The organism is Corynebacterium sp. HMSC27B11 (assembly GCF_001815985.1).
In the GTDB taxonomy this organism is placed as follows: Bacteria; Actinomycetota; Actinomycetes; order Mycobacteriales; family Mycobacteriaceae; genus Corynebacterium.
The window spans coordinates 57,435-112,714 of the sequence record NZ_KV823578.1 but is presented as its reverse complement, the minus strand read 5'-3'; the positions used below and the strand labels follow the sequence as shown (position 1 = coordinate 112,714).

The window sequence follows — 55,280 nt, the reverse complement described above, 5'->3', positions numbered from 1 at the left end:
CCTGAACCCCGCGGAAAATTTTCCGCGGGGTTCTTCGCTACCTTGCCCCTAGCGTCCGCGCGCTGGCGGCGAGTCCGATGCGAGCGCTGGCACGGCGCGTCTAAGGATCCGGTTGCGCGCCTAGCCGACGGTGTGGACGATCATCACGTCGCAGTCGGATTGGCGTGCCACATCGGCCGGCACGGAACCCAGCAGGCGACCAGTCAGGGAGTTAATCCCCCGGTTACCCACCACGAGCAGGTCGGCTTTCTCCTCGGTCACAACGGCCATGAGCGCGTCCACCGGGGCGCCCTCCCGCAGTACAGCGCGCACCTTCTCGGCCCCCTCCTCGCGGGCGACCTCCATCGCGGAGCCCAGCACCTCCTCAGCGTGCCCGTCCCCCACGACCGGCGAAGACTCATCCCGGCGCGAGGCCTGGGCGTCAGCCTCCTTGGCGAAGTACGCCGACGCGAGCACCAGCTCCGAGCTAAAAGCCGCTGCGATTCCCGCCGCACGCCGGACGGCGAGGTGGGAGGATTTGGAGCCATCAGTGCCAACGACGATCTTTGAGAACATGCTCTTCATTCTATAGGCCAGCTTCCTTCATGCCCCGAAGTTCCTTATTCAGGTCCGCAATTTCATCACGCAGCCGGCCGGCCAGCTCGAATTTCAGCTCTCGTGCGGCTTCCTTCATCTGCGCGGTGAGGTCTTCGATGAGCTTTTCCAGCTGTGGGCGGGCCATGTCGCCACGGTCTTCCGCTCTGCCGAAGGTGGCCATGTCCCCTTCCACGCCGGTCGATGTGGACCCAGCGACCTCGCTGCCCGGCTCGCCGTAGCCTTCGGAGAATTCCTCGACCTGGTCCAGGATGTCGGCGATCTTCTTGCGCAGTGGCTGGGGGTCGATGCCGTGTTCCTCGTTATAGGCGATCTGCTTCGCCCGGCGCCGCTCTGTCTCGTCGATCGCGTTGCTCATCGACTCGGTGACGTTATCGGCGTACATGATGACCTCACCAGAGACGTTTCGAGCGGCACGGCCGATCGTCTGGATCAGTGAGCGGGTGGAGCGCAGGAAGCCTTCCTTATCCGCATCCAGGATCGCGACCAGGGAGACCTCCGGCAGGTCGAGGCCCTCGCGCAGCAGGTTGATGCCCACCAGCACGTCGAACTCCCCGAGGCGTAGCTGCCGCAGCAGCTCCACGCGCTTGAGGGTATCGATATCCGAGTGCATGTAGCGCACCCGCACGCCGTGTTCCAGCAGGTAGTCGGTGAGGTCCTCGGCCATGCGCTTGGTGAGGGTGGTGACGAGCACGCGCTCGTCCTTGTCCGTGCGCTTGCGGATCTCCTCGATGAGGTCATCGATCTGCCCCTCTGTGGGGCGCACCTCCACCTTCGGGTCCACCAGGCCGGTTGGGCGAATCACCTGCTCCACGAACTCGCCCTGGGCCGCGGCGATCTCGTAATCCCCCGGGGTGGCGGACATGTACACGCACTGGCCCTTGCGGTCGTCGAATTCTTCCCAGGTCAGCGGCCGGTTGTCCAGCGCGCTGGGCAGGCGGAATCCGTGCTCGACCAGGTTGCGCTTGCGGGACATGTCGCCCTCGAACATGCCGCCGATTTGCGGCACCGTCACGTGGGACTCGTCGATGATCGTGAGGAAGTCCTCCGGGAAGTAGTCGATCAGCGTCGCCGGGGCACTGCCGGCGGGTCGGCCGTCGATGTGCCGGGAGTAGTTCTCGATGCCGCTAGTGAAGCCCACCTGCTGGATCATTTCGAGGTCGTATTCCGTGCGCATCCGCAGCCGCTGCGCCTCCAGCAGCTTGCCGCGGTTCTCCAGGTCCTCCAGGCGCTCCGCCAGCTCCTCCCGGATGGCCTGCATCGCCTTTTCCATCCGCTCCGGCCCAGCGACGTAGTGGGTGGCCGGGAAGATGCGCAGTTCATCCACTTCGCGGATCACGTCGCCGGTCAGCGGGTGGATGTAGTAGAGCGCGTCGACGTCGTCCCCGAAGAACTCGACGCGGACGGCGAGCTCCTCGTAGGCCGGGATGATGTCCACCGTGTCGCCCTTCACGCGGAAGGCACCGCGGGTGAAGGAGACGTCATTGCGGTCGTACTGGATGTCGACGAGCAGGCGGAGGAACTGGTCGCGGTCGACCTCCTCGTCCACCCGCAGGACGACGGAGCGGTCCAGGTAGGACTGCGGGGTGCCCAGGCCGTAGATGCAAGATACGGAGCTGACGACGACCACGTCACGGCGGGACAGCAGCGCGGAGGTCGCGGAGTGGCGCAGGCGCTCGACGTCGTCGTTGATCGAGGAGTCCTTCTCGATATAGGTATCGGTCTGCGCGATATAGGCCTCGGGTTGGTAGTAGTCGTAGTAGGACACGAAGTACTCCACCGCATTATTCGGCAGCAGGGAGCGCAGCTCGTTGGCCAGCTGCGCGGCGAGGGTCTTGTTCGGCGCCATGACCAGGGTGGGGCGCTGCTGTTGCTCGATCAGCCAGGCTGCGGTCGCCGACTTACCCGTACCGGTCGCGCCCATGAGGACGACGTCGCGTTCGCCGCGGTTCAGCCGCTCGTCGAGTTCCGCGATGGCGGCTGGCTGGTCGCCCGCGGGTTCGTACTCGCTGATGACCTCGAATTCGGCATCGCTGCGCTCGACCTCCCCCACGGGGCGGAATTCGGAGTAGGACAGCTCGGGACGCTCTGCTGCAAAAGCCATGTGTCTATCCTAGGCAGCCCGCACGGTGGGCAGCCACCGGGCTGAGGTGTGGCTGGGCGGCCGGCTGGCAGGCACTGCGATGGCTGGGGCAGGGTCGCGGTACGCGCCCGGGGGTTACTGCCGGCCGAGCCGCTGGATTATTTCTCGCCGAGCTGTGGCGCGACGACCTGCTCCCAGAAGGTGTCGACCTGCTGGAGGAGCTGATCCCGGGTGCCGGAGTTATCCACCACGGAGTCCGCCGCAGCGAGGCGCTCCTCGCGGCTGATCTGTGCCGCGATGCGGCGGCGGGCGTCGTCCTCGTCCAGGCCACGGGAGTTGACCAGACGGTCGATGCGGATCTCGTCCGCCGCGTCGACGACGAGCACGTGGTCCATCTTCTTATACTCGCCGTTTTCGATGAGCAGCGGCATGTCGTAGACGAGCACCGGCACGGCCTCAGTGCGGGCCTGGGCGAAGCGCTCGAGGGTGCGTTCCCGGATGCGGGGGTGGGTGATGGAGTTCAGCTTCTCGGTGGCCTCCGGGGTGGCGAAGGCCTGCCGGGCGAGCTCGGCACGGTTGAGGGTGCCGTCCGCGTTGAGTACCCCGTCAAAGGCCTCAGCCAGCTCCGCGAGGGCTGGTTCGCCGGGTTCGACGATCTCGCGGGCGATCTTATCGGCGTCGACAATCCGGGCACCGAGGGTCTTCAGCCGACTGGCGACGGTCGTTTTCCCGGATCCGATGCCACCGGTGAGTCCGATGAGAAACATTGCGTCAATCCTAAGAGCTCAGCAGCAGACGATTAGCCGACTGCAGGCACTGTGCCCACGAGACAGTCACGTTGGTGTAGTCCACGCGCAGCTGATTTGCCGTATAAAAATCACCGTCGGTCACTGCCTGCTGCCACTGGCCAGCAATCTCGTCCGATTGGGCCTTGAGCTTCTTGCAGTTCTTCGGGTTGAGCATCAACGATCCGCCCGAACCCGCAGTGGGGCGTTCGATGTCTGGGAGTGGCTGGGCTTCCTCAGCCTTTGCCGGCGCTGCCCCGCCGCCGACACCTGCCGAGAGAGCGAGAGCTGCGGCCAGCGCAACGGTGGCGCGTTTCCGAAAAAGATTCATGCTCCTAAAGCTACATCACTTGAAGATCCCCGTTGTGATTGAATTAACACCATGACTGTTCTCTCCGGGCATCGCAGCCCTTCCCCTTTCGCCCGCCGTGGGACCAGGGGGATTCCTTCAGCTGTGGCTCCGGCACGGACGGCTGGCATTCAAATGCGATCTTCGAGTCAGACGACCGCGATCCGTCCAACGGCATTCACATCACCCGACCGGCCAACGGGGACCGTTCGGACGAGTTCCTCCCCCGTTCGCTGAAGATCGACGGCGTGGAGGATTTAAGGTCTTCGAGCTGTCGGTGATGTACCACCCGGAACAGGATGCCTGGCTCGCACTCTACGAGGCGCCGCAGGGCGTGGTGATTCGGAAGGCCGCCTCTCCGGAGGGGCCGTGGAGCGCGCCGAGGACGCTGGTCTCTCGCGCTCAGATCGGCGACCTCTACGGCGCGTTCATGTTCCCCCACCCGGTCGATGAGAACCTCTACTGGGTGGCCACGACGTGGAAGGACTACAACCCGGTCGTGTACAAGACCGACCTGGGTCGCGTGTTCCAGTAGAAGCACCTGTTATCGCTCATAGTCTGAGCACGCCAAAGGCGCCCCGCGGGCGAGGAGAACCCTCGCCCCGGGGCGCCTTCTCTTTCGCTATCGGCGCAGCTGGCTTAGCGCTCGACGATGGCGACGATGCCCTGGCCACCTGCTGCACAGATGGAGACCAGTGCGCGGCCGCCGCCGTTTTCCTCGAGCAGCTTCGCGGTGGTGGCGATGATGCGGCCACCGGTTGCGGCGAATGGGTGGCCAGCGGCCAGCGAGGAGCCCTTGACGTTGAGCTTGGAGCGGTCGATCGCACCCAGCGGCTTGTCCAGGCCCAAGCGCTCGCGACAGTACTCCTCGGACTCCCAAGCCTTCAGGGTGGCCAGGGTCTGGGAGGCGAAGGCCTCGTGGATCTCGTAGAAGTCGAAGTCCTGGAGGGTCAGGCCATTACGCTCCAGCATGCGCGGGACGGCGTAGGTCGGGCTCATCAGCAGGCCGTCCGGAGTCTTGCCATCGTGGCCGTGCAGGAAGTCCACGGACGCGACCTCGGAGTCCACCAGGTAGGCGCGGACCGGGAGGTTGCGCTCCTTGGCCCACTCCTCGGAGGAGAGCAGGACGGCGGACGCGCCGTCGGTCAGCGGGGTGGAGTTACCGGCGGTCATGGTGGCGGTGGTGCCGTGCTGTGCCGCGTCGCGCTTGCCGAAGACCGGCTTGAGCTTGGCCAGCTTCTCCGGGGTGGAGTCCGGGCGCAGGTTGGTGTCGCGCTGCACGCCGAGGTACGGGGTGATGAGGTCCTCGAAGAAGCCCTCGTCATAAGCCTTGGCCAGGTTCTGGTGGGAGGTCGCGGCGAACTCGTCCTGCTCCTCGCGGGTGATGTTCATCTCGCGGGCGGTGATCGCAGCGTGGTCACCCATGGACAGGCCGGTGCGCGGCTCGCCGTTGCTCGGCTGATCCGGTGCCAGCTGGGCCGGGCGGATGGAGCCGACCAGCTTCAGGCGCTGCTGGGTGGTCTTGGCCTGGGTCAGCTTGATGAGGGTCTTGCGCAGCTGGTCGCCTACCGCCAGCGGGGCATCGGAGGTGGTGTCCACGCCGGAGCCGATGCCGGACTCGATGCGGCCCGCACGGATGGCGTCGCCGACGGCGACGATGGCGGCCAGGCCGGTTCCACAGGCCATCTGCATGTCCATGGCCGGGGTGCTGTTGGCCAGGGAGGAGCCCAGTACAACCTCGCGAACCATGTTGAAGTCGCGGGAGTGCTTCAGAACCGCACCACCGGTGACCAGGCCGAGCTCTTCGTCCTGGAGGCCGTAGCGGGCGACGAGGCCCTCGATAGCCGCGGTGAGCATGTCCTGGTTAGATGCGTCCGCGTACTCCTTGTTGGAGCGGGCGAAAGGAATGCGGTTGCCGCCGAGGATGGCGACCTTCTTCTGGTTACCGTTCGTCATGATGGTTTTCACTCCGTCTCTAGAATGTGCACCAAAGTTGTGCGTCTCCCAACCGACTATAGAGACGTGCTGGGGCCTGGGTTAGAAAACGAAAATATAAAAATAATTTCACTAGATTTCACCCTCAGTGTGACCCCCGACACCGTAGAGTTGAAGTCACGTTCTTAAAAATCTTCTCCGGTCAGCGCGCTGTGCCCGCTAGCCCGCGCCTCGTCAGAAGGGCGCACCCAGCGCGCAGCAAGTTAACGTGACGTGAAGACCGGAAAGCGACAACCCGAAGGAGAATAAGTGTCTAAGACTTCCTCCCAGCACTCCGACCGTTACGGCGAGTTCATCGAGTCCCCGTTCGGCAACTTCCTGGCTGACAAGGTCGGCCTGCCGAAGCCTGAGAAGCTGCGCCGCTACAAGGCCGGCGAGCCAGCACTGCCGGGCCTCGTGCTCGTCGGCGGCCAGGGCCGCCTGATCGACCCGGTCACCTCCCTGCTGGATGCGGACTACGACCTGACCCGCGACTCCGGTGACAGCAAGTACGCCGCCTTCGTCTTCGACGCGACCGGCATCACCAAGCCAGAGGAGCTCCACCAGCTCTTCGACTTCTTCAACCCGGTGATGCGCAAGCTCGCCCCGAACGGCCGCATCGTCGTGCTCGGCACCACCCCGGAGCTGGCCGAGTCCACCGACGAGGCCATCGCCCAGCGCGGCCTCGAGGGCTTCAGCCGCTCCGTCGCCAAGGAGCTGCGCCGCGGCGCGACCGCCCAGCTGGTCTACGTCAGCCCGAAGCTCTCCGGCGACTTCACCGGCCTGGAGTCCACCCTGCGCTTCCTGCTCTCCGGCAAGTCCGCCTACGTCGACGCCCAGGTCATCCGCGTCGACGACACCGCAGCCACCGCACCGGCTAACTGGGATCAGCCTTCCGAGGGCAAGGTCGCCGTCGTCACCGGTGCTGCCCGCGGCATCGGCGCCACGATCGCCGAGGTCCTGGCCCGCGACGGCGCGAAGGTCATCTGCGTGGACGTCCCGCAGGCCGGCGACGGCCTGGCTGAGACCGCCAACCGCGTCAAGGGCACCTCCCTGCCGCTGGACGTCACCGCCCCGGACGCTGCCGACAAGCTCAAGGAGCACGCCGAGGCTCGCTTCGGCCAGGGCATCGACATCATCGTCCACAACGCCGGTATCACCCGCGACAAGCTGCTCGCCAACATGGACGACGCACGCTGGAACGCCGTCATGGCCGTGAACCTCATCGCCCCGGTCCGCATCACCGAGGGCCTGATCGCCAACGGTGGCCTCAACGACAACGGCCGCGTCATCGGCGTGTCCTCCATCGCGGGCATCGCCGGTAACCGTGGCCAGACCAACTACGGCACCACCAAGGCCTCCGTCATCGGCCTGGTCAACACCTTCAGCGAGAAGCTGGCGGACAAGAACATCACCGTCAACGCCGTGGCACCGGGCTTCATCGAAACCCAGATGACCGCCGCCATCCCGTTCGCGACCCGCGAGGCCGGCCGTCGCATGAACTCCCTCCAGCAGGGCGGCCAGACCATTGACGTTGCAGAGACCATCGCCTACTTCGCGGCACCGGCTTCCAACGCCGTGACCGGCAACGTGGTTCGCGTCTGTGGCCAGTCCCTGCTGGGCGCGTAAAACCCCTGCCCCGCTGACATCTTTTCAACTTCTTAAAGGAGGTTCCTGTGGCTGAGGTTTCCTACAAGGAACTGCCCAAGATTCCGGCTCTCATGGACGAGTACCGGAACGCAGTCAAGGACATTCTGCCGGTCGTCGGGTCCACGCGCTCCGCGAAGGACAACCCGAAGACCGCCTTCGAGGTCCGCGGCGTGAAGATCGACGTTCCGCACCTCGCGGCGTACTGCAGCGCGACGGATCTGCGGCTGACCAACGAGCTGCCGCTGACCTACCCGTACGTGCTCTCCTTCCCCATCGTGATGAAGGTCCTCACGGCTCCGGACTTCCCGTTCGGCGCTGTGGGCGCGGTGCACCTGAATAACGTCATCGAGCAGAAGCGCGCGCTGACGGTCGACGACGTGCTGGACATCAAGGTCCACGCCGAAAACCTGCGCGAGCACAACAAGGGTCTGCTCATCGACCTGGTCACCGAGATCACCTCGGGCGGCGAGATTGTGTGGCGCCAGGTCTCCGGCTTCCTGGCCAAGGGTGCGAAGCTATCGAGCTCCTCCCCGCTGGCAGGTGGCGAGAAGACCGATGGCGTGATCCTGCCGATCACCGAGCTGGCGGATCCGCGCCCGACCGCGAACGTGCGGGTCACCCCGTCCCAGATCAAGGACTACGCGGAGGCTTCGGGAGATAAGAACCCGATCCACGTCTCCGGCGTGGGTGCGAAGGCCTTCGGCTTCCCGGCGGTCATCGCGCACGGCATGTGGTCCGCCGCTCGCCTGCTGGCCACGCTGGAGGGAGAGATCCCGTCCGCGGCGCGCTACACGGTGCAGTTCGCTAAGCCGGTGACCCTGCCGGCCAATGTCGCGGTCTTTACCGAGAAGGCTGCCAACGGCGACTGGGACGTCCAGCTGCGCAAGGCATCCAAGCTGGACACGGTCCACGCAGCGGCGAAGATCGAGCAGCTCTAAGCCACTCGCTGTAACACTCCCCCTTTCGGCCGGTTCGCCTTCTCCGCGGGCCGGCCGAAAACTTTCCTTGGGAACAGCGACAATATGCCTAACCTACGCCGCGGTCGTTCACTAGGTGTGCAAAAACACGGACGGGTCCACGCCCCGCGGTGGGGCGGGGACTAACATGAGCATCATGGAGCAGGTACAGCAGGCCTTCTACGAGCAGATCACGATCGAGCCCGCCCGCATCCCCATCGTCATCCTTGCGGCGCTGGCGATCTATCTCTTCTTCCTGATCCTCGTGCGCCTCTTCGGCGTGCGCATCATGACGAAGATGAATGCCTTCGACGCGGTCGTCCTGGTCATGTTCGGCGCGGTATCGGGCCGTGTGGTCATCGGACACCCACCGACCCTTGCCGCGGGTGCGATCGGGTTGTTCACCCTCATGCTGTTGGAGGCGATCTTCGGTGCGGCGAGGAAGTCCACTGCCGTGAGCCGCGTCTTCGACGAGGATCCCCAGGCCGTCTTCGCGCACGGCCAGTACCTGGATCGGCAGCTGCGCCGCACCCATGTCTCCCGCGACGATCTGCGGATGGTCATGCGCCGCGCCGGAGTGGCAAGTCCGGCCGACGTCCAACTCATCATTCTGGAGCCCACCGGCGAGATGACCGTCTACAAAGCCGGCATCGTGATCGACCCGGAGATGCTGCGCGGGGTCGTGGGGCTCCCCTCAGGGTTTACGCAGCACGATCGCGAAAATCACTAGGACGATACCGGCCAGCTCCGTGAGGCTGATCCACTGCTTCAGCGCCACCGCACCCACCAGGGGCGCCACGGTCAGCAGTACGCGGGAAGAGCCCTGGTGAGAAAGCGATCCGAACATACCGTTGATCCTATCCAACCGCCTTCAAACACGAAGAAGGGCCCGCACCGTATGGTGCGGGCCCTGCTTTCAGCGCTCTAGCGTCGTTGTTTCAACTCCGCCAGAGCTGGTTGGTGCGATTTACTCGCCGCCGGCCAGCTTCTCGCGCAAAGCAGCCAGCTGCTCGTCGGAAGCCAGGGTGCCAGCGTCCTCGGCCGGAGCCTCGGCAGCCTTGGTTTCGGCGCCGGACTCGGAGGAGTAGCCGCCCTCGCCGTTGGCAGCAGCCTCTGCAGCTGCGGCGCGGTGGCGCTCGATCTGAGCTGCGTGCAGACGGTGGCGACGCTCGGACTCAGCGTAGCGAGCCTCCCAAGCCTCACGCTGCTCGTCGAAGCCCTCGAGCCACTCGTTGGTCTCCGGGTCGAAGCCCTCCGGGAAGATGTAGTTGCCCTGCTCGTCGTAGGAGTCGGCCATGCCGTACTTGGACGGGTCGAACTCCTCGGTGAAGTCCTCGTCAGCCTGCTTCAGGGACAGGGAGATACGACGACGCTCGAGGTCGATGTCGATGACCTTGACCATGACCTCTTCGCCAACGTTGACGATCTGGTCCGGGACCTCGACGTGGCGCTCAGCCAGCTCGGAGATGTGAACCAGGCCCTCGATGCCTTCCTCGACGCGGACGAATGCGCCGAACGGAACCAGCTTGGTGACCTTGCCCGGAACGATCTGGCCGATCGCGTGGGTGCGGGCGAAGACGCGCCATGGGTCTTCCTGCGTTGCCTTCAGGGACAGGGAGACGCGCTCGCGGTCCAGGTCGACGTCCAGAACCTCGACGGTGACCTCGTCGCCGACGGTGACGACCTCAGACGGGTGGTCGATGTGCTTCCAGGACAGCTCGGAAACATGGACCAGGCCGTCAACGCCGCCGAGGTCAACGAATGCACCGAAGTTGACGATGGAGGACACGACGCCCTTGCGGACCTGGCCCTTCTGCAGCTGGTGCAGGAACTCGGAGCGGACCGCGGACTGGGTCTCCTCCAGGTATGCACGGCGGGACAGCACGACGTTGTTGCGGTGCTTGTCCAGCTCGATGATCTTGGCCTCGATCTCCTGGCCGATGTACGGCTGCAGGTCGCGGACGCGGCGCATCTCGACGAGGGAAGCCGGCAGGAAGCCACGCAGACCGATGTCCAGGATCAGGCCGCCCTTGACGACCTCGATGACGGTACCGGTGACCGGCTCGTCGTTCTCCTTGAGCTGCTCGATGGCGCCCCAAGCGCGCTCGTACTGGGCACGCTTCTTGGACAGGATCAGGCGCCCCTCCTTGTCCTCCTTGGTGAGGACCAGAGCGTCGATCTCGTCGCCAACCTCGACAACCTCATTCGGGTCGACGTCGTGCTTGATGGACAGCTCACGGGACGGGATTACGCCCTCGGTCTTGTAGCCGATGTCCAGCAGGACCTCGTCGTGATCGACCTTGACGATGGTGCCCTCGACGATATCGCCATCATTGAAGTACTTGATGGTCTCATCGACGGCGGCGAGGAAATCCTCAGCGGAGCCAATGTCGTTGATGGCTACCTGAGGGACGTTGTTGGTTGGCATATGGAAGTGTTCTCCGAAACGGAAATCAAATAGAAATGGACAGGGTCAAACTGCGCCTTTCGACGCGTAACGTACTGAAGGTTACACGAGAGGCTTTAGCTGCACAAACACCTGTTTTGCAAATTCCTCGGTCGTGGCAGGACGACGCGCCCCTTGCGCCTCACTCGCCACAGCAGGCTCATCAGTCACAGGCGTTGCGGTCTCGGGGTCTGCTGCGGCAGCCTCGCGGAGCAGATCAGCAGTCGGTGCCTTGATTACTGCCTCGCGTACCGCGCCTTCCAGAAGCTCCGCAGCTTGCGGATAACCCAAGGAGTCGAGCATCTGCGCGGCGGAGTTCATGATGCCCGCCGGGTTGGCGATGCCCTGCCCCGCGATATCCGGGGCGGAACCGTGCGCCGCCTGTGCCATGACCTGCGACTCGCTGGCGTTGATACTGCCCGCAATCCCCAGCGAACCACCCAGCCCACCGGCCAGGTCGCTCAAGATATCGCCGAACATGTTCTCGGCCACGATCGTTGCATAGCGCTCCGGGCGGGTCACCAGCTCCGCGCACAGGGCGTCGATATGAACGGGCTGAACCTCGACCCCGAACTCTTCCACGCAAGCCTTCGCCTCGGCGACGTAGCGCCCCGAGGTCTCGGTCAGCACGTTGGACTTGTGCGCCACCGTGAGCACCCCGTCGCGGGCGGCGGCGATGGCGGCGGCGCGACGGACGATGCGGCGGATCTTAGTCTGGGTGAAAACGCCGATCGCGAGGGAGACTTCACCGTTGACCGTGACATCGCCGCTGCCCACCAGCATGTTGCGGTCGGCGTACATGCCCTCGGTGTTCTCCCGGACGATCACCACATCCAGATCCGGGTGCACCGCCCCTGGCACGCCACGCACCGGGCGAATATTCGCCCACAGGTCCGCCTGCTTGCGCAGATGAGCAGAAGGATTGAGCTGGCCCGCCACGCTCGGCGGATAAGACACATTGTCATGGGGACCCAAGATCCAGCCGTCCAAGCCAGTGATGGTCTCCCACGTCTCTTCCGGCACGACTCTTCCGGTGGCGTCGATCGCCTCGCGGCCCAGCAGCAGCGGCACGAACTCCGGTACCGCCTCCCCACTGACCTGTAGCGCGAGCTCCACCGCCTGCACCGTAGGTGCAACGATCTCCGGGCCGATGCCCTCGCCCTGCCATACTCCGAGACGACAAGTTTCTGTGTTTGCCATGCCCTCCACCCTAGGGCTCGCAGACCGGCCGAGCACAGGGTGTTCACATTATTTTTGCCTGCTGCCCGAACCTGACGTCCTGAAATAAACCCAGCGTGCCTGGTGTCTTTTGCAAGGATTCGGCCGTAAAGTACCTCGGGTGACTGATTACTCTTCGCACTCCGCAGCATCGGAGCAAGCCCCGGCCGACACGGCCGACAGCTCCAGCGGCGTGAGCTTTGACAAGACCAAACCCTCCGCGCTCACGATCATCCTCAACGCGATTCGCGGCGGCCTGATTGGCCTGGCCGAGCTCGTGCCAGGTGTGTCCGGCGGCACGATCGCGCTGGTGACCGGCGTGTACGAGCGCGTGCTCTATAACGCCAACGTCTTCCTCGACGGGGTCAAGGCCTTGCCGAAGGACCGGGCAAAGGCGGGCCAGCGTTTCCGCGACGTGGACTGGTGGCTGCTGATCCCGATGCTCATCGGCATGGGACTGATCGTGGTCCTCACGGCGGGGCCAATGAAGGACTTCGTCACCAACCAGCCAGTCGCAGCGCGTGCACTGTTCCTCGGCATGGTGATGGTCTCTATCGCCGTGCCACTGCTGATGATCGACTGGAAGAGCTCTTCGGCGAGCTGGGCGAAGGTGCTGCCGATGATGGGCATCTTCGCGGTGCTGACGTTCTGGGCCACCGGGTTCACCAGCAGCACGCAGCGTGAACCACACCTGATCATCGTGTTCCTCGCTGCAGCGGTCGCGATCTGTGCGCTGGTGCTGCCCGGCGTGTCAGGCTCCTTCTTCCTGCTGGCCGTCGGCCTTTACGAGGCCACACTCGGCGCGGTGGACGAGCGTAACTTCACCTACCTGGGTGTGTTCGCCCTCGGCGCGCTGACGGGCATCGTGCTCTTCGTCCGCCTGCTGGAGAAGATGCTCAACGAGCACCGCACCGTCACGCTGGCTGCGATGGCCGGTCTGCTGTTGGGAAGCCTGCGCGCGCTGTGGCCGTGGCAGGACGACGCCGCTGGTCTGCTCGCCCCGGGCGAGAATGTCGGTGGTGCCATTGTTCTGTTCGTGCTGGGGGCAGCGATCGTAGCTGCGATGGTTATCGCGGAACGGCGCTTCGGGGGCGACAAAACCGAAGCCACCGCAACGTCCTAGAAGGCGTCTGTAACAAGGCGAGAAACCCCACGGTGAATGATTGAACTGATCACCGTGGGGTTTCGCATTGCTGTGGGGGTAGCGCCACACGCACGGGGTGGCGCCACACGCACGTCGCGGCGGCGCTGTGGCGGCGATGCTACAACGCTGGGGCGAAGGCTAGTGCCCGGCGAGATCCCAGTTCTCGCCGTGGCCTGCGGAGACATCCAGGGGGACCCGCAGGCTGGCTGCCGAATCCATGTTCTCCTCCAACAGCTGCTGGATCTGCTCGAGCTCACCGGGCGCGATCTCCAGCACGAGCTCATCATGGACCTGCAGCAGCACCCGGGACTTCAGATTCGCATTGCGCAGCGCGCGATCCACCCGCAGCATCGCAAGCTTGATGATGTCCGCAGCCGTACCCTGAATCGGCGCATTGAGGGCGGCACGCTCGGCATTCTCCCGAGCCACCCGGTTCGAGCTGGCCAGCTCAGGCAGGTAGCGGCGGCGACCGTAGAGCGTCTCTGTGTAACCGGTTTCCTTCGCCGCCTCGACGACCTTATCCAGGTAGCGCTTCACGCCACCGAAACGGTCGAAGTAGTTCTCCATGATCCCCTTGGCCTCGCCCGGGCTGATGCCCAGCTGCTGGCTGAGACCGAAGGCGGAGAGGCCGTAAACCAGGCCATAGCTGAGAGCCTTGACGCGACGACGCAGCTCCGGGGTGACCTCGTCCACGGGGACGTCGAAAACTCGGGAACCGACGTAGTTGTGCAGGTCCTCCCCTGCCCGGTAGGCCTCGATCAGGCCTGCGTCCTCGGAAAGGTGCGCCATGACACGCATCTCAATCTGCGAGTAGTCGGCGGTCAGCAGGGTCTCGTAGCCCTCTCCGACGCGGAACGCGGAACGGATCTTGCGGCCCGCTTCCGTGCGCACGGGGATGTTCTGCAGGTTCGGTTCCGAGGACGATAGTCGGCCGGTCGCCGCTCCCTTCTGGTTGAAGGTAGTGCGGATGCGGCCGTCGCCGTCGATGGCGTTGATGAGACCGTCGATGGTGCTCTTCATCTTCTGGTACTCACGGTGCGCCATGAGGTGGTTGAGGAAGGGGTGTTCGGTCTGCTGCTGCAGCTTCTCCAGCTCCGCGGCGGCCGTCGAGTACCCCGTCTTCGTCTTCTTGGTCTTCGGCAGGCCAAAGTCCTCGAAAAGTACCTTCTGCAGCTGCTTGGGGCTGGAGAGGTTGAGCTGATCGTCCTCGGCGAGTTCGCGGGCGGCGCTGACCTCGTCGGCGATCTGGGCTTCGTATTCGGCGGCGAGCTCCTCGAGGGCGGCCTTATCCACCGCGATGCCGTGGGCCTCCATCTCCGCCAGGATGTGGGTCAGGGGCACCTCCATGGAGAAGTAGAGCTCGGCCTGGCCGGCGTCCGTGAGCTCCTGGTTCATGATCCCGACCAGCTCGCGGACGGCCTGGGCACGCTCCAGGCTGCCCGAGTTTTCGGGCAGGTCGCGGCCCGCGTGGCGCTGCAGCACGTCTCCCAGCGACCAGCTGCGCAGGTCCGGGCGGACGAGGTAGGCGGCCACGGAGGTGTCATGTTCCACCCCGTCGAGGGCGAAGCCTTGCTGCCGCAGTGCGTGGAAGCTCTGCTTGGAATCGTGGAACCACTTCGGCGCGCCACGGTCGGCAAGCCAGGTGCGCAGAACCTGCTCGTCCTTCGCATCCAGGGCGGCAAGGTCAAGCTTTAGGCCTTTATTTTCGGCGCTGAGCAGGCCGAGTGTCTCACCGTCAATGTCGACGGCGAGAGCCTCGGCGACCGCGTCACGGCCCTCCTGGTAGGCGGCGTTCTTCTTCAGCCAGTTGGCGAGTTTGCCGGGGGTCAGATCTTCCTCGGTGATGGGGATGCTCGCGGTGTCCTCGAATTCCACCCCGAGGGTGCGGAAAGTGCGGTTGCGCAGCGTGTTGCCGAACTGCAGCTTCTCGAAGATCGCCAGCGCGTCGTTCGGGTCGATCTCCGCCGGCTTCAGCGTGTCCAAGCTGTCCACCATGTCCAGGTCCCGGACCATCTCTGTGATCTTCCGGGCCAGCTGGACGTCGGCGACATAGGCGCGCAGGTTCTCGCCCACCTTGCCGCGTATGTCGTCCATGTTGTCGATGACGCCGTCCAGGGAACCGTACTTCTGGATCCACTTCTGGGCGGTCTTCGGTCCCACACCCGGCACGCCCGGCATGTTGTCCGAGGTATCGCCGCGAAGTGCCGCGAGATCCGGGTACTGCTTCGGGGTCACGCCGTACTTCTCTTCCACGGCCTCCGGGGTGAAGCGGTGGAGCTCGGAGACCCCGCGCAGGGTGTAGAGGACGGTGACGTCGTCCTCGACAAGCTGCAGGGAGTCGCGGTCACCGGTGCAGATGAGGGTGTTCATGCCCGCGTCATGGCCCTGGGTGGCTAGCGAGGCGATGATGTCGTCCGCCTCGTAGCTCTCCTTATCCAGGGTGGTGATGCCGAGCGCCTTCAAGGTCTCGCGGATCAGCTCGATCTGGCCCTTGAACTCCGGCGGTGTGGACGGGCGCTGCGCCTTGTACTCGGGGAACTCCGCCTCCCGGAAGGTCGGGCCCGAAAGGTCAAAGGCGGCGGCGATGTGGGTGGGCTTTTCCTGTTCCACCAGCCCCAGGAACATCCCCAGGAATCCGTAGACGGCGTTGGTGTGCTGCCCGCCGGTCGTCGAGAAGTTCGCCGCCGGGAGGGCGTAGAACGCCCGGAAGGCAAGCGAATGCCCGTCGAGGAGGAGCAGGGTTTCTTCAGATTTACCACCGGTTGTCATGCCCGCCATCCTACTGAACCGCACCCCGCCCGCTGTTTTGTGCCCACCTGGGCGCTGCCGTATGCTTTGACCTATTGCGCCCCCGTAGCCCAATTGGCAGAGGCAACGGATTCAAAACCCGTCCAGTGTGAGTTCGAGTCTCACCGGGGGCACGTTTTAACCCCGCTGCGACCAGCATGAGCGCCAGGTCACAGCGGGGTTCTTCTTTTTCCGCCACTTCCGCCGGGCAAGGCCAGGGTGGTTAGCGGAGCATCTTCAGAATCAAATATCCGACACCTGCACTCACCCCGATGCAGCCGCCAACCGAAAGATCCGCCCAGACCCCAACCCCGAGGCCGACGAGCCCCATCGCAACCCCAACCAGTGGCGCGGCGATGAGGAGGGTTCGAGTATTGGAGCACACTCCCACCAAGCCGGCGGCGGGCGCCACGAGCAGAGCGATCGAAAGGATCGTCCCGACGGCAGGAATGAGCGCCACCAGGGTGGCCACGATAAGCGCACTGATGATCCCTTGCGCAGCCCTTCGATTGTGGGACACCCCGAATGCTTCAGGGTCGAAGGCGAAGAACACCAGCTTCCGCCAGCCACCCCACAGGATGAGCAGAGTGACTGCGAGCAGCCCGAGGGAAATTCCGATGTCCACCCAATCAACGTTGAGTACGCTACCAACCAGGAAGCTCTCGACCTTGACGGGCAGTGGTGCGAAAAACTTGTTGAGGAAATACCCCAGCGCGAATCCGGACGTCAGCACGATGCCGGCAGCGGCAGAGGGTGTTCCAAATTTCGAGAGTCCGAACAGGGCTCCGATGGGGATGCACATGAGTAATGCGCCGAGGAAAAGCAACGCCGAGATCCCCGCGAAGTTCAGACCGAGGGCAGCAGCCACGACCACTCCGAGGACTGCCCCGGGGAAGGTGGCGTGGGTGATGGCTTCGGCGAAGAAGACCTGCCTATTGAGCACAGCGAACACACCCACCAGCCCGGCGAGCATTCCGACGGCGATGACCTCGATGATGGGGAGCAGAAGAATATCAAGCATCGCGGCTCACCCCAGCCTTCAGCCACCGCACCCCAAGGGCCAAGAAGTAGAAGCCGACGGCGGTGAGCGCGACCACTGCCTGCGGGGACACCGGCCCCAGCGGGACGAGAGCGAGGCCGACGACCCCACTCATGCACCCGATGGCCACCGAGATCGGAACCATCGTGCGCACCCTCGTGGCCACTAACCGGGCTGCCGCACCGGGCACGATGAGATAGCCAACCACCAGGAGTACTCCGACCGCACTGGCTGAAGACACGACGATGGCTGCAACGGCGACGTTGATCGCGATGTCAATGACCCACAAGTTGATTCCGCTGGCGGCCGCCGCGACGCGGTCGAAGGCAACAAAGACTTGCCGCCGCCACGTCACCGCGATCACCACGAGCGCTACAGCGCACACCAGCAGCGCGCTGTTGAGTCGGGAATCCGTGACCTCGAGGAGCCGGCCGAACATCAGCGCCTCCAATTGCCCCGATTGGTCACCCTTCTTCAGGGAAAGCACCACCCCTAGGGAGAAGAAACTGGTGAGCACCACGGCCACCCCTGGTTCAGATAGCCGCGAGCGGGACACCACCGCCAGGAGCACAGCCACCACCAGGGCCAGCGCCGAGGCGGCCGGAATGATCATGTCGATCCCGCCGAACACCGCACCGGCGACGATGCCGGGGAAGATCGAATGCACCATCGCCTCAGCGTTGAACTCGAGGCTGCGCAAATTCACGATCACACCCACCAGGCCGGAGACCAGTCCTAATGCGAGCAGCAGCACCAGCGGGCGAAACATGAAGGGCGATATCCCCAGCGCGAGTGCCAGATCAACCCACATACAGCGGCACCACCTCGGCACTGGGCCCGAAGACCGACTGCTCAGCGACAATGAGCGTGTAGTCACAGGCCCGTTCTGCCAGGACGAGATCGTGGGTAGAGGCGATGATCGCGGTGCCCTCTTCTTTCAGCTCCTCTAGCAGGTCCAGCAGCATCTCTCGGTTCTGGGAGTCCAGTCCGTTGAATGGTTCATCGAGCAGAATGAGTTCGGTGCGCGCAACGACGGCTCGGGCAAGCAGAACCCGCTGCTGTTGCCCACCGGAGAGGCTGCCAAAGCGCACGTGCGCACGTTCCGCGAGTCCGACCTTTTCCAGGGCCTGGTAGACGCGCTTCTTCTTCCCTCCCAGCGGTTGGAAGGGGCGAAGTTCCCGAAGGACGCCCATCGCGACGACGTCGAAGGCGGTGACAGGGAAGCTACGATCCAGGTCGGCGACCTGGGGCACGTAGGACAGGCGGGTGGCGTTGACGTCCAACTTCCCACCGACAAGGCGTACCGCCCCCAGAATGCCGCGCAGCACGGTGGTCTTCCCGGAGCCGTTCGCCCCGATCAGCGCGAGCCCCTGACCAGCGTGGAGCCGGGCGTCGAGGTGCTGGACGACGGGCGGGCCACCGTAACTGAACGCGGCGTCCGAAAGCTCAACGATGGGCTGTCCGGAAGATGGAGTGGGCATTACTTCAGGCTCTCAGGAAGGTCGGCGAGCTTGCCATCCCAGGCCTCCACGAGGGTGGTGACGTTGTGAATGATCGAGGAAATGTAGGTCTCGCCAGCGGAGCCTGCGGGGCCCAGGGAGTCACCGTAGAGGGCATCGTCGCCGACGACCGCCTTCACGCCGGCTGCCTTGGCGATGGCTTCGATGGACTTCGAGTTATTGGAATTCTCCGCGAACAGGGCGGTAGCTCCGGACTTCCGCACGGTCTCAGCTGCCTTGCGAATGTGGTCGGCGGTGGCGTCCTGCTGGTCGCTGAAGTCGGAGAGCGCGGCGCCGATGAAGTCGATACCGTACTCCTTGGAGAGGTAGCCGAATGCATCGTGGCTGGTGAACAGGATCGGGTCCTTCACCGTCGCGAAGGACTCGCGTGTCCACTCGTCCAGGTCGTCGAGCTTATCCTGGTAGCTCTTCACACCCTCGGAGATCGCCTTCTTCATCGCTTCGTCGCCGCGCTCATCGGCAATCTTCTCCAGCGCGTAGCCGATGTTCGCCACCTGGACCTTCGCGTTCTTCGGGGAGGTCCAGACGTGCGGGTCGTAGGTGAACTCCGGCTCCTCGCCTGGTTCCTCCGGTGGGAATGGCCAGGGCGCGACGTCCACCTGCTCGATCCCGCGGTCGATCTTGTAGTCACCGTTGGCAGCGTCCTCGATCTGCTTCGGCTTTTCCTTCACGTCGGAAGCGGTGAGCACGCCGGTGGTGACCAGCATGTTGCCCTTGAAGCCGGAGGATTCGATCGCGTTGGAGAGGAAGTGCTCCAAGTCGACGCCGTTGACGAGCAGGAGTTCCGCTTCCGAGGTCGCCTTGAGCTGCTCGTGGGTCATCTCGAGCTCGTGAGCGCTCGCATTGGGCGCCAGCAGGCAGGTGAGATCAACCTCGGAGAGGTCCATCTGCTTGACGTAATCGCAAATCTGGGTGGTAGACGCGACGACCTTGATCTGGTCATCGCTGCCGGACGGCTCGCCTTCACTGCTGCAGGCCACCAGGCTGGCGCCAGCAAGAGCGAGCCCGATGCCTGCGGTTAGCGCACGCGCGAATGGGCGGCGGAGGCGCGCGGCTGGGCTTTCGGCGGAGGGTGTTGAAGCTGGGGACATGGGTATGAGTTCCTTCCCGACGAGGTTTTGGCTCCCTGTCATCAGGCAGCCACAATTAAGCAAGGCAACCCTAAGTCGATCGCAAAGAGTTAGTCAAACCCCCAGTATAATGGCACTGTTTTCCATTAATGCTATCTCCGCTGCTGCGCCCACTCCACCGTTCCGAACCCCAAGCGACGGACTCCGCCCTCGCAGGGGGTATCGCAGCTTCGCCCCTCCTACCGCTACATTTGCACGACCATCTTCCCGGTATTGCCGCCGGTGAACAGCTCCAGGAAAGCCCCAGGCATAGCCTCAATGCCATGACGGGTCGTGACGTCGTACCGAACCTCTCCGCTGGCGATCAGTGGCGCCATCCGCTCCCGGAACTCCCCTGCTACGTCGAGGTACTGCCCCAGCACAAAGCCACGCAGGGTGAGACACTTGCCGATCGCCAACGCAAGGTTTCGCGGCGCGGTCGGCGGCTGTGTGTCGTTGTATTGGGCAATCGCACCACACATCGCAACACGGCCGAAGGTATTCATGCGAGCAATGGCTGCCTCCAGGTGATCGCCGCCGACGTTATCGAAGTAGACGTCGATCCCCTCGGGCGCGGCCTGGCGCAGCTGCCCCGCGAGGTCGCCCTCCCGGTAGTTGATGGCCGCGTCGAAGCCGAGCTCCTTGAGTCGGGCAACCTTTTCCTCGCTGCCTGCCGATCCGATCACGCGGGAAGCGCCCAGGTGGCGGGCGAACTGCCCCACCGCAGACCCCACGGCACCGGCCGCACCGGAGACGAAAACCACGTCCCCTTCCTTGATCTCCGCGATGCGGGTCAGCCCCACGTAGGCGGTCAGTCCGGTGAGGCCAAGGATGCCGAGATAGGCCGCCGCTGGGGCGACATTCAGATCGACTGGCTTAGCCTGCCCCTCATCGACGATGGCGATATCCTGCCAGCCCAGCGGATGGGAAACGGTATCGCCGACCTGGAATTTCTCCGACCGGGATTCGCGAACCACACCCACTGCCCCGCCGGTCATCGGCTTGTTGAGATCGAAGGGCGGGATGTACGACTTGACGTCGTTCATCCGGCCGCGCATGTACGGATCGACCGTGTTGACGGTGTTCTCGACGAGGATCTGTCCCTCAGCTAGGTCTGGGAGCTCGACCTGCTCGAGGCGGAAGTTCTCCATCGTCGGGGTTCCTGTCGGTCGGGAAGCGAGAACCCATTGTTTCGCGGTAACCATGGCACGTTGTCCTCTCTGTTGATTTTCGTGACGCCCACGGTACTCGCCCGAGAGATTTCACCGCTGCCTCTAAAACCATCTCCTTTCGGTATTGCCCCCACACATAAACGAGCGCTAAGATTAGCCTTAGTAAAGATCACTTAGGGTTGACTAAGTCGCCAGGCCATCTCATGGATGATCAGCGACGAACAGCCCCCACGCTTCCCGAGCAGAACTGAGACCACCTACCCATGAAGCTCCTCCCCATCGCCAGAAAGCCCCGCGCAGCAGCATGCCAGGACAGCCCTTGCGGATCTGGCTCCTGCCTACGCGGCGACCAGGTACCCGCCGACACCTGCGCGCTCCTGCCCGAGTGCTGCCTACAGCGTGTCATCGCTCAGCAACCCGCGCTCGCTACTCGCTTACTCGAACTGGGATTCCGCCCGGGCACGAAAATCCGGGTGGGTGGCACGGTGGCTGGTGGTGCCCGCGTGGTCACCATCGGCAATGCCCACTACGCAGTGGATCATCACACCCTGCGCCAGCTGGACGTCGTCATCACTGCGGCATAAAGGATCGAAAAGAGAATGACGAAGGATCACAGCACCCCGGTGAGCTGCCACGGCGCCCCAGCAATGGCGGTAGCTGCTGCAGGTTCGCCGGTCATCACGCTAGTGGGCGCCCCCAACTCCGGTAAGTCCACCCTCTTCAACGCGCTGACCGGCGCGAAAGTGCAGACCGGAAACTGGCCCGGCACCTCCGTGGAGATCAGCCGGGGCCTCTGGCACATCGGTGACACCCCCATCGACCTGATCGACTTGCCCGGCGCGTACTCCCTGGACCCGCTGAGCCCGGACGAGGCCTTCACCCGTGAGATGTTGGTGGACTGCCCGGCCGATGAACGCCCCGACGTGGTCGTCGTCCTGATCGACGCGACTGCTCCGGCGCGTGGGCTGAACCTGGCTTTTCAGGTTGCTGAGCACCCATACCGTGTGGTGCTGGCGGTGACCAAACAGGATGTCGCCGCTGACCAGGGCATTCACATTGACCTTGAGTCACTGGCTAAAGCGGTGGGGATGCCGGTGGTTGCTGTGAATGGGCGCCGGCGGGAGAATCTCGGCGGCCTGCGGGATGCCGTCACGCGAGCACTAGCGACTGAGCCCGCGGTGGTGCGTCCGGATACCGACCTGGAGCGCCGTTTCGCGGATCTGGATGCGGCGGAGAAAGCTGCGGTGCAGCGTGCGGAGGTAGGGCCGAGCATCAGTGAGCGGATCGACCGGGTGGCTTTGCACCCTGTGCTGGGCCCCGTTCTGTTCCTTGCTGTGATGTGGGCAGTCTTCATGATCACCACAAAGGTGGCCGCACCGCTGCAGGACGGCCTGGAGGGCTTCATTATGGGCCCGGTCTCCGATGCCGCCCGGTCCGGATTGGAAGCCGTCGGCGCGGCTCACTGGTTGGTCACCGGCCTGCTGGTTGATGGGCTGATCGGCGGGGTGGGCATGGTGCTGACCTTCGCCCCGCTGATGGCGCTGATGTTTCTGTGCCTGGCCGTACTGGAGGACTCCGGCTATATGGCTCGTGCCGCGGTGGTGACTGACCGGGTGATGCGGGCGATCGGGCTGCCGGGCAAGGCCTTCATCCCGATCGTGGTGGGTTATGGCTGTAATGTGCCGGCAATCTCCGCCACTCGTGTGCTGGGGGATGTGCGCCACCGGATCTTGACGTGTCTATTGATTCCCTTCACGTCCTGCTCTGCGCGCTTGGTTGTTTTCATGATGCTGGCTCAGGTCTTCTTCCCGGCTCACGCGGGCTCAGCCGTGTTCGCAATGTATGTTCTTTCCATTTTGTTGGTCATTGTGTGCGGTCTTGCGCTACGGCACACGCTGTGGCGGTCAATGCCCTCGGAGGCGCTGGTAATTGACCTTCCGACGTATCAGCTGCCCACCTTCCGCCTTTCTCTATCGGTGATGTGGACCCGGTTGAAGGGATTCCTGCAGACCGCGGGGGGCATCATCGTCGCGACGGTGGTTGTCATTTGGCTGCTGATGTCCATCCCAGTAAGTGGCCAGCCATTCACCGAGGAGGGGCCGACCCCGCAGGATTCCGCATATGGGCTGGTCTCCGAGGCCATGGCCCCCGTGTTCGCCCCAGCCGGATTTGGTTCCTGGTCGCTGACGGGCCCGCTGGTAACGGGCTTCGTGGCCAAAGAGGCGCTGATCTCCACGTGGGCGCAGACCTACGCGGTGGAGGACGTCACCGACGCTGATCCGGAGACGCAGGCGGATTCTCCGCTGGCGCGCAACATCCGTGCGGACTTCGATGAGGCCTCGGGTGGGCACGGGCTGGCTGCGGTCTGGGCCTATATGGTGTTCCTCCTGGCCTATACCCCGTGCGTGGCGACGATCGCTGCCCAACGCCGCGAGATCGGCTGGAAATGGACGCTGCTCGGTTTCGGGCTTCAGCTGGCGGTCGCGTGGTTGCTGGCCGTAGGAACCTTCCAAGTGTTGAAGGTGTTCCTATGACGCCGATGACGCCACAAGCCAAGGTCGCAGAGGCTATCACCCGCGGGGTGACCCGGCCGGTGGACATCGCGCTGGAAACGGATCTGGGGCAGGGCACCGTTGAGGTGATCATGACGCACATGGAACGCAGTGCGCAGCTAGTGTGGGAGCCCATTGGGGGATGCCCGAGCACCGGCTGCGACCGCTGCCCGCAATCCAGGGTCTGTTCGGGGGCGTCGGGGAACCGCGGGCCAGTGTTGCTCAAGCTGAGCTCTCCCCCGCGGTACGACTAGCCTCCGAAGGTCTGCATCGCTCCGCGAAGCATCACAACGCCTGCCCCCAGTGTCGCCATGATCAACGAGAGCTTGTGGGCGCGTTCGAGCGAAATGTAGCGGGAAAGTTTCGAGCCCGTGGCGATGCCGACCACCAGGGCTACGAGGCACAGCGGCCAGAGCACGACGGGTGCTGTGGCGAAGATCGACTGCTCAGCACCCAGTTCCTTAAACAGCAGCGAGAGAGCCCCGGAAACGAAGAACAGCGGCTGCAGCGTGGCGGCGACGGTGCGAGTCGGCCACCGTGAGACCTGGGCGTAGACCGTGATCGCAGGCCCGGCGATACCCGCCAAGGTGTTCATGAAACCGCCGGCCACCCCAGCTGCGACGGCGTATTGAGGCCCATCAACCCGCGCCCTTTCCGGCAGCCGGGAGGTCACCAACAGGGCGAGGAGCACCAGGGCACCGACGACCATCTGGAGCGGCCCCAGTGGCGTGTTGTGCACCACCCAGGTGCCGGGCAACGCCCCGAGCGCCATCACGGGTCCGATGAGCCAGAATTTCCGCCAATCGATGTTCTCCCACACGGAGGCGGATTGCATGACGGCGTTGACGGTTGCGACCACGTTGATGACGAGCACTCCCGCCACGGGGCCTACGACCAACGCCACAACGGGCGCGCCGAGTAGCCCCAGCCCCATCCCGGAGATCCGCTGCATCATCGCGCCGACGAAGATCGCCGCGAGGATGCACACGAAAGCCACGATGGTCAGTTCCATGTGTAGGCAGTCTACTGCCAGCTAGGACGTCGCCACCTCAGCGCCTGGGGCCCCTGTATCCAGCGTCTGAGTGCCCGGCGTCCCTGTATCCGGCGTCTGACTGCCCGGCGCGGTGGCCTTCTCCCCTTCGGGATCGTTGGGCGAGTCCTCACTGTCCCGGCGCACATGCGTCATGACGACCGGCCACCAGAGTACGACCGCGGCCAGCACCAGCAGCACCATGCCCCACAGCACATAACCCATGGCGAAGGGCCCGGGCCAGCGCACCTGATGCCACAGCCCCATCGCCGGGGCGATATGGCGGGTGATGAAAGGTACCGCGCACACCCCCACTGTCAGAATCGCCAGCAGCGTCCCCCACCACCGGGGCACCCATGTGATCACCTGGTCGGCCACGCAGAGCAGCACCGGGATCACCCAGACCCAGTGGTGCATCCAGGAAAACGGCGAGACCATCACCAACGCGACACCAGCAAAACCCAGCTCGGCGGTGCGGTGATCCTGCCGGTGCGCCTGCCACAGCACGGCGACGGTCACGCCGAGGATGAGGACACAGCCCAGCGCCCAGAAGAGCTTGCTCTCCGTGTGGAAGGTGCGCTCCAGCACCACTCCCAGAGACTGGGCGCCGGGGTTGATCGCCTCACCGACCCGTGAGGAGTCGAGCATCTTCTCGGCCCAGTACGTGCCGGCGTCCTTGACGAAGAGAAAACCGATGCCCACCGTCACGAAGAATGCGGCGACCGAGCGGGCGAGCGCCCACCACTGGCGCCGGACGATAAACACCAGCCAGAAGAACGCGGGCACGAGCTTGATTCCCGCCGCGATCCCCGTCGCAATCCCGATATCGCTGCGCCACCGATTGGCCGGGGACCGCAGCACGTCCGCTGCCACCAATGCCATGAGCAGCAGGTTGATCTGGCCGAAGAAGAAGCCCTCCCGGATCGGGACGAGCGCGAAACTCGCGATACCGAGCAGGGTCGCAAATCCCACTGTCGCCCCGCTCACGCGGTAGCCACGCTCGGCAATGATCGCCACGAGAATGATGAGCAACAGCAGGAAGGCACCGAACTGCCACAACACTGCCCCCACCACTGCGGGGACGTGCGAGAATGCGCTAAACAACCACGCCGAGAACGGCGGATAGGTAAAAGGCAGCTTGCCTACCAACCCGCCGGCGTAGACGTCCTGACCCTGCTGCACCAGCGCACCACCGCGGCGGTAGACGATGAAGTCGATGGGAACGCGGAACAGGGAGGCCTTCGAGCTGAGCATCTGCTGGCTGAGCTCGGCACGAGCCACGACGAAAATCGCGGCGATGACGGCGAGGTAGGCCCACGGCTTACCGGGTAAGCGCTTGGACTGGTGTTGCACGGGCTGGGCCGTGGGCTGCGGAGTCATGACAATTCAGGGAAAAGCTTTCGGGGGTCTTTGAGGATAACGTTGCGGCCCGCGGTGCGCAGGCCCTGGAAGCCCTGGACGACCATGCGTCGGCCAATGTCATTAACCGAAGCGACCTCGGAGAGATCGAACACCACCCGGTCGGCGAGTTTTTCTTCTTGAAGAATAGTACGCCACGCGTTCTCCGCAGCCGCAAAATCAATGATTCCTTGGAGTTCGATAGTGGTGGTGCGACCATCCGGCCCGTCCTCGCGGGTGATGATGTCGCGCACCGCCGTATCTCCGCGCTGGCGCAGGCCCATCAGGTGCAGGCTCATGTCTTCCGAGAGACGGTGGAAAGTTTTTACACCGCGCACCGAGTTTCCCGTCTTATCCAATCGCGGCGAGAACGTGGCCAGCCCCATCACTCCGGGCAGCGTGCCCATGATGCCACCGGAGACACCGGACTTCGCGGGGATGCCGACCACGGACATCCACCGGCCCGCGAGGTTGTACATCCCGGCAGAAGACATCACCGCCTGCACCTGTCGGGAGACCAGCGAGGAGACCACGCGCTTGCCCGTCAGCGGCTGGATTCCCCCGCTCGCCAACGTCGCGGCCATCACCGCCAGATCCCGCACCGTGACCTTGACGGAGCACTGCTGGGTATAGCTCTCCACCGCGTCGTGGGCCATGTCCTCGATGATTCCGTGGCTGCGGAGCATGTGGGCGATGGAAAGGTTGCGGTCCGCGACCTCCAGCTCGGAGTCGCAGACGACGTAGTCGATCTCCAGGTCCCGGCCCGCCAGCTCGCTCAGGAACTGCCGGATCACCTCGGTGCGCTCCTCGACAGTGGAGTCCTCGCCGTTGATGAGCTGGTTGACCGCGATGGCGCCCGCGTTGATCATCGGGTTCATTGGCCGGTTGCTGCCCGGGTCGAGGCTGAGCTCGTTGAAGGCCTCACCCGAAGGCTCCATGCCCACTGTGGCGCGCACCTTCTTCAGCCCCCGCTCCTGGATCGCCGCGGCATAGACGAAGGGCTTGGACGCGGACTGGATCGTGAACTCCAGCTCGTCGTCCCCCTCGTTGAGACCCGCGCTATAGACGGCGCCGTCGGTGGTGGCCAGCGCGACCGCGAACGGCTCCGGGTCGGCGGTCGCCAGCTCCGGGATGTAGTCCGCGACCTCGCCACCGTCGGAGTCCTTCAGGTCCTCCAGGATTTCCTGCAGGTACCCATGCACCATGTGGCGTTTCATAGTCTTGCTCCTTCGCGGGTCAATAATTCGATCTTGCGCTCCAGGCCACCACCGAAACCTGTGAGGGACCCGTCGGCCCCCACCACGCGGTGGCACGGCACGAGAATGCTGATGGGATTGCGGCCCACGGCCTGGCCCACCGGCCGTGCCGCCTTCGGCCGACCAATGCTACGCGCTACCTCCTGATAGCTGCGCGTCTGCCCCACCGGAATGCGCCGCAGTTCCTGCCACACAGCCTGCTGCATCGCGGTACCAGACGGAGCCAGCGGCAGGTCCCGGGCCTCGTCCAGGGCCGCAACGTCGCCGTCGAAGAAGCGGGCCAGAATGCTCGCAGCACTCCCAAGAACCGCATCGGACGCAGCAGGGACCTTCCTGACCTCGGTGAGATCCGGAATCCTGTCAGGCTGATCGAACCAACAACCGATCAGATTCTCCCCATCCGCGATGAGCCATAGCCTGCCCACCGGGGACCCCAGGACAGCGTAACGGCGCCGCGGAGCAACCCCGCCGAAAGAAAAGTTGGCGTCCATAGCATCCGATATTAAGGCCCAGCTGGTCATCCGTTAATATTGCCCGCATGAACAATCACCCGAAACACCGGTCTGCTGTGGCGGCGATCCTCGCCACGGCAGCCCTCGTCCTCACCGGGTGCGTGACGAATGAAGAGCTCGGCAATCCCGATGGCTGGGAGGAGATCCTGCCCCCGGCCAAACCGGAGCTGGTCGGCATGGTCCCCCAGAAGTTCCAGGACAAGGGCACCCTGTCGGTAGGCGCGAACACCCCGTACGCCCCCAATGAGTTCAAGGACTCGCAGGGCAAGATCATCGGATTCGAGATGGATCTGGTCCGGGCGGCTGGTTCGAAGCTGGGTCTCGACGTGGTTCCGCGCCAGATGGACTTCAACCTCATTCTGCCCGCAGTCTCCGCCGGCACCATCGACGTCGGCGCGTCGGCCTTCACCGACACCGAGGAACGCCAGAAGAGCTACGACTTCGTGGACTTTTTCAGCGCCGGTATCGCCTGGGCAACCCAGCCAGGCCGGGAAAAGAGCATTGACCCGAGCGATGCGTGTGGCTTGACCGTCGCGGTACAGAAGGGCACCTACTCGGATACGGACGAGGTCGAGGAGAAGAGCCAGGCCTGCGTCGAGGATGGAAAGCCAGCGATCGACAAGCTGGTCTACCCCACCGCGGACGCCGCCGCGACCGCCACGATCCTCAAGCGTGCCGATGCCTATAGCTCGGATTCCTCCGTCATCGCCTACGCGATCCAGCGCTCGGAGGACAAGCTCGTCCAGATCGGCGACGCCTTCGACACCGCCCCATTTGGCTGGGCCTTCCCGAAGGGTTCCGAGCTGGGCCACGCCTTCGCCGCGGCCCTGCAGGACATGATGGACGATGGCACCTATGAGAAGATCCTCGAGCCCTGGGGGCTGGAGGAAGGCGCCCTGGACGAGGTGACCTTCAACCTGAAGCCACTGCCCCAGGCCCGCCAGCGACACAACCAGCTGCCCGCCGCCACCGGCAATCGCAAGCGCCGGGGCACCAACCGCACGATGAACAGGAGGCGCCGTGAGCACCGCTAACAACAGCTCCCGGACAACCGTGATTTCCGACGAGCCACGCCGCCGGCCGTCGTCCAATAAGGCAGTCCCGCTGCGCCACCCCGGCCGCTGGATCACCGCCGCCGTGCTCGTGATCCTGCTGGCGTGGTTCGTCATCAGCGCAGCGGGTAACGAAGCCTATGGCTGGGACACCTACCGGCAGTACATCTTCGACACGCGCATCGCCGTCGCCGCAGGCCACACCCTCCTGCTGACGGTACTGGCCATGATCCTCGGCGTGGTGCTGGGCTCCATCATCGCCGTGCTGCGCATGTCCCCCAACGGCGTGCTGCGCGGCGTGTCCTGGCTGTTCCTGTGGGTCTTCCGCGGCACCCCGGTCTACGTGCAGCTGATGTTCTGGGGCCTGCTGGGCTCGATCTACCAGGTGGTCAACATCGGCATCGCGGAAATCGACATGCAGGACTTCCTGTCCAACATGTTCTGGCTCGCCGTCATCGGCCTGGGCCTCAACGAGGCCGCCTACATGGCCGAGATCGTCCGCGCGGGCATCCAGGCCGTCCCAGAGGGCCAGTCCGAGGCCTCCAAGGCACTCGGCATGACCTGGTGGCAGAACATGCGACGCACCGTGCTGCCCCAGGCGATGCGCATCATCATCCCGCCGACCGGCAACGAGCTGATCAGCATGCTGAAGACGACCTCCCTGGTCATCGTGGTGCCGTACTCCGGCGAGCTCTTCGGCAAGGCGACGGACATTTCCAACAGCATCTTCCAGCCGGTCCCGCTGCTGCTCGTGGCGGCCAGCTGGTACCTGGTGATCACCAGCGTGCTGATGGTGGGCCAGCACTACCTGGAGCGCTACTTCTCGCGCGGGTCCTCCCGCCAGCTGACTTCCCGCCAGCTCGCCGCCTTCACCGATGCGGAAGGCGTGCCGCCGCGCAATATTTCCATCAAGGACGACGACAGCGTTACGGAGAATAATCGATGAACGTCCCCATGATTGCTTTCCGCGATGTGTGGAAGAACTACGGCCGCCTCGACGTGCTCAAGGGCATCGACCTTGAGATCCCGAAGGGGTCGGTGACCTGCCTGATCGGGCCATCCGGTTCCGGTAAGTCCACCCTGCTGCGTTGCGTCAACCACCTGGAGAAGGTCACCGCTGGCCGGATCGAGGTCGATGGCGAGCTCATCGGCTACCAGGAAAAAAACGGCACCCTGTACGAGATCTCGGAAGCAGCGGCAGCCAAGCAGCGCCGCGGCATCGGGATGGTCTTCCAACACTTCAACCTCTTCCCCCACCGCACGGTGCTCGAGAACATCATCGAGGCTCCGGTGCTGGTCAACGGCGAGGACAAGGAAACCGCCACCGGTTACGCCATGACCCTGTTGGAGCAGGTCGGGCTGGCCAACAAGCGGGACGCGTACCCGGTGCAGCTCTCCGGTGGTCAGCAGCAGCGCGTGGCCATCGCGCGCGCCCTGGCGATGCGCCCGAAGTTGATGCTCTTCGACGAGCCAACCTCCGCCCTGGACCCGGAGCTCGTCGGCGAGGTGCTGGGCGTCATGCGCTCCCTGGCTGACGACGGGATGACGATGCTGGTCGTCACCCACGAGATGGGTTTTGCTCGCGAGGTCGCCGACGAGGTGGCCTTCATGGACGGCGGCGTCATCGTGGAGAAGGGCCCTGCTGAGGACCTCATCAACAATCCCCAGCACCCCCGCACTCAGGAGTTCCTCTCCAGCCTGCTTTAGGCGCGAGAGGCGTCGCTAGGCACGAGCGCTCATTCGCTTTCGGGGTGTGCTCCCCGCGGGTGAGCGCTCTAGCCTTCTTGGGCGACGGGGGTGAGCGCTCCAAACATGGTTTTCTACAGCCTGGCCGCTACGGGGCGACCTCGAGGTGCCACGGCACCCGCGGGGTGCCCGGGTCGTCCTTCACCTCGCGCAGCAGCGGCTCGGCGGGCTCGTCCTCAATCACGGTGAGCAGGTGTGCGAACTGCATCGCCAGCCCGGAAATCGACCCGCCCTCGTAGTTCGCGACGGCGACGTCCAGGGTGGCCCCGGAGGTCGGGTCGTCCTCCGAGGTCTCCCCGAAGAGCTCCACCCAGGTGGTCTCCAGCTCGGGGTCGGGGGTCAGGCCGGTCTTCACCGCCAGTTCCGCGTCGAGGCGGGGCCCGAAAGAGTCGATGAGGGTGCGGAAATCCTGCTCGATCTCGTCGCGCTGGGCAGCGGTGGACAAGATCCTAAAACTAATCTTTGGCATGCCCCCAAGTATGGCAGCTTTGCTGATTGATTAGCTAGGATCGGCAGGTGTGATTGCTAATTCAGGACGCATCCCGGCCCCGGTTCCCCCGCTGACGACGCTCCCCGACGGGACGATCAAGCAGGTCAATCCTTTCTCCGGCACCGAGGTGTGGACTGTCCCCGGCCGTGGTCACCGCCCCATGGAGCCCTATCAGCTGGCCAAGGAGCCCATCGCTGACCGCGACCGGGCCAGCGACTTCGGCATCGCCCGCAAGCTCGACACTCCCCCGGAAAAGGCCCGCATGGTCCGGGACATCAACGGCGAGGTCCGCATCGACCGCGGCGTCGTCGCCAGCAAGCTGGAGGACAGCGAACCGCTCTTCCGTCGCGTGGCGAACCTCTACGAGATCCTCACCTACGACTACTGGGCGCTGAACTACGGCTACCGCATGAACCCCGCCGCGGCGAAGCACATGACCGACTACCTCAGAGAGGAAGCCGGGTGCGAGCACGTCGAGAACATCCTGCGCGTCAAACTCGCCGCGGCAGGCACCCCGAAGGCGGAGATCGACGAGCTGTTCACCGAGGAGCGCCGCTACCAAACGCTCCACGAGATGGGTGCGGCACTCTTCGCCGGCGGCCACGACGTCGTCATCGCGCGCGACCACTACGTCCCCGGGGCGACAACGACGGACCAGCTGGCGTCCTCCGGCGAGATGAGCTGGGAGGACCACCGCCTGTTCATCGAGTTCACCGTCGACGGGATGGACCAGCTCTACCGCGCGAACCGCTACGTCCGCTACGTCGCGGCCTTCCAGAACTGGCTGGAACCTTCGGGTGCGACGATGGAGCACCTGCACAAGCAGCTCGTGGCTATTGACGAGCACGGGCTGCAGAACGACTGGGAGATCTCCCTGGTCCGCAACAACCCGAATATGTACAACGAGTGGGCCGTGGACTACGCCGCCCGCCACAACCTCGTCTTCGCCGAAAACGAGCACGCCATCGCCTTCGCCGGCTTCGGGCACCGCTGGCCGACCCTGGAGGTCTTCTCCAAGTCCGCCACCACCGAGCCGTGGCTGATGACGCCCGAGGAGCGCGCCGGTGTCGCCGACCTGGTGCACGCCTGCCACATCGCCAGTGGCCCCTCGATCCCGTGCAACGAGGAGTGGTTGCACCGGCCGATGGACGTGGACGTGCCGATGCCGTGGCGCATCGTCATTAAGTGGCGTGTCTCCACCCTCGCCGGCTTCGAGGGCGGCACGAAGATCTACATCAACACCATCACCCCGCAGGAGCTTTGCGAGCTGGTGCTTCACCGCCTGGAAGCCGCGCAGGCCGCGGGGCGCCTGGCGCCGGGAATTAAGCTCGGCGAGGACATCGAGCACGCCCCCAACAAGCTGAAGTACAACCCGGCGATCCGCTAGCAGCGGGCAGCACCGCTACCTCGCAGGTGTCGCACCGCAGTCACGCACGGCTGAAGGCTGAACGCTGAAGAAAGGAAGTTTTCGCATGTCTGCATCCGACTCCACCTCCCCCGCCCAGGCCGCACCAGAGGCGGTCGCGGAGCTGATCAACTCCCTGGGCTCCGGCCCCGGGAGTGACCTCGGGTGGACCCAGGAGTTCTACGAGTGGATGCACGCCCACCCCGAGCTCTCCCTCCAGGAGGAGCACACGGCACACGCGATCGCGGAGAAGCTCGCCGACTTCGACTGCGAGGTGACCACCGGCATCGGCGGCCACGGTATCGTCGCCATCTTCCGCAACGGTGAGGGACCAACCGCGCTGATGCGCGCCGACTTCGACGCCCTGCCCGTACGCGAGACCACCGGGCTGCCCTATGCCTCCACCGTGGACGGTGTGATGCACGCCTGCGGGCACGACGTCCACACCTCCTCCCTGCTGGGGCTCTGCGCCGTCATGGACGCCCACCGCGAGGCGTGGTCGGGCACCTTCATCGCCCTGTTCCAGCCCGCCGAGGAGGTCACCCAGGGCGCGAACAACATGATCAAGGACGGGCTTGCCGAGGTGATCCCCCGCCCCGATGTCTGTTTCGGCCAGCACGTGGTCGCAGGCCCGCAGGGGACGGTCTACACCGCCGCAGGCCCCGTGCTCGCGGCGTGCGACACCATCACCGTGACGATCCCCGGCCTATCCGCGCACGCCTCCTCCCCACACCTGGGCCTGGACCCCAGCTACGTCGCGGCGATGATCGTCGTGCGCCTGCAGGGCATCGTGGGCCGCGAGGTGGACCCGAACGACTTCGCGGTGATCTCCGTGGGCTCCCTGATCGCAGGTCACACGAATAACACCATCCCCAGCGAGGCGAAGCTGGTGCTGAACTGCCGCTTCTACAACACCGAGGTGCGCGACCGCACCTACGAGGCCATCGAGCGGGTCATCCGCGGCGAGTGCCTGGCCTCCGGGGTCACCGGCGAGCCGACCATCGAGTACTCCGCCCGCGGCGAGCTGACCGATAACGATCCGGAGCTCTTCCGCACGGTCCGCCCGTACTTCGACGCGGTCTTCGGCGGCCAGTCGCAGGACTCCGAGCGGTGGACCGCCTCCGAGGATTTCTCCGAGATCCCCCGCCACTTCGGCTGCCCGTACCTGTTCTGGACGGTCGGTGTGACCCCCACCGAACAGTGGGACGCAGCCACCCCGGCGCCGGGGAACCACGCCAGCGACTTCGCCCCGGCGAAGGGCTCCGTGCACACCGGTATCAAGGCCGCCGCCGCAGCGGTGCTGGGCTACCTGGGGGTCTAGCCCGCCTGGGATTGCCCCCTGCGGCGCCCGCACCGCAGTATTCGCTCCACCTGCTTTGCCCCACCCGCGATAAGCACAGCGAAAGGGGCCGGGTCTCGCGTCACCAGCGAGCAGCCCGGCCCCTTTTTCACGCCTGCGCGCTTTGACCTAGCGGCGGCGCTCCTGACCCAGCATGTGCACCTGGATCATGTTCGTGTTGCCTGGGATCCCCGGTGGGGAGCCCGCGGTGACCACGACGAGGTCGTCGTAGTTGTAGTTCTTCTTGCTGAGCAGGGACTCGTCCACCACGCGCATCATGTCATCGGTGGAATCGACGTCATTGGTGAGCAGCGTCTCAGTACCCCAGGTCAGCGACAGCTGATTGCGCACGTCCTGCGAAGGCGTGAACACCAGCAGCGGCAGGTAGCTGCGCAGGCGTGCCACGCGCTTGGCGGTATCCCCAGAGGAGGTGAAGGCCACCAGGGCGCGCGCGTTGAGGCGCTCACCGATATCCTTCGCCGCATAGGAGATCACGCCGCGGCGGGTACGCGGGCGGTGCGTCAGCGGTGGGGCCTCGCCGTCGTCCTCGGCGGCAACGACGATGCGGGACATCGTCTCCACCGTCGCGATCGGGTGCTTCCCCACGGAGGTCTCTCCGGACAGCATGACGGCGTCCGCACCGTCCAGCACGGCGTTGGCTACGTCGGAGGCCTCCGCGCGGGTCGGGCGGGAGTTCTCGATCATGGAGTCCAGCATCTGGGTCGCCACGATCACCGGCTTGGCGTTCTCGCGGGCGATCTGGATGGCGCGCTTCTGCACCAGCGGGACGTCCTCCAGCGGCACCTCCACGCCCAGGTCACCGCGGGCAACCATGATCGCATCGAAGGCCAGGATGATCGGCTCCAGCGCGTCGACGGCCTCCGGCTTCTCCAGCTTCGCGATGACCGGCACGCGGCGGCCGACCTCGTCCATGATCTCGTGGACGAGCTCAACGTCCGCCGGGGAGCGCACGAAGGACAGCGCGATGAAGTCCACGCCCATCTTCAGGGCGAAGCGAAGGTCCTCGCGGTCCTTCTCGCTGAGCGCCGGGACGGAGATGTTCATCCCCGGCAGGGACACGCCCTTGTTGTTGGAGACCGGGCCGCCCTCGACGACCTCGCAAACCACGTCGTCGTCCTCGACAGCCTTGCAAATCAGCGCGACCTTGCCGTCGTCGACGAGCAGGCGGTCGCCCGGCTGGGCGTCCCGGGCAAGGCCCTTGTACGTGGTGGAGACGCGGTCGTGGGTGCCTTCGATGTCCTCCACGGTGATGCGGACGGTCTCGCCGGTCGCCCAGTAGGTCTTATCCTCGGCGAAGCGGCCGAGGCGGATCTTCGGTCCCTGCAGGTCGGCCAGGATGCCGACCGGCTTGCCGGTCTCCGCCGAGGCGTCGCGGACCCACTGGTAATTCTGCTGATGATCAGCGTGTTCCCCGTGGGAAAAGTTCAGGCGCGCGACATTCATGCCCGCGTCGATCAGCCCGCGAATCGAATCCTTATCGGCCACAGCTGGGCCGAGCGTACACACGATTTTTGTTCTTCTGCTCACAGCTCCCCAGAATAGCCAGGAGCAACCGACCCCCGCTACATAAGGGGTAATTGGGGCGTGTTTTTACTCCGACTCGGCAGAAAGTTCGGCGTTGCCGCGGACGTACTCGGGAGTTTCCCGACGTCGGTTCCGGGTCGCCCAGAACAAGATGGCAGCCGACACAAACGCCACGGCAGAGACCACCACGTTGATGCGGACGTCCCCGAAGACCGTCGTCGCCGGATCGGTGCGCAGCATCTCGATGAAGAAGCGACCCAGGGTGTAGCCAGCCACGTAGAGCATGAACACCCTGCCGCCACCCAGCCGGCGGGTGCGGTCGATGTAGACCAGCAGGCAGACGATGAGGATGTTCCACACCATCTCGTAGAGGAAGGTGGGCTGGACGGTGGCGATGACCTCCCCGGTGGAACGCCCCGTGACGGGCGCGAGGTACCCGGATTCGTCGACGCGGCGGTAGATCTCCAGGGCCAGCGGGCCGTCAGCGGGACCGCCGTAGAGCTCCTGGTTGAACCAGTTGCCCAACCGGCCGATGGCTTGTGCCAGCAGGATGGTGGGCGCGATGGCGTCCGCGAATGGCATCAGTGGGAGACGTTTGAACTTAAACAGCAGCGCCACGGCCACCCCACCCAGGATCACCGCGCCCCAGATGCCGAGGCCACCGTTGGTGATCTTCAGCGCATCGACGGGGTTCTTCCCCGGCCCGAAATACTTATCGTGGTCGGTGATGACGTGATAAATCCGCCCGCCGATGATGCCCGCGGGTACGGCGACGAGCAGCGCGTCGACCACGACTTCCGGGTCACCGCCACGATCGGCGTAGCGCTTCCGCGACCAGAAGTACGCCACGACGATGCCCGTGAGGATGCACAGGGCGTAGGCACGCAGCGGGAAGCTGCCCAGGTACCACACGCCCTGCGGGGGCGAAGGAATCGCGGCGAGCAGCATGGTGTCCGTCGCACCCATCATGCGTGGCTACTCCCCTACGCCTTGGCGCGCACGCCGGCGGCCAGGTCTGCTGCGACCTCCATCAGGGTGCCCTGCTCCGTGGCGTTGATGAGGGCTGAGCCCACGATCACGCCGTCGGCGAAGGCTGCGATCTGCGCGGCCTGCTTGCCGTCGCGAACGCCCAGCCCGACGGCCACCGGCAGGTCGGTGACCTTGCGGCAGCGCTCCACGAGCTCCTGGGCCCCCTTGTCGACCTCGTCCTGGGCGCCGGTGACACCCATGTGGGAAGCCGCGTAGATGAAGCCGCCACCGGCGTTCGCGGTCATCTCCAACCGCTCCATCGTGGTCGACTGGGCCGCCAGGTAGACCGGATCCAGGTCGTGCTCATCGCAGGCGGCCTTCCAGCGGCCAGCCATCTCCGGAAGCAGGTCCGGGATGATGCTGCCCAGGCCACCGGCCTCAGCGAACTCGGCGGCGAAGCGCTCCGGGCCGTACTGCAGCACCGGGTTCCAGTAGGTCATGACCACGCAGTTCGCGCCGGCTTCGGTGGCCCGGCGAACGACCTCGATGGTGTCCTTGACCTTGAAGCCATTCTCCAGGGCGATATCCGCGGCGTGCTGGATCGTCGGGCCATCCATCATCGGGTCCGTGAACGGGATGCCCACCTCGATGAGATCCGCGTGCTTGGACAGCTCGATGATGTTCTCGACGGACTCCTCCACCGTCGGGAAACCTGCCGGGTAGTAGGCGACGAACGCCGCCCGTCCCTCGGACTTGGCGTCCTTAAAAATCTGCGACAGACGGCTCATTTAGTTTCCCTCCTTCGCGAACCACTTCGCGGCGGTCGCGACGTCCTTATCGCCGCGGCCGGAGACGTTGACGATGATCAACGGGTTATCCTCGCGCTCGGCGTACTTGATAGCAGCGGCCACACCGTGGGCGGACTCGATGGCCGGCAGGATGCCCTCCAAGCGGGTCAGCAGGCGGAAGGCCTCCATGGCCTCAGCATCGGTGATGGCGAAGTATTCCGCGCGCCCCTCGGCGTGCAGTGCGGAGTGCTCAGGGCCCACACCCGGGTAATCGAGCCCGGCGGAGATGGAGTGCGACGGGATGATCTGGCCGTCCTCGTCCTCCATCAGGTCGGAGTAGGAGCCCTGGAACACGCCCTGGCGACCCATGTTGATGGGTGCTGCGTGACGGCCGGTGTCCATGCCGTCGCCCGCGGCCTCGGCGCCGATCAGCGCGACGGACTCGTCCTCGATGAACGGGTGGAACAGACCGATGGCGTTCGAGCCACCGCCCACGCAGGCCACCACGGCGTCTGGGAGGCGACCAGCGCCCTGAAGGATCTGCTGTCGGGCCTCGGTGCCGATGATGCGCTGCAGGTCGCGCACCATCTGCGGGAATGGGTGGGGGCCGGCGGCGGTGCCGAAGCAGTAGTAGGTATCGTCCGCATTGGCCACCCAGTAGCGCATGGCCTCGTTAATCGCGTCCTTTAGCGTGGCGGAGCCGATCTCGACCTCCTCGACCTCCGCTCCCAGCAACTTCATCCGGGCGACATTCATCGCCTGGCGCTGGGCGTCCACTGCACCCATGTAGATGCGACATTCCAGGCCGAGCAGGGCACACGCGGTGGCGGTTGCGACGCCGTGCTGGCCAGCACCTGTCTCAGCGATCACGCGGGTCTTGCCCATGCGCTTGGCCAGCAGGGCCTGGCCGAGCACGTTGTTGATCTTGTGGGACCCCGTGTGGTTGAGGTCCTCACGCTTGAGCCACACCTGGGCACCCACGTGCTTAGAGAAACGCTCCGCGTAGTACAGCGGAGACGGTCGGCCCGAGTAGTTGCGGTGCAGATCGTCGAGCGTATCCAGGTACTGCGGATCGGTCTTCGCCTTGCCCCAGGCGTCGGTGATCTCGTCGATCACGGCCATGAGGGCCTCTGGGATATAACGGCCACCGAAGTCGCCCCACTGCCCGAGGTTATCGGGTTCGTGGTGGGTCGCGGTGCCGATGACTTCACCGGCAGTGGGCAGTGCTTGTGCTGGGCTTTTCTTGGTATTACTCACGAGTTCCAACTTACCTGGCTGGCGTTATGCGTCTTGCTTGGAGCCGGTCGGGCACGCCGGGTGCTGGCCTGCCACCACGAGGGCCTTGGCGGCCGCACCCGGGTCGTCGGCGGTCACGAGTCCCTCGCCCACGAGGACGGCGTTCGCGCCGTGGCGGGCGTACTCGATCAGGTCGTACTTATCCCGCACACCGGATTCCGCGATCTTCACGATGTGATCCGGGATCAGCGGGGCGATGCGACCGAAGACGGACATATCGACCTCGAGGGTCTTGAGGTTACGGGCGTTGACGCCAATGACCTTGGCGCCGGCAGCGACCGCACGCTCGACCTCGTCCTCCGTGTGGACCTCGACGAGGGCGGTCATCCCCAGCGACTCAGCGCACTCCAGGAGCCCGGTCAGCCGCTCCTGCTCGAGGGCTGCAACGATGAGGAGGATCACGTCCGCGCCGTGGGCCCGTGCCTCGTAGATCTGGTACGGGTTGACGATGAAGTCCTTGCGCAGCAGCGGGATATCCACGTTTGCGCGCACAGCGTCGAAGTCGGCCAGGGAGCCGTTGAAGCGGCGCTCCTCGGTCAGGCAGCTGATGACGGCGGCACCGTTCTTGGCATAGGCCTTGGCCAGCACCTCCGGCTCTGGGATCGCGGCCAGCGCTCCCTTCGAGGGGCTGGAGCGCTTGACCTCAGCGATAACGCTCACATCCGGACCGGAGAGAGCAGCCAGCGCGTCGAGCGCGGGCGGGGCGTCCAGTGCACGGGCCTTGATCTCCGCCAGCGGCACCTCCGCTTCACGGCGAGCCTGGTCCTCGAGAACTCCGGCGATGATCTCATCCAACACTGTTGCCATGTCGGCCTAACCTTTCACGATCGCTGTGTCGATGGTCACAACATTATCTACGCGTCGCGCTGGCACGAAATCCTGCCACCCCGGGTGGTACCGGCTACGTCCGTTCGTCGTCCGTGGGGTCCACTCCCGCATCCAGGGCGTCCCACAGCACCCGGCCGGAATCCGGGTTTTCCGTCAGGTCTTGCTTGGCTCCCTCGCGCCGACGTTCCGGGGTCTCATAGCGGCTATAGCCACTGTCCGAGCCCCCGGGCTTCATCGCGAGGATCACCCCACCACACACACCGAGAATCGCGACGATGACGGTGAGCAGGACGGGCAGGTTGTGCACCTCCGCGGACACCACCTGAGCCCAGGCGGAGATCTGCTCGGGGTTGCTGGAATTCTGCGTAGCCACGCCAGAGCGCAGCAGCTGCTGGGCTCGGTAGAGATCCGGCTCCGCACCCACGAGCTGCACGGCCCGGAAGCTCGCGCCAGCGGACAGCAGTGCGATGAGCACTCCGATGATACGGCGCACCACCGGTGGGACCGCCATCGTCGCGATCAACGCGGCCATCATCGCCAGGGCCAGCGGCGTGCCAGCCGGATCCCACACTGCACCCACGAGCTCGTGGGTGGATTCGCCGGACTTGTCGTCGAAGACCTCCGCGGTCAGCCAGTTCATGCGGCCGAAACCCCACACGCCGGCCGCTGCCAGGATCACCAGCAGTTGGGCCAGCCCACGAATGCGCTTCTCAGTCTTCGTCATGCCCTTCTTACCTTTTCGTCAACGTCGTTGGCCGGTCGCAACCTAGAGCTTGCGCAGCGTCTCCGCTGCTGCCACGGCGCGCAGCACGGCCGCGGCCTTGTGCTGGCACTCGCGGTCCTCCGCCGCCGGGTCGGAATCCGCAACGATACCCGCACCGGCCTGCACGTACACGGTGCCGTCCTTGTAGAGCCCGGAGCGGATCGCGATCGCCTGGTCGGTGTTGCCGGAAAAATCGAAGTAGCCGACCGTGCCGCCGTAGATACCGCGGCGGGTGTCCTCGAGGCGGTCGATGATGCCCATCGCGGATGGCTTCGGGGAGCCAGAGAGCGTGCCCGCCGGGAAGGTCGCGGCCGCAGCGTCCACGGCCGTCTTACCCTCCGCGAGCTCGCCCGTCACGCCGGAAACCAGGTGCATGATGGCGCTGTAGCGCTCGATGTGGCGGAAGTCGTGTACCGCCACCGAGCCAGGCTTCGAGATCTTGCCAACGTCGTTGCGGCCGAGGTCCACGAGCATCAAGTGCTCGGAGTTCTCCTTCTCATCGGCCAGCAGCTCCCGCTCGTTGGCCAGGTCCTCCTCCGGGGTGGCCCCGCGGGGCCGGGAACCGGCGATCGGGTGGGTGCTGATGTGCCCATCTTGCACGCGGACAAGGGACTCCGGCGAGGAGCCGACGATCCGGAACGCGGTCTGCGTGAAGTCCTCGTTCGGGATGTTCATCAGGAACATGTACGGGCTCGGGTTAGTGCGCCGCAACATCCGGTAGATGTCCAGGGCGGGCACGTCCGTATCAATCTCGAATCGCTGGCTCAGCACGATCTGGAACGCGTCCCCTGCCCGGATGTGCTCCTGGCACTGCAACACGCGCTCCCGGTACACCTCAGAAGCCTGCTGGCGACGGACCTGCGGCTCGGCTGTGGCGTCGTAAGTGTGAACCCCGCCCGCGGTCGCGCCGGAGAGCTTGCCGAGCATGTCCTCGATGCGGGCCACGGCGTCGTCGTAGGCGGCGTCCACGCGCTCCGGTGAGTTATTCCAGTTCACGGCATTGGCGATGAGCCAGATGCTGCCCTCGTGGTGGTCCACGACCGCCAGGGTGTCGACGAGCATCTGCACCAGGTCGGGGACGTCCAGGTCGTCCTCGCAGGTATCCGGTAGCTGCTCGATGTAGCGCACCATGTCGTAGCCCAGGTAGCCGACTAGGCCACTAGTCAGTGGCGGTAGGCCCGGCATCGGGGCAGTGTGCAGGGCCTCGAGAGTGGCGCTGATCGCAGCGAGCGGATCCTCGGCGGCGGGCAGGTCCTCGGGGGCCTGGCCGATCCAGCGGGCGTCCTTGCCCTTGGCAACCAGGGCGGCGCGCGCCCCGGTGCCGATGATGGACCAGCGGCTCCAGGACTTGCCACTCGGGGCGGATTCGAAGAGGAACGTGCCCGGCCGATCCTCCGCGAGGACGCGATAAGTGTTCAGGGTGGACAGCCCATCGGCCAGCACCTTGTACACCACCGGAACCACGCGGTGTTCCGCCGCCAGGGCGCGGAATTCCTCGCGGGTCGTCATCTGCTGGAAATTCCCCTGCGCTGTAGCCATGTTCTAGAGCAACCTATCCGAATCGAAGCAGGTGGTGGTTCCGGTGTGGCACGCCGCACCGGTCTGATTGACCTTCAGCAGCACCGTGTCGCCATCGCAGTCCAGCCGTGCCTCCACGACTTCCTGCGTGTGCCCGCTGGTCTCCCCCTTGACCCACAGCTGCTGCCGGGACCGGGACCAGTAGGTGCCCTTGCGGGTGGCCAGGGTCAGAGCCAGGGCCTCGTCGTTCATCCAGGCCTGCATCAGGACGTCCCCGGTGGTCGCGTCCTGGACGACGGCGGCGACGAGCCCGTCAGCGTTGCGCTTCAGCCGCCCGGCGATGGCGGGGTCGAGGGCTGCAGAACTCAACGGCGCACCTCGTAATCCTCCGCGAGAGCGTCCTTTACTTCGCGAATGCTGACCTCGCCGAAGTGGAAGATACTGGCCGCCAGGACCGCGTTCGCACCGGCCGCAACGGCTGGCGGGAAGTGGCTGGCTGCACCCGCGCCACCGGAGGCGATGACGGGGATGGAGACGACCTCGCGCACCGCGGCAAGCATCTCGGTATCGAAGCCATCCTTGGTGCCATCGGCGTCCATGGAGTTGAGCAGGATCTCCCCCACGCCCAGTTCCTCGCCCTTCTTGGCCCAGGCCACGGCGTCCAGGCCGGCGGACTTGGTGCCGCCGTGCGTGGTGACCTCGTAGCCGGAGGGCTGGTCATCGCAGCGGCGGGCGTCCACGGAGAGCACGACGCACTGGGCGCCGAAGCGGGTGGACAGCTCGCGGAGCAGCTCCGGGTTCGCCACCGCAGAGGAGTTCACGGAAACCTTATCTGCGCCCGCCCGCAGCAGGGCGTCGGCGTCCTCGACGGAACGAACCCCGCCGCCGACGGTGAGCGGGATGAAGATCTGATCCGCGGTGCGGCGGACGACGTCCAGCATCGTGCCGCGGCCCTCCTTGGACGCGGAGACGTCCAAGAAGGTCAGCTCGTCGGCGCCCTCTTCGTCGTAGCGCTTCGCGAGCTCCACCGGGTCGCCGGCGTCGCGCAGGTTCTTAAAGTTCACGCCCTTGACGACGCGGCCGTTCGCCACGTCCAGGCATGGAATGACGCGCACACTGACGCTCATTGAATTCCACCTCGGTCCATGATCTCCTGCGCGGTGCGCGCAGCGGTGCCGATCGGCACGTTTTGAATGTGTTCCAGCAGGGTGGCATGCACGTCCGGCTCCCCTGCCACCAGGCCGGAGACGCCTGGCCGCCACGGGTTGCCCGCGAAGTCGGTCGCCACCCCACCGTTGGCCTCCACGGCCAGGATGCCTGCCGCGTTATCCCACAGGTTCGGACTGAATGTCACCGTGCCGCCGAACACACCGGCGGCGGTGAAGGCCAGGTCGATGCCCACCGAGCCGGTGACGCGCATTCGCGGATAGGACTTGCCGATTTCGTTGAGCATGTCCTGGCGGTAGGAAATCGGCAGGTTGCCGCGGCGCTGGGACAGGATCGAGCCGAAGCTGATCTGTGTCACGCCCGCGTCCGAGGGTGGCATCGGCCGGGCGGGGTTGCCGTCCACGAACAGGCCGTGGCCCTTGTGCGCGGTGATGCGGCGACCCAGCAACGGCATTTCGGTCACCGACAGCAGGGTCTCACCCTGGTGGATCAGGGACACGAGGATGCAGCAGAACGGGTTGCCCACCGCGTAGTTCGCGGTGCCGTCGATCGGATCAACGACCCAGAAGGTCTCCGGCTCCTCGTCGATGAGTTCCCGACGACGCCGACGCGGGCCGTCGAGGGCGTCCGCGCTCTTGTCACCGGGATTGTATTCCGGCACTTCGCCCGGCAGCTCGCCCGGCATGACGGTCCCATACTCCTCGCCGTGAACCGGGAATCCGGTGTACTGGCTCAGCAGATTGCGCAGCTGGCGTTCCACCTTGAGGTCCGCCTCGGTGGCGAAGTCGCCGGGGCTCTTGATGACCTCGGGGTCCGCACCGACGGCGGCCGTGAAGGTGGCCTCCGCTTCGTCGACCGCGGCCTCGGCGATGGCCAGCAGCGCGCGGGTGTCGAGAGATTCTGTCATCAGTCCTCCTGCCCGCGGGCGACCCGCAGCGCCTCCTCGAGCATGAACTTGCCTGCGTACAGGGCCTTACCAACGATGGCCGAGTCCACGCCCTCGTCGACGACGGCGGCGAGTGCTCGGATGTCGTCCAGGCTGGAGATACCGCCCGACGCGACGACCGGCGCGGACGTTGCCGCCGATACCTCGCGCAGCAGTTCGACGTTCGGGCCGTTCAGCATGCCGTCACGGGAGACGTCGGTGACGACGAGGCGGGAGACCCCCTCGGCGTCGAGGCGCTCGAGGACCTCCCACAGGTTGCCGCCGTCGCTGGTCCAGCCGCGGCCGCGCAGGCGCCACTCGCCGTCGACCTCGCGGGTGTCCAGGCCGATGGCGACCTTGTCCCCGTGGTCCTGGATGATCTTCTTGCACCACTCCGGGTTCTCCAGCGCGGCGGTGCCGATGTTCACGCGCTCGCAGCCAGTGGACAGAGCGCGCTCGAGGGAGGCATCGTCGCGGATGCCGCCGGAGAGCTCGACCTTCAGGTCCATTGCCTGGGTGACCTCGCGGATGATCTCGAAGTTGCTTCCCCGGCCGAAGGCGGCATCGAGGTCGACGAGGTGAATCCACTCGGCCCCGGCGTTCTGCCAGGCCATGGCGGCCTCGATCGGCGCGCCGTAGCTGGTCTCCGTGCCGGCCTCGCCCTGGACGAGGCGGACGGCCTGGCCCTCGGAGACGTCGACGGCGGGAAGGAGAGTCAAAGCGGTGGTGTTGTTGTGGGACATGTTTTTCACTTTCTCGCCACGGGGTGGATTTAGCTATTAAAGGATCAGTGTAGCCCCGGCCTGCCGGTGCAGTGCCGGGACCGTGCAACTAGAGGGTCTTGACCCAGTTGCGCAGCAGATGCGCGCCCGCGTCCCCGGACTTCTCCGGATGGAACTGGGTGGCCCACAGCGGGCCGTTTTCTACGGCTGCGACGAAGCGGCAGTCCTCGTGCTGGGCCCAGTGGACCAGGGGCGCGCGGGTCCGGCCGTCGGTGTGCAGCTCCCACTCCTGGACCCCGTAGGAGTGGACGAAGTAGAAGCGCTCGTCGGCTGGGAGGCCGTCGAACATCTGGCTGCCCGCAGGGTCGACGTCCACGGTGTTCCAGCCCATGTGCGGCAGGATCTTGGCGTCGAGGCGGCGGACGGTGCCGGGCCACTCCCCCGCCCCCTCGATCTCCGAGCTGCCATGGGCGCCGTCGGCGAACTCGACCCCGTGCTCGAAGAGGATCTGCATGCCCACGCAGATGCCGAGGACCGGGCGGCCACCGGCGAGCCGCTCCCCGATGAGTCGGGCCCCCTGAACCTTGCGCAGGCCCGTCATGCAGCTGGCGAACGCCCCCACGCCGGGCACGAGGAGGCCATCGGCGTTCAGCACGGTCTTCGGGTCGTTGGTAACGGTGACCTCAGCTCCGGCCCGCTCGATGGCGCGCTGCGCGGAGCGGATATTGCCACTGCCGTAGTCCAACAGTGCGACACTAGGCCGCCGCCCACCGGTGGCCGTCGGGGCACCCTCTTCAGCGAGGGCGGCTGTGCTGGAATTCGCTTCTGTGGACTGTGTTTCCATAGCCCGCATTGTACCCGGGCGCCTACCGGCGACGAACGCGCACCCGGTTGGTCACGCGGCGCAGACGGGTACGGACGTTTCCGGTGTCCACGACGCGGTGCCGGCCCATGAAGCGGTCCAGGATGACCAGCCCCAGGCCGACGAGGATGACGATGCCCGCACCGATAAAGGCGCCCTGGAAGGCGAAGCTGGAGGCCACGATGCCCAGCAGGATCGAGCCGACACCGGTGCCGGAGTCGAAGGACATGTTCCACAGGGCGGAAGCCTCGGCGGAGCGGTCGCGCGGCAGGCGGTAGAAGAGCAGCAGCAGCGCTTCAGACTGCGCCAAGCCAAAACCGGCGCCGAAGATCGCGGCGGTCAGCAGGGCGCAGGCCACCAGCAGCCGGCCGGTGGGTTCCATATTGATGGTCAGGGCTGCTCCCAGCACACCGGCGAGGGCGAAGATCAGCGAGGCAACGGCCAGGGTGCCGGGCTCGCCCTTGCGGTCGGACCACCAGCCGGAGAACGCACGCGCGATCGTCTGCGCCGCGCCCATCACCGCCAGGGTGAGGCCGGCGACCGTGGCGGCGATGGCGGGATCGATCTTGGCGGCGGCGGGCGCCAGGAAGTTACTGAACGCTGCAAACCCCACGGCGGCGACACCGATGAGCAGCCCGGGCACGGTCGCCAGCTTCCAGGTGGCAACCATCTGGGTGGCGGGCTTTTCAACCTCGGTGGTTTCGTGGGTGGCCTCGGTGACCTCCTTGGATTCCACCGGGAGCCCCAGCGCGGCGGCCGCGCCGACCACGGCGTAGACGGCGGCCAGGACGTAGACCGCGGAGCCGTAGTTGTCATAAACCCACATGCCCAGCGGGAAGCCGATGAGCTGGCCGCTTCCCACGAAGACCCCGAAGACACCGCTGGACCGGCCCAGCAGGTGCAGCGGCACGAGGTCGGCGATCAGCGCGGCTTCCGTCACCGTGACGGCACCGAAGCCGATGCCGCGGATGATAGCCACGGCGATCACGGCCGCATTGGACAACGAGCCGATGTGCAGCAGCGCGGGAAGGCCGAGCAATAAGCCGGCCGTGGCCATGACGGGGAAATAGCCTACTTTCCGCAGGATCCTTGGGGTGAAGTACTGGGTCGCCACGGTGGCCCCCATGAAGATGCCGGTACTAGCACCGGCCATCGTCTCGGATCCCCCAGCTTCAATGATGGCCAGCGGGATCACCGGCAGGAGGATCGCCCACCCGCCGAAGGCACAGAACACCGAGATCAACGTGGCTTTGAGCCCCGGGGCCTGCCACACGGATTCGATCTTGGCGAGCTCTGCCGCCGGGAGTGCCTTCGGGCGAATAGGCAAGGTCATCCTTCCTTCCTCCGTACGTGGTGCGCACGGGGTTGAAAATCTGCTGGTCTCTATCGGCGACGGGTCTCTCACCCGCCCAGGCCGCACGGCTGGGGCGCGTGCGGCCTAAATCCTACAAGGCACCCTTGGTCGACGGGATGCCGGTGACGCGCTCGTCGCGCTCCACGGCGGCACGCAGTGCGCGGGCCACGGCCTTGTACTCCGCCTCGGTGATGTGGTGCGGATCGCGGCCATAGAGGCAACGCACGTGCAGGGCGATCCGGGCGTTCAGGGCCAAGGTTTCGAAGAAGTGCTGGTTGATCACGGTGGCATAGTGGCCGCCGATGACCGTGTGCACCATGGCATCTGGCTCACCGGTGCCAACGTAGTACGGGCGACCCGAGACGTCGACGGCCGCATGAGCCAGGCACTCGTCCATCGGGATGAACGCATCACCGAAGCGGCGGATGCCGGCCTTGTTCCCGAGCGCCTCGCCCAGTGCCTGGCCCAGAACGATGCCAGTGTCCTCGACGGTGTGGTGGGCGTCGATCTCGACGTCGCCGACTGCCTTGACCTCAAGGTCGAAGGAGCCGTGGGCACCGAGTGCGGTGAGCATGTGGTCGAAGAAGGGCAGTCCGGTGGAAATGTCGGTCTTACCGCTGCCGTCCAGGTTGATGCTCACCGAGATGTCGGACTCGCTGGTCTTCCGCTGGGCGCGTCCGATCCGGCCCTCGAAGGTGTTGCTCATAGTTAGTTCTTTCCTTTCACTGCTGCCGCTGCGGCCAAGAAGGCGTCGTTTTCTTCCGGCAGGCCGACCGTCACGCGCAGCCAGCCGGGGATGCCGACGTCGCGGATGAGGACGTCCTGGTCCAAGAACGCCTCCCACGTGCGGTGACTGTCCTGCAGCCCACCGAAGAAGATGAAATTGGAGTGCGAGTCGACGACCTCATAGCCGAGTTCCTTCAGCTCGGCGGCAACCCGGTCGCGCTGCTCGCTGAGGGTGGCGACGGTGGCCAACGTATCCTCCCGGTGGCGCAGCGCCACGCGCGCGGCGGCCTGGCTCAGCGTCGAGAGGTGGTATGGCAGGCGCACCAGCATGACCGCCTCGATGAACGCCGGGTCGGCCACGAAGTAGCCCAGGCGACCACCGGCAAAGTCGAAGGCCTTGCTCATCGTGCGGGAGACCACGAGCTTGGCCGGGTAGTCCGCCAGCAACGTGCAAGCGCTGGGTTCGTCGGAGAACTCGGCGTAGGCCTCGTCGATGATGACGACCCCCGGTGCGGCGTCGAGGATGCGGCGGATGTCCGCCAGCGGGGTGATCCCACCGGTCGGGTTATTCGGCGTCGTGACGAAAACGATGTTCGGCTGGTGCTCCTCAATGGCCGCCACAGCCTTGTCGACGTCGATCGCGAAGCCCTGGGCGGGGTCGCGGTCAATGGCGATGAACTCGGTCTGGGTGCCTGCCGCGAGGATCGGGTGCATGGAGTAGCTGGGTACGAAACCCAGCACGCTGCGGCCGGGCCCACCGAAGACCTGGAGGAGCTGCTGCAGGATCTCGTTGGAACCGTTGGCCGCCCACAGATTGTCCTTGGTAACCGCCACGCCCGTCTGGGCGGTGATGTACTCGGCCAGGTCTTCGCGCAGCTCGACGGCATCGCGTTCCGGGTAACGGTTCAGCCCAGTACCGAGCGCGCGAACCTCGGCGACGAGGTCCTCAACGATGGCCTCGCTCGGCGGGTAGGGGTTTTCGTTCGTGTTCAGCTGGTTCTTGACGGTCAGCTGGGGCGCGCCATAGGCAGACTTGCCCTGGAATTCTTCACGGATCGGGAGATTAACCACGGTTGGTCCAATCTGGGTTGGTGCGGGCCTTGATTGCTTCCCCGTGGGCGGGGAGGCGCTCGGCGTCCGCGAGGGCGATCACGGTCTCCGAGACGTCCTGCAGGGCCTGCTCACTGTAGTTCACGACGTGCACGGACTTGAGGAAGGTGTGGGTGGACAGGCCCGAGGAGTGCCGGGCGCTGCCGCTGGTCGGCAGGACGTGGTTGCTGCCCGCGGCGTAGTCGCCCAGCGGCACCGGGCTGTACGGCCCGATGAAGATCGCACCGGCGTTGATGATCTTCTTCGCGGTGCCGGTGTCGTCCTTCGTGTGGATCTCCAGGTGCTCGGCGGCGTAGGCGTTGGCCACGCGGATCGCCTCTTCTTCATCGCCGACGAGCACGATGCCGCTCTGCTGGCCCTGCAGGGCCTCGGCGACGCGCTCGGAGTTGTGGGTCACCTGGTAACGCTCGGCGATCTCGCGGTCGACCGCGTCGGCGAGCTGTTCGGAGTTTGTGATCAGCACGGAAGCCGCCATCGGGTCGTGCTCGGCCTGGCTGATCAGGTCATAAGCTACCTGCACCGGGTCGGCGGACTCGTCGGCCAGGACCGCGATCTCAGTGGGACCTGCCTCCGCGTCGATACCGACGACGGAGCGGCACAGTCGCTTGGCGGCGGTGACGAAGATATTGCCCGGACCGGTGATCATGTCCACCGGCTCCAGATCCTCGTCGCCGTAGGCCAGCAGCGCGATGGCCTGCGCGCCGCCCACGGCCCAGACCTCGTCCACGCCCAGCAGCTTGCAGGCCGCGAGGATCGTCGGGTGCGGCCAGCCGCCATTATCCGCCTGCGGCGGGGAGGCCACCACGAGGCTGCCGACGCCGGCGGCCTGCGCGGGAACTGCGTTCATGCTCACGCTGGATGGGTACACGGCCTTGCCACCCGGGACGTACAGGCCCACCCGCTCCACCGGGATCCATCGCTCGGAGACCATGCCGCCTTCGGCGATCTCGACGTCCTGGTCCTCCGGCCGCTGTGCCTCGTGGAAGGCCCGCACCCGGCGGATCGCCTCCTTGAGCGCGTCCAGCACCCTCGGCTCCAGGGTGTCAAGGCTCTGATCGATGACCTCGGCCGGCACCCGGAGGCTCGCCGGGACGCAGCCATCGAACTGCTGGGAGTACTTATTCGCCGCCGCCACGCCGCGGGCCTTGACGTCCTCAACGACGGGCGAGACGGTCGGCAGCACCGCATCAATATCCGTGCCGCCGCGGGGCAGCGCCCGCCGAAGCTGCGCGGTGGTGGGTGTGGTGCCTCGAAGATCAATGCGCTGGAGCATGCCAGATCCTCTCCCTTAAAGGGGCTAAAAATGGTGGGTTGCTAGGGTGATCCTTATTCTAATCAAGCCAGGTTTTCCGGAGGTTCATGGGGCATGCCACTGACTTTGAACGCATTGTTGGCCGATAGCGCCCACGATGTCGCTCAGGGGCGCACGGCCTGGCGGCAGATGAGCGAATTCGCCCGCTTCCACTGGCTCGCCACCGCCGAGGACGTCAGCCCCGAGCTCGTCGGCGAGTTCTACTTCCTGCGGGCCGGGGCCGCAGATGTGATGGGGATGACCGACGAGGCCATCGCCGCGCTCAGCGAGCTCAACACCTGGGCGGACAGTCGCGGGGACGATGCGCTCACGCTCGTCGGCAAGGCTCACCTGGCCTTCCACGCGCTCAACCAGGATGAGCCCTCTGTGTACCCGCTCGGCGAACCCGAGGACCGGCTGCGCGCTCTGCTCGAGGACTTCCATGCCTGGCGCCCCACCCCGGATTCCCCCACTGTCGGCGAGGAACCGACCATTCGCGGTGAGAGCATCGACCGCCCCGATGCGGTGAAGCTCGCCACCGCCGCCACGACCGCATATTCGGTGGCCGTGAATGTCAGCGAGCAGCTGGCAGAGGTCTTCGCTGGGCTGGTGCGCCGCTTCGGCACCGCCTACCCCACCGAGGCAGACCGATTGCTCTGGTACGCCCAGCGGCACTGGTTCTCCGGCCGCAAACAGCAGGCCTATGCCCTGGCCAGCGAGGTGCTGAGCAGCTCAGACACCACCTCGGTCTCCCGCTTCGACGCCCACGACATGCTGGGGCACTTCGCCCTGCTGGAAGGCGACGAGGCAGGCGTGGCTGAGCACTGGGCACGCTGCGTGGAGCTGGCTCGCATCATGGATGCCCCGGTCATCGCGATGCGTCACGCGGAGCTCACCGCCCGCGTGTACTTCTCCCAGGACCGCGCGGGAGAGGCCTGGCAGCTCTCACACGACATGGTCACCTGGGTCGACGGCGTCCCCGTCGGCCCCATCCTGCTGGATTTGCAGGAGGTCATCGCCCAGTCCGCCTTCGAAAACAACCTCTTCGAGGAGGCCTGGGACACCGCGAGGTCGGTGATCCACTGGTCGGAGATGACCCCCAATGACCAGCGCACCGCCTCCTGCTACGCGATCGCCACCTTCGCGGGCCTGCGCCTGGGGCTAGCCGAAGAGGTCTTCGACCTGCAGCACCGCCGGGCGGAGTTGTTGAAGGCATCCGGCCGGCTGCTGGATGCCGCCGAGGTCTTCCAGACCCTGGCCTACCTCGACGAGGACGCCGCGACCGCGTATCTCCGCCGCTCCTGGGAGCTCATCGAGGCCAGCCAAGAGGAGGGCAAGGAGTGGCACGTCGCCGAGTGGCTGCTCACGATGGCCCAGTTCGCCGAGGGCGGGGCGGCCGTGGACTTCGCGCGCCGGGCGACCAGCGCCTTCGAGCAGTTGGGGCACCCGGTCAAGGAGGCCTTCGCGCTGCTAGCGGAGGCTCGCGCCCAGCTGGCGATGGGGGAAACTGACCTGGCGCGGCAGGCCTACGCCCAGGCAAACGTGGCCATGCCCGCGGAGTTCGCGCGCCCCGCAGAGCTCGACGCGGTATTCACGCAGGTCAAAGAGGAGCTCGGCGACTAACTCTGGGCCGAAGCCGCACTATCGCTGAAGGTCTCGCTGTCGCTCATCACGGACGCGCACCAGTAGAAGACCAGGGCGATGGTCATCGGCAGCAGCAGCGCGGTCAGCGAAATATCGGCGCTGGCCAAGTGGAGAACGTCCCCCGGGGCGGGGTGCCCCTCGGGCAGGGTATTCATCCAGCTGGTGATCCGCGCCCCAATCGCGAAGGCCCACCAGGTGCCGGAGAACACCACGAGCGTGGTCCACATCATCATGGCCGGTCCGCGCGGTTTGGTGAGGAAAGACCACCCGGCGACGGCGAAGGCCAGCAGGCCGGTGACGATGACGAAGCACGCAAAGCCCACGAAGCTGGCATCTTCGGTGCCGGGCACGGGGTCGAGTGCACCGTTGGCGGTCACCTCGACGTCAACGGTCGGGTGCCACAGCCCCCACAGCACACCGACAACGCCGTAGGCCAGCATCGCGAAGAGGAATACCGCGGAGACCGGCTGCGCCTTGCGTGCGATGCTAGCTAGCCGCAAAACTTCCAGCGCCCGTCTTCCTTGACCAGGTCAATCGGCGCTGGCTGGGACTGCCCCTGTGCGCTGGCGGTGGTCTCGACGCGCGCGGTGTTGCCGTTGACCTGCACGCTGTTGATGTTATCGATGCGCGGGATCAGGTTCAGGCCGGTCCCGGCGAGGTTGTTCGCTGCCTCGTCGAAGGCGCCGTCGCCAACCTCGTTGCGGACGCGCTGGCAGGCGTTGTCACGGCGGTAGTTCATGTAGGCGTGCGGGTTGTTGACGTGGGCGTTCATGCCCATGACGAGGTCGCGGATCTCCTTCTCGTCATTCGCCGCGTTGCCCTGGGCCGGCGCGCCACCCGGCGCCTTGGGCTGCTCCTTCGCCTGCTCCTGCTGGGCCTGCTTGGCGGCCTCTGCCTTCTTGGCCTCAGCCCGCTTCTTCTCGGCTTCCGCCTTCTTCTTTTCGGCGGCCTTCTTTTCCTCAGCCTTCTTTTCTTCGGCCTTCTTCTTGTCCTTGTCCTCGGACTTCTTCGCGTCGGCCTGCGAGGTGGTGGTCGAGGTGGACTTCTCATCCTTCGACGCTTCCTCTTCCTTCGAGCAAGCGGACAGGGCGAGCCCTGCTGCCAGGCACACCGCGAGGGCGCGCCGTCCAGAGCTGGAAACTGCTGAGATCTTCATAGCTTTAGAAGCCTAGTCGCTCGCGTGTCCTGTGCCTAGCTCCATCGGGTAGCGTCGAAGCCATGACGGACTCCTCGATCACCATCACCAGCGACGGCATTCAGGTCCACCGTTCGCTGCTCGCCCGCTCCCTCTCCCCCGATCTCGCCATCGCACCGGAGCAATTGCTGGGTTGGCGCATCTCGGCGCCGACGGCCAGCTCGCCGGGGTGGTTGCACTTCCTGCTTGCTGGGGCCAGCACCAACGGCTTCATCCGCAGCTTCGATGAGGCACGCCTGAACCCGGCCACCGTACACTTCTTCCCCGGCGAGGCGGAGATGCTGACCGAGATCGACGAGCAACTTTCCCGCCTACAGGCCGGTTTCGACGTCGACGTCGCGACCATCGATGCCGCAGAGTGGTCGGCCTCCTTCGAGTCGGACGCCCCAGCGGCGGGCAGCTCCGCAGCACCAGCGGCCGCGCCGACGTCGTCGTCGACAAAGAAGACACCGAAGAAGAGCGGCAACCGGCGCGCCCCCTGGGACCGGGTGGCCACGCCGGACAAGGTGCCGGAGCAGAACACGGAAGCGGACGTGGACGGGCCCGTGTTCGGCGAGACGGTCGTCATCACCGGGGACGTGGAGCCCTACTCCAAGGGCGAGGTCTGGGACATGCTGGCCGATGCCGGCGCCATCGTGGCGAAGAACGTGACGAAGAAGACCACGCTGCTGATCGTCGGCGAGTGGGCGACGGTGACCAGCAAGGAGAAGCGCGCCCGGGAACTGCAGGAACAGGGCCAGGAGCTGGCGATCTGGACCTTCGAGGAACTGCTTCAGAAGCTGGGAGTGCAGGGCTAGCGCCCCGGCGCGGTGGGTGGCTCCCCAAGAATTTTTTGGGTTTTCCGCCGTTTCCGGGAACCAAATGGGCTCCCGCGTTGTCTAACACTGTCATGACGAGCACAGTGACAACGCGTAGAACCAGGACGACGATCGCCCCGGCCGCGGAGGTGGCCACTCAGTGCACGGCCGAGCCGAGGAGCCCTGCGGGTCGCAGCCTGCCCGGGGTGGCTCGGCTGACCCGCCTGCCGGAGGCCTGCTATAGCCGCCCGGTGCGGGTGCCCGTGGGGTCCGGCTTCACCGCAGAGCTGCCGGAGTTCTCGGAGAAGGATTATCACACGCTTCTGCAGCTGTGGGGTGAGACTGCAGACAGCATCAGCGAGGTGGTTGGCGAAGCCGGCGAGGCCTACCGTGTCCACCGCCTCGATTCCCGGGATTATGGCTGGGTGGAGCTCACCGGTTCCGCGGGCGCTCCACCGCCGACCGCGATGCTGACCCACCCGAGGCTGGCTCAGGGGCTTACGGAGCGGATGGAAAGGGTCTTGGACGGGGTGGCGGCGTTCTACGTCGCCGGCGAGCGCGTGCAGGTCTGCCCGCTGCCGTTGGCTATCGAGCGCCAGGACTGGCACGGCCCCTTCGACCTGCGCACTGGCTTCTGCGTGACTTTCGACTTCCTCTAGAAACCGCTCTCCCGCCCCTTCACGCGGTGGCTTAGAATCTGGGCATGGGAAACTCCACCTCGCCAACCGCCAGCACCATCACCCAGGCGCTGAAGGACTACGACACCTGGCTCGACCAGCACCCAGCCGCCGAGCGCGAAACGAAAGAGCTCGTCGCCGCCGCGCTCGACGACGCGGGCATCAGCTTCGACCAGGTCTCGGTGAGGTTGAAGGACCGTTCCAGCTTCGTCGCGAAGCTGAAGAACCCCAACTACCCGGAGTATCAGGACTTCGCGAGCGCCCACGACATCGTCGGCATCCGGGTGACCACCTTCCACTCCGGCGAGATCGAGCAGCTGCTTGCGGCGGTGAGCACCATTTTCGCCATCGACACCGTGGTCGATAAGGCTGCCGAGACCGCTAAGAGCGGGCGCTTCGGCTACGCCTCCCACCACGTGATCGGCTACTCAGAGCAACTCGGCCGGCGGGTGGAGGTGCAGCTGCGCACCGTGCTGCAGCACGCGTGGGCCGAGTTCGAGCACGATATGCGCTATAAGAACCCGGAGATGTCCGGCAACCCGGAGGTGGACCGGGCTTTCACGCTCGCCGCCGGGCTCATCGAGCTCGCCGACGAGCAGTTCGACAAGATCGCCCGCATCGTCGATGCCCGCACTCAGGAGCAGGACGCCACCGAGCTCGACACCCGCTCGCTGCCGGGCCTGCTCACCCGCCTGCTTGGCAGCTCCTACCCCACCTCGCGGGCGGATTATTACGGCTGGGCGATCGCGATGCTGGCCGCCCACGGCATCACCACCGTCGCGGAGCTCAAGGAGCTGCTGGACCCGGATCGGATCGCCGCGCTCAACGAGGCGATGGCTTATCCCTTCGAGCCCGGGCAGGTGCGCCTCATCGACGATCTGCTGTTGTTCACCTACGGCCGGGACCATATCCGCCGGACCGTGCACATCGGGGAGAATATCGAGACCCGGCCGGGGCGCCTCGGCAACCGCTGGCAGCAGCTCGGCCAGCAGGTCTACTCCCCCGCTGCGCGCGACTGAACGCGCTGATACCGTCCAGTTCTCGACCCCAGGCTGCTGCGTCCAGCTGTGGTCGCCCAGCTGAATTCAGCGGCGCCGCTGGTTGCGCATGAACTTATCCAGCTCGCGGCGCTCCTTCTTAGTTGGGCGCCCGGCCCCGGGGTCACGCCGCGGCATGGAGGCGATGATCTCCTTGGGCGGCGGTGGCGGCGAGTGATCGATATAGGCCTTCTGCGCCACCGGCGCCCCCACCCGCTTGTGCAACAGCTCCGCGACCTCAACGATGCGTTCCCGGTGGTTGACCCAGACCCGCACCTGGTCCCCCACGGCCACGTGCTGGGCGGGTTTGACCGATTCGCCGTTGATTTTCACATGCCCGGCGCGACATGCGGCCGCGGCCTGCGCTCGGGTCTTGGTGAGCCGGACGGCCCAGACCCAGGCGTCGACGCGGACCATGGTTTACCAGTTGTCCTTCTGATTGATGATCTTGTTGATCTGC

Annotated in this window: 56 protein-coding genes and 1 tRNA gene (1 of these 57 only partly in view); 18 read left to right on the top strand and 39 right to left on the bottom strand. The window is 65.5% G+C overall.

Annotated elements, in window-relative coordinates:
- Nucleotides 1–120 precede the first annotated feature (120 nt).
- The 4 genes from HMPREF3097_RS08865 to HMPREF3097_RS08850 all read right to left on the bottom strand — a co-directional run bounded on the left by HMPREF3097_RS08865 (nt 121) and on the right by HMPREF3097_RS08850 (nt 3,793).
- Nucleotides 121–564, bottom strand: a complete 444-nt coding sequence (locus HMPREF3097_RS08865; protein WP_070761942.1) for a universal stress protein — start codon at nt 562–564, stop codon at nt 121–123.
- 1 nt (nt 565) lies between these two features.
- Nucleotides 566–2,698: an excinuclease ABC subunit UvrB gene (gene uvrB / locus HMPREF3097_RS08860; RefSeq protein WP_070761941.1), complete on the bottom strand. Its 2,133-nt coding sequence runs from the start codon at nt 2,696–2,698 to the stop codon at nt 566–568.
- Between the two features lie 137 nt (nt 2,699–2,835).
- A complete protein-coding gene (gene coaE, locus HMPREF3097_RS08855; protein ID WP_070761940.1) occupies nt 2,836–3,444 on the bottom strand; it encodes a dephospho-CoA kinase in 609 nt (202 codons plus the stop codon).
- 10 nt (nt 3,445–3,454) lie between these two features.
- Nucleotides 3,455–3,793, bottom strand: a complete 339-nt coding sequence (locus HMPREF3097_RS08850; RefSeq protein ID WP_012360381.1) for a hypothetical protein — start codon at nt 3,791–3,793, stop codon at nt 3,455–3,457.
- A gap of 298 nt (nt 3,794–4,091) precedes the next feature.
- Between HMPREF3097_RS08850 and HMPREF3097_RS09995 the strand changes: the two genes are divergently transcribed.
- Entirely contained in the window at nt 4,092–4,346 is a 255-nt protein-coding gene (locus tag HMPREF3097_RS09995) for a DUF4185 domain-containing protein (RefSeq protein ID WP_070761939.1), read from the top strand.
- A gap of 104 nt (nt 4,347–4,450) precedes the next feature.
- On the opposite strand, the gene HMPREF3097_RS08840 is transcribed toward HMPREF3097_RS09995, so the two are convergent.
- Nucleotides 4,451–5,767 carry an acetyl-CoA C-acetyltransferase gene (locus HMPREF3097_RS08840; protein WP_070761938.1) on the bottom strand — a complete coding sequence of 439 codons (1,317 nt, stop codon included), beginning with the start codon at nt 5,765–5,767 and terminating at the stop codon, nt 4,451–4,453.
- Nucleotides 5,768–6,055: 288 nt separating this feature from the next.
- Here HMPREF3097_RS08840 and HMPREF3097_RS08835 point away from each other — a divergent pair, with 288 nt between their 5' ends.
- The 3 genes from HMPREF3097_RS08835 (at nt 6,056) to HMPREF3097_RS08825 (ending at nt 9,121) form a co-directional block, all read left to right on the top strand.
- Nucleotides 6,056–7,414, top strand: a complete 1,359-nt coding sequence (locus HMPREF3097_RS08835) for a 3-oxoacyl-ACP reductase (protein ID WP_070758125.1) — start codon at nt 6,056–6,058, stop codon at nt 7,412–7,414.
- Nucleotides 7,415–7,461: 47 nt separating this feature from the next.
- Nucleotides 7,462–8,373, top strand: coding sequence for a MaoC family dehydratase (locus tag HMPREF3097_RS08830; RefSeq protein ID WP_070761937.1), 912 nt, complete (start codon nt 7,462–7,464; stop codon nt 8,371–8,373).
- Nucleotides 8,374–8,539: 166 nt separating this feature from the next.
- Nucleotides 8,540–9,121, top strand: coding sequence for a DUF421 domain-containing protein (locus tag HMPREF3097_RS08825; RefSeq protein WP_070761936.1), 582 nt, complete (start codon nt 8,540–8,542; stop codon nt 9,119–9,121).
- Here HMPREF3097_RS08825 and HMPREF3097_RS09705 read toward each other — a convergent pair.
- The 3 genes from HMPREF3097_RS09705 to HMPREF3097_RS08815 all read right to left on the bottom strand — a co-directional run bounded on the left by HMPREF3097_RS09705 (nt 9,086) and on the right by HMPREF3097_RS08815 (nt 12,037).
- Nucleotides 9,086–9,238, bottom strand: coding sequence for a hypothetical protein (locus tag HMPREF3097_RS09705; protein ID WP_246821353.1), 153 nt, complete (start codon nt 9,236–9,238; stop codon nt 9,086–9,088). The genes HMPREF3097_RS08825 and HMPREF3097_RS09705 overlap by 36 nt on opposite strands.
- A gap of 120 nt (nt 9,239–9,358) precedes the next feature.
- Entirely contained in the window at nt 9,359–10,819 is a 1,461-nt protein-coding gene (gene rpsA / locus HMPREF3097_RS08820) for a 30S ribosomal protein S1 (RefSeq protein WP_012360388.1), read from the bottom strand.
- 81 nt (nt 10,820–10,900) lie between these two features.
- Nucleotides 10,901–12,037 (bottom strand): isocitrate/isopropylmalate family dehydrogenase, encoded by a 1,137-nt coding sequence (locus HMPREF3097_RS08815; RefSeq protein WP_070761935.1) that lies wholly within the window; start codon nt 12,035–12,037, stop codon nt 10,901–10,903.
- 109 nt (nt 12,038–12,146) lie between these two features.
- On the opposite strand from HMPREF3097_RS08815, the gene HMPREF3097_RS08810 reads away from it, so the two are divergent.
- Nucleotides 12,147–13,178, top strand: a complete 1,032-nt coding sequence (locus tag HMPREF3097_RS08810; protein ID WP_070761934.1) for a DUF368 domain-containing protein — start codon at nt 12,147–12,149, stop codon at nt 13,176–13,178.
- Between the two features lie 159 nt (nt 13,179–13,337).
- Here HMPREF3097_RS08810 and polA read toward each other — a convergent pair whose 3' ends face one another.
- On the bottom strand, nt 13,338–15,977 hold the full coding sequence (gene polA / locus HMPREF3097_RS08805) for a DNA polymerase I (protein ID WP_070761933.1): 2,640 nt from the start codon (nt 15,975–15,977) through the stop codon (nt 13,338–13,340).
- A 69-nt stretch (nt 15,978–16,046) separates the two neighbouring features.
- On the opposite strand from polA, the gene HMPREF3097_RS08800 reads away from it, so the two are divergent.
- Nucleotides 16,047–16,120 (top strand) — tRNA-Leu (locus tag HMPREF3097_RS08800).
- A gap of 89 nt (nt 16,121–16,209) precedes the next feature.
- On the opposite strand, the gene HMPREF3097_RS08795 is transcribed toward HMPREF3097_RS08800, so the two are convergent.
- The 5 genes from HMPREF3097_RS08795 to HMPREF3097_RS08775 all read right to left on the bottom strand — a co-directional run bounded on the left by HMPREF3097_RS08795 (nt 16,210) and on the right by HMPREF3097_RS08775 (nt 20,859).
- Complete coding sequence (locus HMPREF3097_RS08795) at nt 16,210–17,007, bottom strand: metal ABC transporter permease (protein ID WP_070761932.1); 798 nt, start codon at nt 17,005–17,007, stop codon at nt 16,210–16,212.
- On the bottom strand, nt 17,000–17,836 hold the full coding sequence (locus HMPREF3097_RS08790; protein ID WP_070761931.1) for a metal ABC transporter permease: 837 nt from the start codon (nt 17,834–17,836) through the stop codon (nt 17,000–17,002). Before HMPREF3097_RS08790 ends, HMPREF3097_RS08795 begins: the two co-directional genes overlap by 8 nt.
- Nucleotides 17,826–18,506, bottom strand: a complete 681-nt coding sequence (locus HMPREF3097_RS08785; protein WP_070761930.1) for a metal ABC transporter ATP-binding protein — start codon at nt 18,504–18,506, stop codon at nt 17,826–17,828. Before HMPREF3097_RS08785 ends, HMPREF3097_RS08790 begins: the two co-directional genes overlap by 11 nt.
- Entirely contained in the window at nt 18,506–19,636 is a 1,131-nt protein-coding gene (locus HMPREF3097_RS08780; RefSeq protein WP_070761929.1) for a metal ABC transporter substrate-binding protein, read from the bottom strand. The genes HMPREF3097_RS08785 and HMPREF3097_RS08780 overlap by 1 nt, the downstream gene beginning before the upstream one ends.
- 224 nt (nt 19,637–19,860) lie before the next feature.
- Nucleotides 19,861–20,859, bottom strand: coding sequence for an NADP-dependent oxidoreductase (locus HMPREF3097_RS08775; protein WP_012360396.1), 999 nt, complete (start codon nt 20,857–20,859; stop codon nt 19,861–19,863).
- 230 nt (nt 20,860–21,089) lie between these two features.
- Between HMPREF3097_RS08775 and HMPREF3097_RS08770 the strand changes: the two genes are divergently transcribed.
- The 3 genes from HMPREF3097_RS08770 to HMPREF3097_RS08760 are packed head-to-tail and all read left to right on the top strand — an operon-like array spanning nt 21,090 to nt 23,632.
- Complete coding sequence (locus HMPREF3097_RS08770) at nt 21,090–21,410, top strand: ferrous iron transport protein A (protein ID WP_012360397.1); 321 nt, start codon at nt 21,090–21,092, stop codon at nt 21,408–21,410.
- A gap of 15 nt (nt 21,411–21,425) precedes the next feature.
- On the top strand, nt 21,426–23,360 hold the full coding sequence (gene feoB, locus HMPREF3097_RS08765; RefSeq protein WP_070761928.1) for a ferrous iron transport protein B: 1,935 nt from the start codon (nt 21,426–21,428) through the stop codon (nt 23,358–23,360).
- A complete protein-coding gene (locus HMPREF3097_RS08760; RefSeq protein ID WP_210398575.1) occupies nt 23,357–23,632 on the top strand; it encodes a MarR family transcriptional regulator in 276 nt (91 codons plus the stop codon). Before feoB ends, HMPREF3097_RS08760 begins: the two co-directional genes overlap by 4 nt.
- Here HMPREF3097_RS08760 and HMPREF3097_RS08755 read toward each other — a convergent pair.
- The 4 genes from HMPREF3097_RS08755 to HMPREF3097_RS08740 are packed head-to-tail and all read right to left on the bottom strand — an operon-like array spanning nt 23,629 to nt 27,553.
- Nucleotides 23,629–24,390, bottom strand: coding sequence for a sulfite exporter TauE/SafE family protein (locus HMPREF3097_RS08755; RefSeq protein ID WP_070761927.1), 762 nt, complete (start codon nt 24,388–24,390; stop codon nt 23,629–23,631). The genes HMPREF3097_RS08760 and HMPREF3097_RS08755 overlap by 4 nt on opposite strands.
- Before the next feature lie 21 nt (nt 24,391–24,411).
- Entirely contained in the window at nt 24,412–25,788 is a 1,377-nt protein-coding gene (locus HMPREF3097_RS08750; RefSeq protein ID WP_070761926.1) for a glycosyltransferase 87 family protein, read from the bottom strand.
- Nucleotides 25,785–27,023 carry a glutaminase gene (locus tag HMPREF3097_RS08745; RefSeq protein ID WP_070761925.1) on the bottom strand — a complete coding sequence of 413 codons (1,239 nt, stop codon included), beginning with the start codon at nt 27,021–27,023 and terminating at the stop codon, nt 25,785–25,787. Before HMPREF3097_RS08745 ends, HMPREF3097_RS08750 begins: the two co-directional genes overlap by 4 nt.
- On the bottom strand, nt 27,020–27,553 hold the full coding sequence (locus tag HMPREF3097_RS08740) for a methylated-DNA--[protein]-cysteine S-methyltransferase (RefSeq protein WP_305764110.1): 534 nt from the start codon (nt 27,551–27,553) through the stop codon (nt 27,020–27,022). Before HMPREF3097_RS08740 ends, HMPREF3097_RS08745 begins: the two co-directional genes overlap by 4 nt.
- A 47-nt stretch (nt 27,554–27,600) precedes the next feature.
- On the opposite strand from HMPREF3097_RS08740, the gene HMPREF3097_RS08735 reads away from it, so the two are divergent.
- Genes HMPREF3097_RS08735 through HMPREF3097_RS08725 form a run of 3 tightly spaced genes read left to right on the top strand, consistent with a single transcriptional unit; the run spans nt 27,601 to nt 30,333 of the window.
- Nucleotides 27,601–28,608, top strand: coding sequence for an ABC transporter substrate-binding protein (locus tag HMPREF3097_RS08735; RefSeq protein WP_070761923.1), 1,008 nt, complete (start codon nt 27,601–27,603; stop codon nt 28,606–28,608).
- Nucleotides 28,609–28,627: 19 nt separating this feature from the next.
- Nucleotides 28,628–29,572, top strand: a complete 945-nt coding sequence (locus HMPREF3097_RS08730) for an amino acid ABC transporter permease (protein WP_070761962.1) — start codon at nt 28,628–28,630, stop codon at nt 29,570–29,572.
- Nucleotides 29,569–30,333, top strand: coding sequence for an amino acid ABC transporter ATP-binding protein (locus HMPREF3097_RS08725; protein WP_070758094.1), 765 nt, complete (start codon nt 29,569–29,571; stop codon nt 30,331–30,333). The genes HMPREF3097_RS08730 and HMPREF3097_RS08725 overlap by 4 nt, the downstream gene beginning before the upstream one ends.
- Before the next feature lie 127 nt (nt 30,334–30,460).
- Here HMPREF3097_RS08725 and HMPREF3097_RS08720 read toward each other — a convergent pair whose 3' ends face one another.
- Nucleotides 30,461–30,841, bottom strand: coding sequence for a hypothetical protein (locus HMPREF3097_RS08720; protein ID WP_070761922.1), 381 nt, complete (start codon nt 30,839–30,841; stop codon nt 30,461–30,463).
- Between the two features lie 49 nt (nt 30,842–30,890).
- Here HMPREF3097_RS08720 and HMPREF3097_RS08715 point away from each other — a divergent pair, with 49 nt between their 5' ends.
- Together HMPREF3097_RS08715 and HMPREF3097_RS08710 are read left to right on the top strand one after the other, a co-directional pair.
- Nucleotides 30,891–32,249, top strand: a complete 1,359-nt coding sequence (locus tag HMPREF3097_RS08715) for a DUF4921 family protein (protein WP_070761921.1) — start codon at nt 30,891–30,893, stop codon at nt 32,247–32,249.
- A gap of 85 nt (nt 32,250–32,334) precedes the next feature.
- On the top strand, nt 32,335–33,588 hold the full coding sequence (locus HMPREF3097_RS08710) for an amidohydrolase (protein WP_070761920.1): 1,254 nt from the start codon (nt 32,335–32,337) through the stop codon (nt 33,586–33,588).
- Nucleotides 33,589–33,735: 147 nt separating this feature from the next.
- Here HMPREF3097_RS08710 and pyk read toward each other — a convergent pair whose 3' ends face one another.
- The 16 genes from pyk to hisD all read right to left on the bottom strand — a co-directional run bounded on the left by pyk (nt 33,736) and on the right by hisD (nt 49,452).
- Nucleotides 33,736–35,154, bottom strand: a complete 1,419-nt coding sequence (gene pyk, locus HMPREF3097_RS08705; protein ID WP_070758086.1) for a pyruvate kinase — start codon at nt 35,152–35,154, stop codon at nt 33,736–33,738.
- A gap of 63 nt (nt 35,155–35,217) precedes the next feature.
- Nucleotides 35,218–36,120, bottom strand: a complete 903-nt coding sequence (gene lgt / locus HMPREF3097_RS08700) for a prolipoprotein diacylglyceryl transferase (RefSeq protein ID WP_070761919.1) — start codon at nt 36,118–36,120, stop codon at nt 35,218–35,220.
- A 14-nt stretch (nt 36,121–36,134) separates the two neighbouring features.
- Nucleotides 36,135–36,908, bottom strand: a complete 774-nt coding sequence (trpA, locus tag HMPREF3097_RS08695; RefSeq protein ID WP_070761918.1) for a tryptophan synthase subunit alpha — start codon at nt 36,906–36,908, stop codon at nt 36,135–36,137.
- Nucleotides 36,909–38,165, bottom strand: coding sequence for a tryptophan synthase subunit beta (gene trpB, locus HMPREF3097_RS08690; protein WP_070761917.1), 1,257 nt, complete (start codon nt 38,163–38,165; stop codon nt 36,909–36,911).
- 24 nt (nt 38,166–38,189) lie between these two features.
- Nucleotides 38,190–39,011, bottom strand: a complete 822-nt coding sequence (gene trpC / locus HMPREF3097_RS08685; protein WP_070761916.1) for an indole-3-glycerol phosphate synthase TrpC — start codon at nt 39,009–39,011, stop codon at nt 38,190–38,192.
- Nucleotides 39,012–39,105: 94 nt separating this feature from the next.
- The gene (locus HMPREF3097_RS08680) at nt 39,106–39,756 is read right to left on the bottom strand and encodes a TIGR02234 family membrane protein (RefSeq protein WP_070761915.1); all 651 of its coding nucleotides are present in this window, start codon (nt 39,754–39,756) and stop codon (nt 39,106–39,108) included.
- Between the two features lie 42 nt (nt 39,757–39,798).
- Nucleotides 39,799–41,334, bottom strand: a complete 1,536-nt coding sequence (locus HMPREF3097_RS08675) for an anthranilate synthase component I (RefSeq protein ID WP_070761914.1) — start codon at nt 41,332–41,334, stop codon at nt 39,799–39,801.
- Between the two features lie 3 nt (nt 41,335–41,337).
- Nucleotides 41,338–41,682 (bottom strand): phosphoribosyl-AMP cyclohydrolase, encoded by a 345-nt coding sequence (gene hisI, locus HMPREF3097_RS08670; RefSeq protein ID WP_070761913.1) that lies wholly within the window; start codon nt 41,680–41,682, stop codon nt 41,338–41,340.
- Nucleotides 41,679–42,440, bottom strand: a complete 762-nt coding sequence (hisF, locus tag HMPREF3097_RS08665; protein ID WP_070758071.1) for an imidazole glycerol phosphate synthase subunit HisF — start codon at nt 42,438–42,440, stop codon at nt 41,679–41,681. Before hisF ends, hisI begins: the two co-directional genes overlap by 4 nt.
- Entirely contained in the window at nt 42,437–43,387 is a 951-nt protein-coding gene (locus HMPREF3097_RS08660; RefSeq protein ID WP_070758069.1) for an inositol monophosphatase family protein, read from the bottom strand. Before HMPREF3097_RS08660 ends, hisF begins: the two co-directional genes overlap by 4 nt.
- Nucleotides 43,387–44,148 carry a bifunctional 1-(5-phosphoribosyl)-5-((5-phosphoribosylamino)methylideneamino)imidazole-4-carboxamide isomerase/phosphoribosylanthranilate isomerase PriA gene (gene priA / locus HMPREF3097_RS08655; protein ID WP_070761912.1) on the bottom strand — a complete coding sequence of 254 codons (762 nt, stop codon included), beginning with the start codon at nt 44,146–44,148 and terminating at the stop codon, nt 43,387–43,389. Before priA ends, HMPREF3097_RS08660 begins: the two co-directional genes overlap by 1 nt.
- Before the next feature lie 88 nt (nt 44,149–44,236).
- Nucleotides 44,237–44,980, bottom strand: a complete 744-nt coding sequence (gene hisH, locus HMPREF3097_RS08650; RefSeq protein WP_070761911.1) for an imidazole glycerol phosphate synthase subunit HisH — start codon at nt 44,978–44,980, stop codon at nt 44,237–44,239.
- Between the two features lie 13 nt (nt 44,981–44,993).
- Nucleotides 44,994–46,322, bottom strand: a complete 1,329-nt coding sequence (locus tag HMPREF3097_RS08645) for an MFS transporter (RefSeq protein WP_070761910.1) — start codon at nt 46,320–46,322, stop codon at nt 44,994–44,996.
- Between the two features lie 112 nt (nt 46,323–46,434).
- The gene (hisB, locus tag HMPREF3097_RS08640; protein ID WP_070761909.1) at nt 46,435–47,049 is read right to left on the bottom strand and encodes an imidazoleglycerol-phosphate dehydratase HisB; all 615 of its coding nucleotides are present in this window, start codon (nt 47,047–47,049) and stop codon (nt 46,435–46,437) included.
- Nucleotides 47,050–47,051: 2 nt separating this feature from the next.
- Nucleotides 47,052–48,152: a histidinol-phosphate transaminase gene (locus tag HMPREF3097_RS08635; RefSeq protein ID WP_210398576.1), complete on the bottom strand. Its 1,101-nt coding sequence runs from the start codon at nt 48,150–48,152 to the stop codon at nt 47,052–47,054.
- Nucleotides 48,133–49,452, bottom strand: coding sequence for a histidinol dehydrogenase (hisD, locus tag HMPREF3097_RS08630; protein ID WP_070761907.1), 1,320 nt, complete (start codon nt 49,450–49,452; stop codon nt 48,133–48,135). Before hisD ends, HMPREF3097_RS08635 begins: the two co-directional genes overlap by 20 nt.
- 93 nt (nt 49,453–49,545) lie before the next feature.
- On the opposite strand from hisD, the gene HMPREF3097_RS08625 reads away from it, so the two are divergent.
- Nucleotides 49,546–51,093, top strand: coding sequence for a hypothetical protein (locus HMPREF3097_RS08625; RefSeq protein WP_070758055.1), 1,548 nt, complete (start codon nt 49,546–49,548; stop codon nt 51,091–51,093).
- Here HMPREF3097_RS08625 and HMPREF3097_RS08620 read toward each other — a convergent pair.
- Together HMPREF3097_RS08620 and HMPREF3097_RS08615 are read right to left on the bottom strand one after the other, a co-directional pair.
- The gene (locus tag HMPREF3097_RS08620) at nt 51,090–51,614 is read right to left on the bottom strand and encodes a hypothetical protein (protein WP_070758053.1); all 525 of its coding nucleotides are present in this window, start codon (nt 51,612–51,614) and stop codon (nt 51,090–51,092) included. The genes HMPREF3097_RS08625 and HMPREF3097_RS08620 overlap by 4 nt on opposite strands.
- Complete coding sequence (locus tag HMPREF3097_RS08615; RefSeq protein WP_070761906.1) at nt 51,605–52,270, bottom strand: Rv0361 family membrane protein; 666 nt, start codon at nt 52,268–52,270, stop codon at nt 51,605–51,607. Before HMPREF3097_RS08615 ends, HMPREF3097_RS08620 begins: the two co-directional genes overlap by 10 nt.
- Nucleotides 52,271–52,332: 62 nt before the next feature.
- Between HMPREF3097_RS08615 and HMPREF3097_RS08610 the strand changes: the two genes are divergently transcribed.
- From HMPREF3097_RS08610 to HMPREF3097_RS08600, 3 genes are all read left to right on the top strand, one after another.
- Nucleotides 52,333–53,106, top strand: a complete 774-nt coding sequence (locus HMPREF3097_RS08610) for a BRCT domain-containing protein (RefSeq protein ID WP_070761905.1) — start codon at nt 52,333–52,335, stop codon at nt 53,104–53,106.
- A 104-nt stretch (nt 53,107–53,210) separates the two neighbouring features.
- Nucleotides 53,211–53,765, top strand: a complete 555-nt coding sequence (locus HMPREF3097_RS08605) for a hypothetical protein (RefSeq protein ID WP_246821352.1) — start codon at nt 53,211–53,213, stop codon at nt 53,763–53,765.
- 44 nt (nt 53,766–53,809) lie between these two features.
- Complete coding sequence (locus HMPREF3097_RS08600) at nt 53,810–54,802, top strand: GTP pyrophosphokinase (RefSeq protein WP_070761903.1); 993 nt, start codon at nt 53,810–53,812, stop codon at nt 54,800–54,802.
- 66 nt (nt 54,803–54,868) lie between these two features.
- On the opposite strand, the gene HMPREF3097_RS08595 is transcribed toward HMPREF3097_RS08600, so the two are convergent.
- Nucleotides 54,869–55,237 (bottom strand): RNA-binding S4 domain-containing protein, encoded by a 369-nt coding sequence (locus tag HMPREF3097_RS08595; RefSeq protein WP_070761902.1) that lies wholly within the window; start codon nt 55,235–55,237, stop codon nt 54,869–54,871.
- A gap of 3 nt (nt 55,238–55,240) precedes the next feature.
- Nucleotides 55,241–55,280: the end of a hypothetical protein gene (locus HMPREF3097_RS08590; RefSeq protein WP_070761901.1), read on the bottom strand. It continues 194 nt past the right edge of the window; the window shows 40 of its 234 coding nt (coding positions 195–234); the start codon falls outside the window, past its right edge; it ends in the stop codon at nt 55,241–55,243.

Bases quoted from the DNA above. Each gene is read 5' to 3' on its own strand.
- HMPREF3097_RS08865 (WP_070761942.1), bottom strand. From the start codon at position 564: ATGAAGAGCATGTTCTCAAAGATCGTCGTTGGCACTGATGGCTCCAAA.
- uvrB (WP_070761941.1), bottom strand. From the start codon at position 2,698: ATGGCTTTTGCAGCAGAGCGTCCCGAGCTGTCCTACTCCGAATTCCGC.
- coaE (WP_070761940.1), bottom strand. From the start codon at position 3,444: ATGTTTCTCATCGGACTCACCGGTGGCATCGGATCCGGGAAAACGACC.
- HMPREF3097_RS08850 (WP_012360381.1), bottom strand. From the start codon at position 3,793: ATGAATCTTTTTCGGAAACGCGCCACCGTTGCGCTGGCCGCAGCTCTC.
- HMPREF3097_RS09995 (WP_070761939.1), top strand. From the start codon at position 4,092: ATGTACCACCCGGAACAGGATGCCTGGCTCGCACTCTACGAGGCGCCG.
- HMPREF3097_RS08840 (WP_070761938.1), bottom strand. From the start codon at position 5,767: ATGACGAACGGTAACCAGAAGAAGGTCGCCATCCTCGGCGGCAACCGC.
- HMPREF3097_RS08825 (WP_070761936.1), top strand. From the start codon at position 8,540: ATGAGCATCATGGAGCAGGTACAGCAGGCCTTCTACGAGCAGATCACG.
- HMPREF3097_RS09705 (WP_246821353.1), bottom strand. From the start codon at position 9,238: ATGTTCGGATCGCTTTCTCACCAGGGCTCTTCCCGCGTACTGCTGACC.
- rpsA (WP_012360388.1), bottom strand. From the start codon at position 10,819: ATGCCAACCAACAACGTCCCTCAGGTAGCCATCAACGACATTGGCTCC.
- HMPREF3097_RS08815 (WP_070761935.1), bottom strand. From the start codon at position 12,037: ATGGCAAACACAGAAACTTGTCGTCTCGGAGTATGGCAGGGCGAGGGC.
- polA (WP_070761933.1), bottom strand. From the start codon at position 15,977: ATGGCGGGCATGACAACCGGTGGTAAATCTGAAGAAACCCTGCTCCTC.
- HMPREF3097_RS08795 (WP_070761932.1), bottom strand. From the start codon at position 17,007: ATGCTTGATATTCTTCTGCTCCCCATCATCGAGGTCATCGCCGTCGGA.
- HMPREF3097_RS08790 (WP_070761931.1), bottom strand. From the start codon at position 17,836: ATGTGGGTTGATCTGGCACTCGCGCTGGGGATATCGCCCTTCATGTTT.
- HMPREF3097_RS08785 (WP_070761930.1), bottom strand. From the start codon at position 18,506: ATGCCCACTCCATCTTCCGGACAGCCCATCGTTGAGCTTTCGGACGCC.
- HMPREF3097_RS08780 (WP_070761929.1), bottom strand. From the start codon at position 19,636: ATGTCCCCAGCTTCAACACCCTCCGCCGAAAGCCCAGCCGCGCGCCTC.
- HMPREF3097_RS08775 (WP_012360396.1), bottom strand. From the start codon at position 20,859: ATGGTTACCGCGAAACAATGGGTTCTCGCTTCCCGACCGACAGGAACC.
- HMPREF3097_RS08770 (WP_012360397.1), top strand. From the start codon at position 21,090: ATGAAGCTCCTCCCCATCGCCAGAAAGCCCCGCGCAGCAGCATGCCAG.
- feoB (WP_070761928.1), top strand. From the start codon at position 21,426: ATGACGAAGGATCACAGCACCCCGGTGAGCTGCCACGGCGCCCCAGCA.
- HMPREF3097_RS08760 (WP_210398575.1), top strand. From the start codon at position 23,357: ATGACGCCGATGACGCCACAAGCCAAGGTCGCAGAGGCTATCACCCGC.
- HMPREF3097_RS08755 (WP_070761927.1), bottom strand. From the start codon at position 24,390: ATGGAACTGACCATCGTGGCTTTCGTGTGCATCCTCGCGGCGATCTTC.
- HMPREF3097_RS08750 (WP_070761926.1), bottom strand. From the start codon at position 25,788: ATGACTCCGCAGCCCACGGCCCAGCCCGTGCAACACCAGTCCAAGCGC.
- HMPREF3097_RS08745 (WP_070761925.1), bottom strand. From the start codon at position 27,023: ATGAAACGCCACATGGTGCATGGGTACCTGCAGGAAATCCTGGAGGAC.
- HMPREF3097_RS08740 (WP_305764110.1), bottom strand. From the start codon at position 27,553: ATGGACGCCAACTTTTCTTTCGGCGGGGTTGCTCCGCGGCGCCGTTAC.
- HMPREF3097_RS08735 (WP_070761923.1), top strand. From the start codon at position 27,601: ATGAACAATCACCCGAAACACCGGTCTGCTGTGGCGGCGATCCTCGCC.
- HMPREF3097_RS08725 (WP_070758094.1), top strand. From the start codon at position 29,569: ATGAACGTCCCCATGATTGCTTTCCGCGATGTGTGGAAGAACTACGGC.
- HMPREF3097_RS08720 (WP_070761922.1), bottom strand. From the start codon at position 30,841: ATGCCAAAGATTAGTTTTAGGATCTTGTCCACCGCTGCCCAGCGCGAC.
- HMPREF3097_RS08710 (WP_070761920.1), top strand. From the start codon at position 32,335: ATGTCTGCATCCGACTCCACCTCCCCCGCCCAGGCCGCACCAGAGGCG.
- lgt (WP_070761919.1), bottom strand. From the start codon at position 36,120: ATGATGGGTGCGACGGACACCATGCTGCTCGCCGCGATTCCTTCGCCC.
- trpA (WP_070761918.1), bottom strand. From the start codon at position 36,908: ATGAGCCGTCTGTCGCAGATTTTTAAGGACGCCAAGTCCGAGGGACGG.
- trpC (WP_070761916.1), bottom strand. From the start codon at position 39,011: ATGGCAACAGTGTTGGATGAGATCATCGCCGGAGTTCTCGAGGACCAG.
- HMPREF3097_RS08680 (WP_070761915.1), bottom strand. From the start codon at position 39,756: ATGACGAAGACTGAGAAGCGCATTCGTGGGCTGGCCCAACTGCTGGTG.
- HMPREF3097_RS08675 (WP_070761914.1), bottom strand. From the start codon at position 41,334: ATGGCTACAGCGCAGGGGAATTTCCAGCAGATGACGACCCGCGAGGAA.
- hisF (WP_070758071.1), bottom strand. From the start codon at position 42,440: ATGAGCGTCAGTGTGCGCGTCATTCCATGCCTGGACGTGGCGAACGGC.
- HMPREF3097_RS08660 (WP_070758069.1), bottom strand. From the start codon at position 43,387: ATGACAGAATCTCTCGACACCCGCGCGCTGCTGGCCATCGCCGAGGCC.
- priA (WP_070761912.1), bottom strand. From the start codon at position 44,148: ATGTCCCACAACAACACCACCGCTTTGACTCTCCTTCCCGCCGTCGAC.
- hisH (WP_070761911.1), bottom strand. From the start codon at position 44,980: ATGCGGGCTATGGAAACACAGTCCACAGAAGCGAATTCCAGCACAGCC.
- HMPREF3097_RS08645 (WP_070761910.1), bottom strand. From the start codon at position 46,322: ATGACCTTGCCTATTCGCCCGAAGGCACTCCCGGCGGCAGAGCTCGCC.
- hisB (WP_070761909.1), bottom strand. From the start codon at position 47,049: ATGAGCAACACCTTCGAGGGCCGGATCGGACGCGCCCAGCGGAAGACC.
- hisD (WP_070761907.1), bottom strand. From the start codon at position 49,452: ATGCTCCAGCGCATTGATCTTCGAGGCACCACACCCACCACCGCGCAG.
- HMPREF3097_RS08625 (WP_070758055.1), top strand. From the start codon at position 49,546: ATGCCACTGACTTTGAACGCATTGTTGGCCGATAGCGCCCACGATGTC.
- HMPREF3097_RS08615 (WP_070761906.1), bottom strand. From the start codon at position 52,270: ATGAAGATCTCAGCAGTTTCCAGCTCTGGACGGCGCGCCCTCGCGGTG.
- HMPREF3097_RS08610 (WP_070761905.1), top strand. From the start codon at position 52,333: ATGACGGACTCCTCGATCACCATCACCAGCGACGGCATTCAGGTCCAC.
- HMPREF3097_RS08600 (WP_070761903.1), top strand. From the start codon at position 53,810: ATGGGAAACTCCACCTCGCCAACCGCCAGCACCATCACCCAGGCGCTG.
- HMPREF3097_RS08595 (WP_070761902.1), bottom strand. From the start codon at position 55,237: ATGGTCCGCGTCGACGCCTGGGTCTGGGCCGTCCGGCTCACCAAGACC.